Genomic DNA, 44,929 nt, shown 5'->3' on the forward strand with positions numbered 1-44,929 from the left:
CGACGACGAGCGACGGCCGGGCACGGCGGCTGCGCAGGCCGGTGAGGGTGATCAGCAGGCCGGCCAGGGAGATGCCCGTCACGACGAGGAAACCGGGGCGGTAGCTGTCGAGGACGGCCTGCGGGGTGGCGTGTGCGGGGGCGCCCGCGGTGACCACGGCCGTCACCACCGCCAGGAACAGCGCGCCGCCCACCTGCACCGAGGTGTTGAGCAGACCGGAGACCATGCCCTGCTCGTGGTCCTCGACCCCGTTGGTGGCCTGGATGTTGAGCGAGGGGAAGACCAGCGCGCAGGCCGCGCCGATCAGCAGCATCGACGGCAGGACGACGGCCGCGTACACCGGGTCGAGGTCGACGCGCAGGAACAGCGCGTACCCGAGGGCCATGAAGGCGAAGCCGAGCGCGATCAGCCGCGGGGTGCCGAACCGGTCGACGATCGCGCCGACCTTCGTGGAGGACACCGCCACCAGCGCGCCCGCCGGCAGGAACGCGAGCGCCGTGTGCAGCGCCGACCAGCCGAGCAGGGACTGCATGTACAGCGTGGTCAGGAACTGGAAGCCCACGTAACTGCCGAAGAAGGCGATCGCGCCGAGCTGGGCGCGCACCTGGTTGCCCGAGCGCAGCACACCCAGCCGGATCAGCGGGCTCGGCGAGCGTCGCTCGACGAGGACGAAGGCGGTCAGCAGCACCGCGACGGCGAGGAACGACAGCAGCGTACGTGCCGAGGCCCAGCCGGCCTCGGGAGCCTGCACGACGGTGTAGACCAGCAGCAGCATCGAGGCGGTGCCGAGGACGGCGCCCGGGATGTCGTAGCCGTCGTGGTTCTCCTCGCGAGCGCTGCGCGGCAGCAGCCTGAGGCCCGCGACCAGCGCGATGAGGGCGATCGGCGCGGGCAGCAGCATGGTGAAGCGCCAGCTGGCCTCGGTGAGCAGGCCGGAGAGCACCAGGCCCATGGAGAAGCCGGTGGCGGCGCAGGTGGTGTAGATGGACAGGGCCCGGTTGCGCAGCGGGCCCTCCGGGAACGTCGTGGTGATGATCGACAGGCCGGCCGGTGCCGTGAAGGCCGCGCTCAGGCCCTTGATGAAGCGGCTGGCGATGAGCAGCGGACCCGAGTCCACGAGCCCGCCGAGCAGCGAGGCGAGCGCGAAGACGCCGAGGGCGACGAGGAACACCTGGCGCCGGCCGAGCAGGTCGGCGGTGCGTCCCCCGAGAAGGAGCAGGCCTCCGTAGCCCAGGATGTAGCCGCTGACGATCCATTGCAGCGTCGACGTGGACAGGTGCAGGTCGGAGCCGATGGACGGCAGCGCGACGCCGACCATCGACACGTCCAGCGCGTCGAGGAACATCGCCGCGCAGAGCACCAGCAGGGTGCCCCACAGCCGGGGAGTCCAGCGGACCGTAGGGGACGGGGCCGCGGAGGTGGTGAGCGGAGAGGTCATGGCGACGACACTACATGCGCATGCATCGAATGCAAATGCATTTAATTACGATGCAACAAACCCGTTTCTCTGCTACCGTGCGCTCATGGCGGCGAACAAGGCCGAGCAGGAGCTCGTGGAGCAGTGGCGGGACATCCTGGCGCTGCATGCCCGGACCCAGAGCGAGCTGGACCGGGCGCTGAGCGGACACGGCCTGTGCTCCAGCGACTTCGAGGTGCTCGACCTGCTGGCCGAGGACGCGGCGGCGGACGACGGCACCACCTACCGCGTCCAGGAGATCTCCGAGCGGGTCCATCTCAGCCAGAGCGCACTGTCCCGGCTGATCGGCCGGCTGGAGAAGGAAGGCCTCGTCGAGCGCGCCATGTGCCCCGTGGACCGGCGCGGGGTGTGCGTGGCGCTGACGGCCAAGGGGCGCGCGCTGCACGGCGAGGTACGGCCGGTGCAGCGCGCGGTGCTGGCCCGGATGCTGACCGAGGCCGGCTGACTGAGCCGGCTCACGGGGCCGGCCCGGGGTCAGAAACCGCCCTTCTCCCGCCACAGTTCGGCCAGCGAGCGATCGCCGCTCACGTGCGGCACCGGCGCGCGGTTCCACAGGGCCAGGTACAACCCGTCGGCGGGGCCCGACAGTTCGGCGTCGGCCTCGCCGTCCACGCCCCGCACGCTCACCGGCGGCTCGGCCGAGAGCCGTACGGTCCACACCGCGTCCGCCCCCGCGTCCAGCGCGCGCACCCGCAGGACACGCGGCTCCGGGGTGCGCAGCCGGCTCCGGGAACGGGCGTGGAAGCCGAGCAGCAGCTCGTCGATGCCGTCCACGGCGAAGTCCGGCCCGAGATCCGGGGCGACGGGGGACGCCGTACCGCCGCGCGCCGCCTCCGCGTCGTAACGGTGGACGGTCGTCTCGTGCGCCTGGCGGCGGGTCCAGAACGCCAGCGGTGACGGGTTGGGCGCCGCATGGAACGTCCAGCACTCCAGGTCGGCGGGTGCGGCGGACAGCGTGTCGACCAGCAGGCGGTGACTGTCCCGGTACCAGTCCACCAACTCGGTGCCGTCCAGGTCGGGCAGGTCGCCGAAGGGGCGGGGTGTGGTGTTCCCGTCGGCGACGACACCGGCCGCCCAGCGGTGCACCGCGCCGGTGTGCCGCAGCAGGTCGCCCACCTGCCATGCGGGGCAGGTCGGCACCTTGGCGTCGGTTCCCGCTGCGTCGGCGGCCGCCGCGAGCAGCCGGCCCTCCCGGTCCAGAGTCTTGAGGAAGTCGGCAGTGTCCATGGGGTGAGTGTGCCGCATGAAGCGCGCTTCGGGGTTCGCCATGGTCCGGTGTCGTCAGCGGCCCATGGCCCGCCGTGTCGTGACGCCGATGACCGCGGCGACGGCGGCCAGCGCGGCCACACTGGTGAGCGCAGCCGGCAGGGAGAACCAGTCGGCCATGAAGCCGATCGAGGGCGGACCGAGGAGCATGCCGCCGTAGCCCAGAGTGGAGGCGACGGCGACGCCGGACGGGCCGGTCAGCGCGCCGGCCCGCTCCACGGCGACCGGGAAGAGGTTGGCCAGCCCGAGCCCGGTGACGGCGAAGCCGACCAGTGCCGCCCACACGGTGGGCGCGAGGGAGCCGAGCAGCATGCCGGCCGCCGCGACTGTGCCGCCGGCGATCACGGTCCGGGCGCGGCCGAGGCGTTCCAGGAGCGTCGTCCCGGTCGCCCGGCCGACGGTCATGGCCAGCGCGAAACACGCGTACCCTGCCGCCGCCACCCCCGAGGAGGCCGCGAGGTCCTGCTGGAGGTGCAGCGCACCCCAGTCGGCCATGGCGCCCTCGCCGTAGGCGGTGCACAGGGCGACCAGTCCGAAGACGAGAACCAGCCCGCGCCCGCCGGTGCGCGCTGCGCCCCCGAGGGCCGGCTCCGCGCGCTGCGGCGCACGCGGTGCCGGCGGCCGCTGCCGCAGCAGAGTGCGCCCGGCGACAGCCGTGACGAGCAGCCCGACGAGGGTGAGTCCGAGCAGATGCCGGGTGGGGGAGAGGGCGCCCGCGACCAGTCCGCCGAGACCGGCGCCGATCATCCCGCCGAGGCTGAACGCGGCATGGAACGTGGGCATGACGGGCCGCCCCAACGCGGCCACCAGATCGACGGCGGCGCTGTTGAAGGCCACATTTATCCCGCCGTAGGCGGCGCCGAAGACCAGCAGTACCCCGCCGAGCGCGGCCGCGGAGTGGGTGAGCGGGGGCAGGCCGACGCTGAGCGAGAGCAGGACGGCACAGACCACGGTGACCGGATGGCTGCCGTAGCGCCGGCACAGCCGCCCGGTGAGGGTCATCGTGATCACGGCACCGGCGGAGACACCGAGGAGTGCCAGACCGAGATCGCCGGCGGAGGAGTGGGTCTGCTCCTTGATGGCGGGGATCCGGACGACCCACCCGGCGAAGACGAAGCCGTCCAGGGCGAAGAAGGCGGTGAGGGCGATCCGGAGGCGGGTGAGTGCGTGACTGCTGCCCGGCACGACGCTGTGCGATCGGGTTTTGTTTATTTGCGGCACAAACTCAGGTTAGGGGCGGTGGAGGGGAGGAGCAAGGGCTTGCCCGGGTATTCGCCCGTCACCTGCGGGCCGACGGTGTTCACATGGCAAGACGGCCGGGGCGGCTCCTCACCCGCTCCGGCGGCACCGGCCGGGTCGGTGGCGCGGGCCGCCCCTGGCTCCGGGCGAGGGGGGCACCGGTGCCCGTGGAGTGAACGATGTGTCCTCGACCTGCGGAGACTTGTGCGCTCTCACGTCGCCGGTGTCGTCAACGCAGCGCGGATCACCCCCCGTTCGCGGTGGCGGGCGTGTCTCCCCGCGCGTTCTCCACACGGATACAGGTCGGTTAATGCTTGCTCACGAGCTGGTTGCCGACGGGTGAGCGGGCCATGATGGGCCCATGACGTTGGCCTCGCGCGCGCTCGCGCAACTGGCGACCTGGCCCGACCTGAGCCAGGCGGTCCCGAGCTGCGGTCTGGGACAGGCGGTGAGTTCGGCCCAGGGCGAGATCGCCCACTTCCACTCGGACCGGGATGTCGATCTGCACCTGACCGACCGGGCCATCCGGCGCTTCGCCAAGGACTTGAAGGGCTCCGGGGCGATCAGGATCGTGCCCGGCTCGCAGTGGGTGACCCTGCGCCTCGACGCCGCGAGCGACGTCGACCTGCTGCTGACCCTGGTGAGTGTGGCGCTCCAGGCCCAGCAGACCTGGCCCGACCCGGCCGACCGGCCCGTGACCGGCTGCAACGACCAGCGTGGCGCGGGCTTTGTGAAGGCCGACCTCGGCCGGATCTGAGCCGGCGGCGGGCAGCCTCTGCGGCCGCCTGGCGCCGGGGACTTGTGCCGCGCGGGCTCTGTATGAACGGCGGCCGTCGTCGAGGCGGCCGGCCCTCACACTGCCAGGACTCCGACCCCCGCCTCCTCGAACCGGCGTACCGTCTCCTGCGGCACCGCCGAGTCCGTCACGAGCGTGTCCACCAGCTCCGCCCCGCAGATCCGGGCGAACGCCCGCCGGCCCAGCTTGCTGGAGTCGGCGGCGACCACCACCCGCTCGGCGCGCTCGCACAGCAGCCGGTTGATCGCGGCCTCCGCCTCGTCGTGCGCCGCCGCGCCGTGCGTGACGTCGAAGGCGACGACCCCGAGCACGGCCACGTCCAGCGTGATCTGCCCGAGCACTCCGTCCGCGAGCGGGCCGATGAGCTCGTACGACTGCGGACGCGCCACCCCGCCCGTCACCACGATCTTGAACTGAGGGCGTACGGCGAGCTCGTTGGCGATGTTGAGCGCGTTGGTGACGATCGTCAGCGCCGGTGAGCCGCTGGACAGATCCCCGCGCACGGCCAGGGCGCGGGCCACCTCCGTGGTGGTCGTACCGCCGGTCAGCCCCACTGCCTCGCCCGGCGCCAGCAGTTCGGCCACGGCCTTGGCGATGCGCTGCTTCTCGGAGGCGCGGCGGGCCGTCTTGTAGCGCAACGGCAGTTCGTAGGACACCCCGTGCACCACCGCTCCGCCCCGGGTGCGCACCAGCATCTGCTGCTCGGCGAGCTGGTCGAAGTCCCGGCGGATCGTCGCCGCCGACACCCCCAGCTCGGCCGCCGCTTCCTCGACGTCCAGCCGGCCGCGCTCCACGAGCAGTTCCAGCAGCGCCTTCCAGCGGGCGTCCCGCGACATCCGCAGCCTCCGTTCTGAAGTGTTCTCGGTGACCCTAGCGCACCACTCTCTGCGCGTTGATGCTTGATTGTGCTCGAAATATCGCTATATCTTGCAGGAACAATCAGCGAGGGAGAGTGTGGGCCATGACCCATGTCGAGGACGAGCTGAACAGCCAGCCGGAGTGCTGGACGAGGGCCGCCGAGGGCGCGGAGCGGCACAAGGCCGCGCTGCCGGAGCCCGGGGAGAGGGTCGCGATCGTGGGGTGCGGGACCTCGTACTTCATGGCACAGGCAGCGGCGGGCCTGCGCGAGGGCGCCGGGCAGGGCGAGACCGACGCGTTCGCCGCCTCCGAGTTCCCGTACGGGAGGCCGTACGACCGGATCGTCGCCCTCACCCGCTCCGGTACGACCACCGAGGTGCTGGAACTGCTGGGCAAGGTGCGGGGGCGGAGCCGTACCACCGCCGTCACCGCCGACCCCGCCACGCCCGTCATGTCCGCCGCCGACGACCTCGTCGTGCTGGACTTCGCCGACGAACGCTCTGTCGTGCAGACCCGGTTCGCGACCACCGCACTCACCCTCCTGCGCGCCCATCTCGGCCTGCACACCGACTCCGTCGTCGCCGACGCGCGCGCGGCCCTCGCCACTCCTCTTCCCGAACAGCTCGTCGCCTGCACCCAGTTCACCTTTCTGGGGCGCGGCTGGACGGTCGGACTCGCCAACGAGGCCGGGCTGAAGATGCGCGAGGCCTCGCTGGCCTGGACCGAGGCCTACCCGGCGATGGAGTACCGGCACGGCCCGATCAGCATCACCACCGAGGGCACGGCCACCTGGATGCTCGGTGAGGCACCCGAGGGCCTCGCCCGACAGGTCGGCGCCACCGGGGGGTTGTGGATCGGGGGCGGACTCGACCCGCTCGCCGAACTCGTCCGCGTCCAGCGCCTCGCGGTCGCCGTAGCCGCCGCGCGCGGCCTCGACCCCGACCGGCCGCGCCACCTCACCCGCTCGGTGATCCTCGCGCCCTGAGGACACGAAGTCCCGAAGCCCGGAGGACCTGAACTCCCGGGGCCCTGAGGCCTTGAGGTCCCGAGGCCCCGAAACCCGGCCGCCTTCGCCCGACCCCGGTCCGCGTCACGGAAGGACATCCCACGTGCCCCTCGCGTCCACCGGCGAGCTGGTCACCGCCGCCGCCACGGCCCGCTCCGCCGTCGCCGCCTTCAACGTCATCACCCTGGAACACATCGAGGCCGTCATCGCCGGCGCCGAGGCGGCCGGCTCGCCCGTCGTCCTCCAAGTCAGCGAGAACGCGGTCAAGTTCCGCTACGGACGGCTGCTGCCGCTCGCCCGCGCGGCCGTCGCCGCCGCCGAACGGGCCGCCGTACCCGTCGCGTTGCACCTGGACCACGTACAGAGCGACGACCTGCTGCGTCAGGCGCCCGGCGCCGGGTTCAGCTCGGTGATGTACGACGCGGCCCGCCTGCCCTACGCCGACAACCTCTCCGCCACCCGGGCCGCCGCCGACTGGGCCCACGCCCAAGGGCTGTGGATCGAGGCCGAGCTGGGGCAGATCGGGGGCAAGGACGGCCGCCCCCCGCTGGAAGCCCACGCGCCCGGCGCGCGCACCGACCCCGACCAGGCGCTGGACTTCGTCAGCGGGACCGGCGTCGACGCCCTGGCCGTCGCCATCGGCAGCGTGCACGCGATGACCACCCGTACCGCCGATCTCGACCACGCCCTGCTCAAGCGGCTGTCCGCCGCGCTCGGCCTCCCGCTCGTCCTGCACGGCTCCTCCGGCGTACCGGACGCCGGGCTGGTCGAGGCGGTCGTCGGCGGCATCACCAAGGTCAACGTCGGCACGGCGCTCAACGCGGCCATGACCGGCGCGATCCGGGAGTTCCTCGCCGCGCATCCCGAGGCCGTGGACTCGCGCAAGTACCTCAGCGTGGGCCGGGAGGCCATGGCCCAGGAGGTGCGCCGGATCATCGGGGTGCTGGCCCGGACCTGAGGCCGGCCGCGCGAGCGCCCGGGTCAGTCCTTCCGGACCGCCCGCAGCACCACGAACTTCGGGTCGGAGGCCACCAGTTCACTGTTCCCGAACAACCGCCGCAGCTTCACGTGATACCCCAGATGCCGGTTGCCGATCACCCACAGCTCGCCGCCCGGCCCCAGCGCGCGCTTCGCGCCGGTGAACATGCGCCACGCCGTCGCGTCGGTCGTCGCCTGGTGAGAGTGGAACGGCGGGTTGTTCAGCACCAGGTCCACACTGCGCGGCGCCACCCCGGCCAGCCCGTCCCCGACCCGGAACTCCGCGTGTCCCGGCACCCCGTTGGCCTTGTACGTCGCCTCGGCCGAGGCAACGGCCTGGAACGACTCGTCCACGAACAGCACCTCGGCCGACGGGTCCGCCAGCGCCACGGCCGTACCCACGACACCGTTGCCGCAGCCGAGGTCCACCACGCGCCCCGCGCCCGGACCGGGCAGGTGCTGGAGGAAGAAACGCGTACCGATGTCGAGCCGGTCGGCGCAGAAGACGCCCGCGTGATTGACGACCGTGCGCCCCGACACCGGCCCGATGCCCTGAGGGAGGGCGTAGCTGTACGGCCACGGGTTCGCGGGCCGCTTCAGCGCCGGATCCGGGGTGCAGAGGATCAGCCGGGCCTTCTGCCGCGCCAGTGAGGTCCGGGTCGGCCCGAGGATCCGCTCGAACAGCTGGAGCGTGGAGGTGTGGATCTCCTTCACCATGCCGGTGCCGACGACGACCGTGTCCGCGTGCACGGCGGGCGCCAGCCGCAGCAGCTGGTCCTCCAGCAGCGCCAGGCTCTTCGGCACCCGCACCAGCAGCACGTCCACCCGCTGCGGCGGCGGATCCTGGGTGGTGAGCAGCGGGACGGCACCGGGCTCGACGCCGGCCCGGGCCAGGTTCACCCGGGTCGCTTCCTGGCTCAGGAAGGAGTCGGTGATCTGCGTCGGCCGGTGCTCCGCGAGCGCCGTGGCCAGCGCGCCCCAGCGGTCCCCGACCACCACGACCGCGCCGGTGAGCGGCACCCCCTCCTCGGCCAGATGGCGCAGCAGGTACGCGTCGGAGGCGTCCCAGGCGCGCAGCCGGTCGCGGGGATCCTCGGGGAAGCGGGTCAGCTCGACCTCGCCCCACGGTGTCGTCATACGGTCGCTCATCGTGCGTCCAGGCTAGCCGAGCCGCAGATCAGGGGTGGTGCGGCAGGATGGGAGCATGGAGGACGAGCTGTTTTCCCGGGGGCGTGCGGAGGTCGCGCCGGGCGCCGTGCACGCCCCGGCCTGGCTGGACCGCGCACGGCAGCGCGACCTGCTCGCCGCCAGCCGGAACTGGGCGCGGCCCCCGGCCGGGCTGCGCACCGTCCGCACCCCGGGCGGCGGCACGATGACCGCCCGGCAGGTCTGCCTCGGCTGGCACTGGTACCCGTATGCCTACGCCCGTACCGTCGTCGACGGCGACGGGGCTCCCGTCAAGCCCTTCCCGGCCTGGCTCGGCGAGCTGGGCCGCCGCGCGGTGGCCGACGCGCTCGGCCCGGACGCGGTCCCGGCGGCGTCGTACGACATCGCGCTGATCAACTTCTACGACGGCGACGCCCGCATGGGCATGCACCGTGACGCCGACGAGCGCGTGGACGCCCCGGTGGTCTCGCTGAGCCTCGGCGACACCTGCGTCTTCCGCTTCGGCAACACCGAGACGCGTGCCAGGCCGTACACCGACGTGGAGCTGCGCAGCGGCGATCTGTTCGTCTTCGGCGGGCCGTCCCGGCTCGCCTACCACGGAGTGCCGCGCGTGCGCCCCGGTACGGCACCGCCGTGGCTGGGCCTCGCCGGACGGCTGAACATCACCCTGCGGGTGAGCGGGCTGTAGCGGGCGGCCGGGAACCACTCCAGCGGATCATGGGAGACTCGCCCTCATGAGCGGCAAGGCGGACCCCCGGACGGCGGGGGAGAGAACGACCCCGAGGGCGCGGCTGGACCGGGGGCGCGGTGCGCTCGGACCCGCGCTGGAGCTCGTGCACACCGGACGGGCGCCGACCCGGGCCGTGCTCACCGCGGAACTCGGGGTCACCCGGGCGACGGCGGGCGCGGTGGCCGCCGAGCTGGAGGCGCTCGGGCTGATCCGGGTGGACGCCCGGCCCGGCGCGGCGGCCGGATCGCAGGGGCGCCCCTCGCACCGGCTGGAGGTCGCCGAGGACGGGCCCGTGGCGCTGGCGGCCCAGGTCCACGCCGACGGGTTCCGGGCCGCGCTCGTCGGTCTCGGCGGGCGGATCGTGGCGACCGCGCCCGGCTGCGAGACCGTCGACGCCGACCCGGCGAAGGTCCTCGGCTCCGTCGTGGAAGCGGGCGCCGAGCTGCTGCGCACGACCGGCCGCCGCTGTGTGGGCGCCGGACTCGCCGTGCCGTCCGCCGTCGCCGAACCCGACGGACTGGCCCTCAACCCCCTCCACCTGGCCTGGCCCGTCGGCGCCCCCGTCCGGCAGATCTTCGCGGAGTGCGTGCGGGAGGCGGGCCTCACCGGCCCCGCGTTCGCCGGCAACGACGTCAACCTCGCCGCGCTCGCCGAACACCGGCACGGCGCCGGCCGGGGCGCCCGCGACCTGCTGTGCGTGGCCACCGGGCACCGGGGCGTCGGCGGCGCCCTGGTGCTCGACGGCCGTCTGCACACCGGCAGTTCGGGCCTGGCCCTGGAGGTGGGCCACCTCACCGTCAACCCGGAGGGCCGCCCCTGCCACTGCGGCAGCCGGGGCTGTCTGGACGTCGAGGCGGACCCGCTGGCGCTGCTCGTCGAGGCGGGCCGCGAGCCGGGCCCCGAGGTGTCCCTGCTCCAGCAGGCCAACGACCTGCTGCGCACGCAGTACGACGACCCGGCCGTCCGCACGGCCGCCGAGGCCCTGATCGACCGTCTCGGCCTCGGCCTCGCCGGACTGGTCAACATCCTCAACCCCGACCGCATCATCCTCGGCGGCCTGCACCGCACCCTCCTGGACGCCGACCCCGGCCGGCTCCGAGCGGTCGTCGCCGACCGCAGCCTGTGGGGCCAGAGCGGGGGCGTGCCGATCCTGGCCTGCACGCTGGACCACAACAGCCTCGTCGGCGCGGCCGAACTGGCCTGGCAGCCGGTCCTGGACGACCCGCTGGCGGCACTGCGGTGACCGGTCCGGCCGGGGACGGCGTGGACATCCTGCCCGCAGCCGGCATCCGCCTGGTCGAGACCGCCCTGCCGGAGCTGTCGCGGCCGCACCGCGCGGCGATGGACCAGGCGTGGGCGGAGTCGGTACGGGCCAACCCGGCCTTCTTCGACGGACCGGTGGCCGCCCTCGTCGCAGTGGAGAGGGACGGGACGGACGGCCTGGTGCTGTCCTGGGCGCGGGCCAGTTACCGATACCGCGCCCTGCGGCACGTGCCCGGCTCGCCCGCGCTGTCGTCCCTGTTCGTGTCCGTGCTCCAGCCCACCGACGACGGCCGTGTGCTGGTGGGCCGGATGGCCCCCTCGACCTCGGCCCCGGGCCGCTGGCAGCTCCCCGGCGGAACCGTCGAACCCCCCGATCCCGACGGGGAGTTGGACCTCGCCGCGCTGCGCGCCCACGCCGCCCGCGAACTGGCCGAGGAGACCGGCTCCGCCACCCCGGCCGCCGCCCTCACCCCATGGCTGACCACCCGGGGCGCACGCGGCAGCGTCGGCGTGGCGTTCACCGCCCCGCCGCGCCCCGCACGGGAGTTGTACGACGGCTACGCCGAGCTGGTCCGGGCAGAGAGCGCCCGTGGCGCCGAACCGGAGTTCGACCGCGTCGAGTTGATCGGCTCGCTCTCCGATCTGGACGGCCTCGAAGGCCCCGTCGTCGACTATCTGCGCCCGGTCGTACGCCACCACAGGGGCACGGGGAACCGCGCGGCAGGCCACGGACGGCCCGTGGCCGCCGAACGACCGGACCACGCGGGTGCGTAGGCGAAGACCGACTACCGCCAGTCGGCCCCGAACGCCCGCCCCGGATGCTCGGTGAGGATCCGGTCGACCAACTCCGCGCCCAGCTCGGCCTCAAGCCGGGGCCGAGCCCTGCGCAGCAGGTACGGCATGCCGGGCCCGCCGTCGACCGAGCGCGCGCCGGCGAGCACCGTGTCGCCGCCGAGCAGCAGCCGGTCGGCGAAGCCGGCCTCGGCCAGGGCCCGGACCGCCTCCGGCATGCGCCAGTCGGTGGCGTGATGGGCGCGGGAGGGCCCGTCGAAGGCCAGCCAGCAGCCCGACGCGGCGGCCTCCCGCTGCACCACCGGGTCGGGGGAGCGGTTCAGATGGCCGAGGATCACCCGGTCACCCGGCACCCCGGACTCGCCGCACAGCAGGTCCAGTACGTCCAGCGCGCCGGTGCCCAGCTCCAGGTGCACGGCGATGGGCGCGCCGGTGGCGTGGTGGGCCTCGGCCGCCGCCTTCATCGTCCAGCGGGCGTGCGCGTCGAGGGCGTGGAAGCCGCCCGCCACCTTGATCAGCCCGGCCCGCACCCCCGTCGTACCGATGCCCTCGGTCAGTTCGGCCACGAACAGCCCGGCGAGACCGGCGCCGCGCAGCTGGTCGAGCAACTCGGGGTCGTGGTGCGCGGCTTGGTGCAGGCCCGTCGCGCAGACCAGTCGTACACCGGTGGCCCGGGACAGCTCGGGCAGGTCCGCCGCCCGCCGGCCCATGCCGTGCGGTGTCCACTGCACGACGGCCGCTCCGCCCACCGCCCGGAACGCGGTCAGCTCGGCCCGGGCCGCGACCGTGTCGTCCAGCTCCTGACCGGGGAACTGCGGGCTGCTCAGGAAGAGATGGTCGTGCGCGTCGCACACGCCCAGCTCCTCGGGCGGGAGGTCGCCGAGGACCGTGCGGACACGGCTCACCACTGCCGGCCCCGGGGGAGCCGGTCCCGGCCGGGGGCGGACAGGTGCAGCACCTGGAAGAGGTCCCCGTCGGCTTTGGGCGCATCGTGCTCCCAGAGGGAGAAGTGCACCAGCTCCCATGCGCGCGTGTCCACGGCGGCCGCCGCCAGCACCGCGCCGTCCTGGGCCGCCAGCCGCGCGGTCTCGGCCGCCGCGTCGGTCATGAACGCCGCCAACTCCACACCCTCCGGGACGGGTTGACGCCGACGCACGGCGAACGCCGGGGCGGATCCGGTGGCGGTGCCCTCCTCGAAGGCCAGGCCGGTCCACTGTCGTATGTCCGGCCGGCCGAAGTCGCGGACGGGACCCTGGAAGGTGCCGCCCCACAGGAAGCTGTTCATGCCCTCCATGGTGTTCCAGAGGTAGAACGGCCCGTACTGGTTCACCGGCGAGCCGTGCACCCCGCGCTCGCGCAGGATGTACGTCTTGATGCCGAGGCCGTCCCAGTCGTCCAGCAGGTGCGCGACGCGGGCGACGCGCGAGCGGATGATGCCCATGTCGTAGTCGGCGGGCAGGGTGAACTGGTACTGCATGGCGTGCATGTCGCGATTCCCTTCGCGGTCTCAGGCGGAGGTTCGGGGTGTGAGCAGAGACAGCAGGCCGCGGACGCCCGCGTCGAACGCGGCGGGGGAGCCCGAGGCGCGGGCCAGGACATAGCCGCCCTGGATGGTCGCGAGGACGGCCGCGCCGATCTCCTCGCCGTCCAGTTCGGGCGCGAACTGCCCCTGGCGCTGGCCCTCTTGGACGGTCTTTGCGATCAGCTGCCGGATCCGGGTGATCGTCTCGTCCACCGGCGCGCGCAGCTCGTCGCTGGCGATCACGTCGGGGTCCATCGTCAGCCGGCCGATCGGGCAGCCGCGCAGCACGTCACGCTCGCGCAGCAGATACGTCTCGATGCGCTCGAACGGCGTGCCCGGTCCGGCGAGGACGCGCTCCGCGGTGGCGCACAGCTCGTCGGCGGTGCGTCTGATCGCGGCCAGGGCGAGGTCCGGCTTGCCCCTGAAGTGGTGGTACATGCTGCCCTGGCCCGCGCCCGCGCGTTCCAGGATCGCCTTGGGGCTCGTCCCCACGTATCCGCGCTCCCACAGCAGCTCGCGGGTGGACTCGATCAGCCGTTCCGAGGTGCTCATGAAGCTACTGTACATACTAGTAGTTACAGAACGCCAGTGTCTTCGGGGAGCAGTGCGCCACCCTCGTCGTACTCCCCGGGGGGTACGCGCACGGCCGCCGGGCGCACGACGACCCGGACCCCCTGCCGGAGGGAGGCTCGTGTCATCCCCGCAAGAACGACGACGAGCAAGGCGACAAGGGAGATGACCGAGATGCAGACCCTGGCGAGCTGGCACGGCGGGCCCGGCCCGTGGATCCTGTTCTTCCCGCTGATCTGGGCGGTCGTGGTGATCGGCGCCGTGACGGTGCTGCGGCGCACCGCGTGGCGCGGCCGCGGCGGCCCCTGGGGTCCCGGCGCGGGCGGCCGCCCGGCCGGTGACTCACCGCTCGCCGTCCTCGGTCGCCGGTTCGCCTCCGGCGAGATCGACGAGGACGAGTACTGGCGCCGCCTGTCCGTCCTGGAGGAGCAGTTCGGCCGCACGGGGAAGCGCGGTCCGGCATGACCCCGCCCCGGCCGTCGTCGGTCGGGACGGCTGACTCCCGTGCTACGCACAGGGGTTGAAGCGTACGTGTGCCTTTCCGGTGGCGTGCACCACAGGTGCCGGGACCGTGCGCGGCCACGGGTCGGTCATGGCTGGTCGCGCAGTCCCCGCCGTTCGGGGCGCTCCACGCGGAGGTCGGGTCTCACCGCCCGGTCAGCCGGAAACGGCCGGCCGGGCGGGAGTTTGTACCCCGGACGCGACGGAGGCGTGCACCACGGTGGGCGCGGGCGTCGCCCCCGAAGTCGCGCTCCCGACCGGAGCCGTGGCAGCGACGGGCGTCCCGGCGGACAGGGGAACCGCGGCGGGCACGGGAGCCCCGGCCGCCACCGAAGCCCCGGCGGCCGCCGGCACCGCGGCGCTGACCCGGGCCGGTTCCGGTGCCGGTCGTGCCGTCTGGGTCGTACCGCGCGGTGTGCCCGCCGGGTGGGTCCGGGCGGCCGCAGGCGCGGGGAGCGTGAACCACACGATCTTGCCGTTCTCGCCGTCCGGCCGCGCGCCCCAGCTCTCGCTCACCGCCGCCACCATCGCCAGCCCCCGGCCGCAGGTGGCCAGCGGACCGGCGTCCGGGGTGTCCGCGGTGTCGACCGGCACCGGCAGCCGGGGGTCGTTGTCGCGCACCGAGACGGTGAGCCGGTCCGGGCGCAGTTCCAGCTCGACCGTGCACGACTTGTCGGGCCTCGCGTGCCGGTGAACGTTGCTCAGCAACTCCGTCACACCGAGCGCGGCCCGGTCTATCAACGGGTCCATATGCCAGTACCGCAACTGTGCAGATACGATTCTGCGGACCTGACCGATCCGCGACGGCAGGGCTTGAAGCTCCACCGTGCAGTGCCTGCTCGGATGACTGATCACTGCTGCGACTCCCCGATGCAGAGGTCCGGACGGACCGGAAGAACACGGAGAACAACGGATCCAGCAGGGTGCTTGCGTCCAAACGTCCGCCTGCTGTCATGGCCGGCGGGCTGGTTCGCAGCGTTATCGCCGGTAAACCCAGAGTGACGTGAGAACAGCGTGACAGGGCGGATGCGCTCCCGCAACTCGCCGCGACGGAACGCTGCTCGGAGTAATGACGGCCGGTGGCCGGTGCCGGCCGACCGGGGTGTGGCTCAGCCGCCGCGCCCGGCGGCCCTGCGCACCGCCTCGATGAACCGCCGTGCCGCGGGCGGCCCCGGCTCGCCCGGAGCGGGGTCGTGCTCGCCCAGCGTCAGCAGGTACCGGTGGCCGTTGAGGTCGGCCAGCGCGCGGTCGTCCGGCGCGAACCACGGCTTGGACGCCCGCACCGCCTGCACCGGGGCGCTGTCGATCTCACTGCCGTAGCTGTTGAGCAACTCCAGCCTGCCGTCGTTGATCCGGACCTGCCCGGCCCGCGTGAGCGAGCGCAGCCGTTTGCCGATCCGCACGCCCGTGGCCGTGAACTCCGGCTCCGCCATCGTGTGCCGCCCCCTTGCGCGTGTGCTTCCGCGATCCAGTGTGCGCCCCCGTTCGGGACGATCGGTCCCGTCGCGTGCAGTCTGCCCCGAGGCCGCCGAGAGCACCAGTGCACGCGGGGCGCGTACGGTGGCCGACCCGGAGCACTCCCGCCAATGCGCCCCCGCCGTTCTCGCACGCGCCCGGTCTCAGGGTGGCTTTGAGTCGCCCAAAGATGCGTTTATGCAGGTGGGAAGCGGTGTGAAAGATGCCTATGCTCGACGTGCCGACCGCGTCAGCGCCGTCGGCGCCCAGCGTAAGGAGCACCGCCGTGAGCACTACCCCTCAGGCCCGGACCGGCGCCACCCTCGACGTCGACCGCAGTGACGCCGCCTACCGCGACTGGCTGAAAGACGCCGTGCGCAAGGTCCAGGCCGACGCCAATCGCTCGGCGGACACGCACCTGCTGCGCTTCCCGCTGCCCGAGCGGTGGGGCATCGACCTCTACCTGAAGGACGAGTCGACCCACCCCACCGGGAGCCTCAAACACCGCCTCGCCCGCTCCCTGTTCCTCTACGGCCTCTGCAATGGCTGGATCCGACCCGGCCGCCCCGTGATCGAGGCGTCCAGCGGCTCGACCGCCGTCTCGGAGGCCTACTTCGCCAAGCTGATCGGCGTGCCCTTCATCGCGGTCATGCCCCGCACCACGAGCGCCGAGAAGTGCCGCCTGATCGAGTTCCACGGTGGCCGGTGCCACTTCGTGGACGACTCCCGGAAGATGTACGAGGAGTCGGCCCGTCTCGCGGTGGAGACCGGCGGCCACTACATGGACCAGTTCACCTACGCCGAGCGGGCCACGGACTGGCGCGGCAACAACAACATCGCCGAATCCATCTTCCGCCAGCTTCAGTTGGAGCGGTTCCCGGAGCCGGCGTGGATCGTCGCCACGGCGGGCACCGGCGGCACCTCGGCGACCCTCGCCCGCTACGTCCACTACATGCAGTACGACACCCGGATCTGTGTCGCCGACCCGGAGAACTCCTGCTTCTTCGAGGGCTGGACCAGCGGCGATCCGGACGTCACCTGCGACTGCGGCTCCCGGATCGAGGGCATCGGCCGGCCGCGCATGGAGCCGAGCTTCGTGCCCGGCGCGATCGACCGGATGATGAAGGTCCCGGACGCGGCCAGCGTCGCCGCCGTACGCTCCCTGGAACGGGCCATCGGGCGCAAGGCGGGCGGCTCCACGGGCACGGGGCTGTGGAGCGCGCTGAAGATCGTCTCCGAGATGGTGGCCGAGGGCCGTACCGGCAGCGTCGTCACCCTGCTGTGCGACCCGGGCGACCGCTACCTCGACAAGTACTACTCCGACGCCTGGCTCGTGGAGCAGGGTCTGGACATCACGCCGTACACGGCGGCGATCGAGGCCCTGCTGTCGACGGGTGTCTGGCCGGACTGAACGCGCGGGCGGGTCAGCGGGCTGCTGAGCCCAGCCGGCGGTCCAGTGCCGCGACCGCCTGACGGACGGACCGGCCGACGCCCGGCCGGATGAGCCGGGCCACCGTGCGGAAGGCGGCCGTACCGTCGAGGGCGAAGGTCATCCGCACCCGGGTGCCGGTACCCGCCGGGGCCAGCCGCCACTCCTCGACCCAGGCGCGGGCGCCCGGGGTGTTCGTCACGTCGACCCGGTACGCGTACACCTCGGGTGCCTTTGCCACCAGCACCGTCTCCTGGAAGCGGATGCCGCCGCGCAGCCGTACCTCACGCCCGCCCTCGGCCGGCCGGGCGGAGGCCACCGCCGGAAACCACGCGGGCCAGCCGGGCACGTCCTCGGCGAGGGCGTGGAAGACCGCCGCCGGGGCGGCGGCCATGTCCCGCATGAACACCAGCCGTACCGGCGCGCCGTCGACGAACTCCGGCCCGACCGGGCGCAGACGCTGCGGCATGACGCGAACCCCCTCGTGAAGTCCCGTGCGGAAGCGGGGCGTTGCGGGGCAGCGTAGTTGACGGGCCGTCAGATGTCCTCGTCCGCTTCGGGCTCGGGTTCGGGTTCGCCCGCCACGATGAGCCGCGGCAGATGCTCCGAGATCTCCGTGCGCGCCTCGGCCGGCAGGCCTGCGTCGGTGACGAGCGTGTGCACCTGCTCCAGCGCGGCGAAGGAACTCAGGCCCACCGTGCCCCACTTGGTGTGGTCGGCGACCACCACGACCCGGCGCGCGGAGTGCACCAGCCGACGGTTGGTCTCGGCCTCCGCGAGGTTCGGCGTGGACAGCCCCGCCTCCACCGATATGCCGTGCACACCGAGGAAGAGCAGATCGAAGTGGAGGGCGGCGATCGCCTGGTCGGCGACCGGGCCCACCAGCGAGTCCGAGGGGGTGCGCACCCCGCCGGTCAGCACCACCGTCGCCGCGCCCTGCCGCTGGCCCGAGGTGCGCTGCGCCGCGTGAAAGACGTCCGCGACCCGCACCGAGTTCGTCACGACGGTCAGATCGGGCACCTCCAGCAGGTGCTGCGCGAGCGCGTACGTCGTCGTACCGCCGGACAGAGCGATCGCCGTGCCTGGCGTGACCAGCCGGGCCGCGGCCCGCGCGATGTCCTCCTTGGCGGTCAGCTCCAGACCCGACTTGGCCTCGAACCCCGGCTCATGGGTGCTGGCCTCGACCACCGGGACCGCACCGCCGTGAACCTTCTCCAGCATGCCCTGGCGGGCGAGGGAGTCCAGATCCCGGCGCACGGTCATGTCCGACACGCCGAGCTTGCGGGTCAGCTCGTTGACCCGCACACCGCCCCGGCGCCGGACCTCGTCCAGGATCAGGGCGCGGCGCTGCTCCGCGAGGAGGTTCTGATTCTCGCTCACGTACGCTCCGGCTCCTTTCGCCGCCAACGGTCCGACGCGCCCGGCACACCGGCTTCGACCAGGAGATTCCGTACGACCGGAGGTGCGCGGGCGTCCCATCTTTTCACGGGTGGGTACCGGTTGCGCCACCCGCCTGTCACGAAGCGCACATGCCACTCGGGTCTCCGCTGTTCCCGTCCGTTGTCACACGGATCGGGGAGATTCCGTGACGAGCGGTGTGCGGCGCCGGTGGAGCGTAGATCCTGATGCCCGCATCGACTCAGGCCTTCGGGCGCGTCACGGGGGTGCGACGACAGTGGACCGCGCGCAGGACCGCCCCATCGGGCGACGGACGGACACACACGACGAACAGCAGACCGACCTGGCGGCCGGCGACACCGCCCCGGACACCGACCGGACCGGCAGCGGTGCGGGGAAAGAGAGTGACCGGACAGGCGTGGGTGCCGGGGCGGGGGCCGACCGCACGGGTACGGGTGCCGGGACCGACAGCGAGGGCACGGGTACGGGTGCGGGGACGCAGACCCGGCGGACGAGCACCGGTGCCGGGGCGGGTACGGGTGCTGGGAAGTGGACCGAACGAGCGGATGCCGGTGCCGGGGCGGGGATGGAGCGTAAGGGCGCAGAGCCCGAGGCGCGGATCGGGCGGGCGGAGCCGGATGCGGGGCCGGCGACCGGTCGCAAGGGTGGCGCGCCCGAGTCCGAGCTGGAGCTGCTGGTGCACGGGGTCGGTGGCACCACGCCCGAGAAGATGCTCGGCGACCCGCGCACGGTCCGGATCACCGGTGACGACACGGCCGCGGTCTTCCGGCGCGCGGCCGACGCCGACCCCCGCAAGGGGGCACGCGGCGAGCCGGTGCAGGAGGCGTACGTCTGGTGCAACCTGACCTCCGGCGACAGCAGCCGCGCCCTGTGGCTCCTACTCCTGCCGTTCATGGTGGTCAACCTCGCCCACTGGATGCGCCCCGCCACGACCGGCCGGCCGCGCGCCGTCCGCTTGTACGGTCTCCTCGTCCGCCTGACCGCCCTCACCCTGACGGTGCTGCTGGTGGCCGCCGCCTGCGAGGTGGCCCTGGACCTGGTGGCCTGGCAGTGCGCGGGCGTCCACGACTGCGCGCGCCGCCACTCCTGGCTGACCTTCTCCGCCGCCGGAGCGCCCGGCGGCGACGGCGGCTGGTGGAGCCTGCCCGGGCGCCGGCTCGCGCTCGCTGCGCTGGTTCCGGCCGCGCTGACCCTCCTCCTGTGGTATCTCTCGCGTCGCACCTGGAGCGCCTACGAGTCGCACCGGCCCATGGACCGCGACCCCGAGCCGGAGACCGACGGCAGCGCGCTGGCCCGGCCCGGCTTCTGGTACGGGCGCCGCCTGGTGGCCCGGCTGCGCGCCGCGCACACCGCGGCGGCCCTGCTGACGGTGGCCGCCGCCGTCGCGACCCCGGCGGCCCACTACGACCACCGGCCGGGCGGTCCCGCGGCCCTGAACGCCCTGAGCTGGCTGCTGACCGCGGCCCTGCTGGCCTGGGCGGCCGCGGCGGTGGGCGTGGTCTGCCGCCGGGGCCGCAGCGAGAACCGCCTCGACCGGCGACTCGACCGGCATCTCGTACGCCGGCTGCCGCTCGGCGCGCTCGGCCTCCTGCTGCTCACCGCTCTCTACGCCGGCTGGTCCCGGCCCGGCTGGCACTCCACCGGGCGGCTGCCCGGCGACCCGGCCTTCGGCGCCCTGATGCTGGCCCAGGGGCTCCTCGTCATGGCCCTCGCCGTCGTCGCGCGGAACCTGCACCGCCGGAGCCCCGACCGGCGCGCCGGGATGCGCGGCCTCGGCGGTCCGGCGGTCGCGCTGCTCGCCTGTGCGCTGGGCGGTGTGATGTCCGGCGGGGTCGCTCAGCGCGTCGCCGGCTGGCTGTCCGGCACCGGTGGTCTGCCCGTCGGTCCGCCCGTGCTGCTGACCTGGCAGGCGTCCACCATCCCGCCGGTTCTCGCGGTCCTGCTGCTCCTCGCCGTCCGGCTCGGCTCCGATGCCGCCCGGGTCGCCCGCGCCGAACGCGGCCGGATCCGCCACGAGCACCCCGGCGAGCCTGAGGACCCCGGCCGCACCCGGGCCATCGCCCATGTCCGGGCCATGGCCACCCTCACCGACCGGGCGCCCCTCGTCGTCGCCGTACTCACCGCCACCACCTTCGTGCTCGGCGCCCTCGCCCTTGCCGGTGCCATGGCCACCGGCAAGACACCCGACGGAGCGGCCCGCCGCACCTACGACGTCCTGCGGACCGCCGCCGACACCTCGCAGGCGCTGGGCTCCTGGCTGGTCGGGTTCGGCTTCCTGCTGTTCGTGACCTGGGGCCGGCGCGCCTACAAGGACGCCTCGGCCCGGCGCACCATCGGCATCCTCTGGGACGTCGGCACCTTCTGGCCGCGCGCCGCCCACCCCTTCGCGCCCCCGTGCTACGCCGAGCGCGCCGTACCCGACCTGACCTGGCGGATGGCGACCTGGACGCAGCGCACCGGAGGCCGGCTCGTCCTCTCCGGGCACTCGCAGGGCAGCGTCCTGGCCGCGGCCGCCGCCTGGCAGCTGACCCCGTCGGCACGCAAGCGGATCGCCCTGCTGACCTACGGCTCTCCCCTGGAGCGCCTCTACGGCCGCTGGTTCCCCGCCCATTTCGGGCCGCCCGCGCTCGCCGCCCTGCACCGCGACGTCGCCTGCTGGCGCAACCTCCACCGCCGTACCGACCCCATCGGCGGCCCCGTCCGCGTCCCCGACGACGACACCGCCCCGGAGGTCGACCACGCTCCCTTGCGGGACCCGCTCGCCTACGGCCGCACGCCCGACCATCCCCTCCCGGCGCCCATCCTCGGCCACTCCGACTACCAGGCGGACCCTGTCTTCGCCCGGGAACGGGCCCGCTTGCTGAGCCGACTGCGCCCAGAGGTGCCGGGACAGCGAAGGTGAGCGGCCCTAAAGGGCGCGGGGCCGTGCCTGATGCGCGGAGCGCTCACGTGTGCTCGACGTACTCCAGCACGGCCCCGCCCGGATGCCGTACCGTCGCGTTGCGGCCGGTCGGCACCTTGTTCGGGCCGTCGAGGATCTCGCCGCCGTGCTCGGCGAGCAGCGCGCGCAGGCCGTCCAGGTCGTCCACGAGCACCGTGCTCTGCACACGGCGGAACGGGGCGAGGGCCTGCTCGGTGCCCGCGACGAGCAGAAAACCGCCGATGCTCGCGACCTCCACCTCGCCGTGGAAGAAACGCGTGCGCACGTCCTGGCCCGTCAGCGCGCGCAGTGCGGGCAGCGCCTCGTCCAGGTCGGCCACATAGAGCCGGGCGAGCGTCGCCAGCGCCTTCATACCTGTGCCTCCAGAAGCTTGTCCGGTTCGGGCCTCGCCGCTCAGGGCAGCTCCGGCAGGTCCTGTGCGTACAGCAGGGTCAGATCGTCGGTGCTCGGGTCCGCGAACTGGGCGACCCGGCTCGCGTGCCGCTCCACCATTGCCTCGAACGTCTGCCGGGCGGTACGCCCGTTGCCGAACGCAGGGCCCTTCGGGATCGCCGTGAAGTACTTCAGCAGCGCCTCGGACGCGCCCTCCGCCAGCCGGTACTCGTGCTCGTCGGCCTGCTGCTCCACGATCCGCAGCAGCTCGTCGGGGCCGTAGTCGCCGAAGGTGATGGTGCGCGAGAAGCGGGAGGCGACACCGGGGTTGACGGACAGGAAGCGCTCCATCTCCGCCGTGTACCCGGCGACGATCACCACCACCGCGTCCCGGTGGTCCTCCATCAGCTTCACCAGGGTGTCGATGGCCTCCTTGCCGAAGTCCCGTCCGGCGTCCTCCGGGGACAGCGCGTACGCCTCGTCGATGAAGAGCACGCCGCCGTGCGCCCGTTGGAAGGCCTCCTGGGTGCGGATGGCCGTGGAGCCGATGTGCTCGCCGACCAGGTCGACCCGGGAGACCTCGACCAGGTGGCCCTTCTCCAGTACCCCGAGCGAGGCGAGGATCTCGCCGTAGAGCCGGGCCACCGTCGTCTTGCCGGTGCCGGGGGAGCCGGTGAAGACCAGGTGCCGCTTGACCGAGGCTGCCTTCAGACCCGCCTGCTGCCGGCGCCGGCCCACCTCGATCATGTCGGTCAGCGCCCGCACCTCGCGCTTGACGCTCTCCAGGCCCACCAGCGCGTCCAGTTCCCCGAGCACGTCCTTCGACGTCCGCACCGGCTTCTCGGGCTCCGCGGCGGCGACCAGCGGCTCCTGCTCCGTGCTGCGCTGCCCGGGGATCGAGCCGAGGAGCCCGGGGGAGGGCGTCGTCGTCTGTACGGCGGTCTCGCGCACCGCCGCCGGCCGCAGGCCTCCGCTCTCGTCGCTGGTGCAGTCCTCCACGACCGGGCCCGTACCGGAACCGGCGTCCGGGCCGTTGTCGGCGAACTCGTAACCGCCGCGCGCGCAGCGCTCCGTACGGCACTTGCGCAGGGTCGCCCGGCAGCCGTCGATCACATGGAAGCCGTAGCCGCCGCTACCGCTCACCCGGCAGTTCAGGAAGCTGCCGCGGCCGCCCGCGGAGACGTAGAAGCCGGCCTCGGCGGGGGATTCGACCGTGCAGCGCTCGATGGTCGGGTCGGCGCCCTTGGTGACGATCACGCCGGTCTGGGTGCCGTCCAGGGTGCAGTTGTTCAGTGTGCCGCCGCTGCCGTGGTCGCGGAACCACGCGCCGGTCGCCGCGTCCCGGATCCGGCAGTCGTCGAGCTGCGCGGTCGCCCCGTCGCTCACCGACACCGCCGTGTTGCGCACCTGGGACAGATCGCTGTCCACGACGTCCGCGCGCGAACCGCGGTCCAGCACGAACAACGCATCCGGCACGTCGTGCACCCGGCAGGAATCGAGCACGGCGGTGGCGCCGTCGCTCACCCACACCGCCGGATAGTCACCGGTGCTGTCGAAGATCTCGCACTGGTTGGCGTCCACGCGCGTGCCGGGATCCCATACCGACAGGCCGTTGCGCCCGAACTGACGGACCGTCGTGCGGGTCAGCGTCAGCACCGAGCGGGAGCGCAGGTCGACCGCGTTCTCCGGGATGTCGTGGATGCGGCAGTCGGCGAGCGTGAGCACCGCGTCCGTGTCCATCGTGACGCCGTCGGCGGTCGTGCGGTGCACATCGCAGTCGGTCAGATGGGCCGTCGCACGCTGGGTCACCTGCACACCGGAGCCGCGGACCTCGTAGATCTCGCAACCGACCGCCTCCAGCGCGGAGTTCTCCCCGGTCGCGGTGAGCCCGGTACCGGAGGCGTGATGCACGCGGCAGCGCTCCAGCCGCGGATGGGCGCCGCCCTGGACGGCCACGCCCGCCTGTCCGGCCGCGACGACCTCGCATTCCTCGAACACCCCGCCGCCGCCGTCGAGCACGGCGATGCCGATGCCCGCGGGATTGTCCACCGTGCAGCGGCGCACGGTCGGGCGGGCGCCGCCGCGCACCTCGATGCCGGCGGCGGACCGGGTGACGATCCGCAGATCCGTCAGCTCGGGCGTGCCCTCCTCGACCAGGAGCGCCGGGGCCGCCGCGTCCTGGCCCTCCACGTGCAGGTCCTGCACCACGGCCGAAGCCCGCACGGTCAGCGGCACCCCGTCCGCCGGGGCGATGCGCACCGAGCCGGGGGAGCCGTCGGGGCCGCGGAGCGTCACCGCCCGCTGGACGACGAGGTTCTCCCGGTAAGTGCCCGGGGCGATGGTGAGGACGTCGCCGTCGGCGGCGGCCTCCAGGGCGGCGGCGAGCGAGGCGTACTCGCCTGTGCGGCGCCGCCACCGCGACGTACCGGTGTGCGTCACCTGGACCGTGCCCTGTGCCATGGCGTTGCTGTGCCCCCACCTCGTCGTGCTGATGGCTCGCTCCCGCGCGGGACCGTGCCACTGGTGCCGGGACCGCGACCGTGCTCGGCCCTGGGCCGCTGCGCGTCCGCGCTCGCGAAGACCTGCGCGCCCGTGCGGTTCGCTCATCCGCGGGTTGTCGCCGAAAGCGTTCCGGCCGGTCCACCGTAGCGTGTGCGTGCGGGGTGGGTTGACCAGAGCCGTCAGGCCGTCAGCTGCCGGTGCCCGCCTTGCCCCAGTCCGGACCCGCCCGGTCCCAGGCCTGGTCCCAGCGGGCGTACCGCCGCCGGACCATGCGCCACACGGCCAGCCGCCGGACGCCCTCGACCAGGCTGCCGATCAGCAGGGCCGTGCCGAACCCGGCCAGCACCGCGTGCGTCGTCGCGGTGGGGGAGTCCAGCGGGCGCGTCGTTATTCGGCCCTGCGGGTCCGTCCAGAGGCTGAAGTGGTCGCCGGTGTGCGGGGTCTTGAGGTCCGCCAGCGCCGCGCCGTGCTGCCGGGAGCCGTCCGGCGCGGTCCAGTCCGCGAGGACGCGGTGGCGGGGCTCGCGCACCGTGGTGGCGTCGGGGTCGGTGTCCAGCGGAGCCTCGCCAAGATCACGCACCACCGTGGCCGCGACGAGATGGCGTGTGTGCTGCTGCTCGCGTACGGTCCGCTGCAGCGAGTCCTGTGCGACGGCGCCGACCAGACAGCCCGTCACGGGTGCGGCCACGGTGATCAGCACCAGTGCCACGAGGGCCACCCAGGCCTCGGCCAGATCGGTCGTGCGGCGCAGCGGATTGCGCCGCCAGCGCCAGAGCCCCCTGATGGCACGCATGTCCCACCCCCTTCCGCTCCGTCATAACTCCCGGCGCGGGCGATGCGTCCGTGCCCCGGAGCAAGAGAGAGCGACATCACGTCCGCCGCGGACGGTCATGCCCGTGGCCTCTCACGCAATTCTCATGAGCTCCCAACGACCGGGCCCCGCCCCTGGTTCCCGTCCGCAGCCGTTCTCGACCGTCACTCCAGCACCCGGACCGGGTCCCCGACCCTGATGGTGCCGGGCGTGAGCGGCACCAGGTTCTGGCCGAAGACCAGCTTCGAGCCGACCCTGCGGTGCCGCGCCAGGGTGAGCAGCGGCTCACGGCCGCGCACGGCGGTGTCCTGGTCGGTGGTGGTGACGACACAGCGTCCGCACGGCTTCGCGACGCGGAAGACCACCTCGCCGACGGAGAGCCGCGTCCAGTGGTCCTCGGCCCACGGCTCGGTGCCCGCGACGACGACGTTGGGCCGGAAGCGGTTCATCGGCAGCGGGCCCTCGTGGGCGTGAGTGCCCTCTGCCATCAGGGAATTGAGGGCGGCCAGAGAGGCGGCCGTGGTGGCCAGCAGGGGGTAGCCGTCGGCGAAGCTCACCGTCTCGCCCGGCAGGGCGTACGCGGGGTCGACCGGGCGCCGGGTGGCCGGGTCGTCCATGTGGACCAGGCGGACGTCCGCCTCCAGATAGGCGCTGCACCAGGCGTGCGCGGCCGCTGTCGCCGGGACCGCCTCCACCTTCGTGCCGAAGACACTGATCGGCACGGTCCCGGCCGGCTCGGGCACCGGCACGGTCAACGGCGCGCGACCGGGCGCGGACAGCCGGACTCCGCCGCCGGGCAGCAGCTCGGCGGCGGCCAGTGCGAGGCGTGGCTGCTCGCGCTGTGTGACGACCTTTCCCCCGTCGTCGATCAGTGTCCAGCGCCGGTCACCGGCCAGGCCCCAGGGCTCCACCACGGCTTCCAGGGCCGCGAATCCCCGGAACGCCTTGACCGGATGGACGTGGATCGACTGCACTTCGGCGTGTTCCATGGCGCCATCGTGCCAGGCGGCACCGACAGCGCGGAGCGCCGGTCAGTAACCGCGGTACTGCTGGTTGTTGTACGGGTCCTGGTAGGGAGCCGGTGCGGGCCGCGGCGCGGCCGGGCGCATGGCCTCGTACCCCGTGCCCATCGGGCGCTGCTGCTGCGGGGCCTGCGGGCCGGGATAACCCCGCGGGGCGCTCGCCTGCTGCGGGATGTACGCCGTGGGGGCCTGCTGCAGCGGTGCGGGCTGCGGCGTCTGCGGGTATCCGTAGGAGGGGACCTGCGGGGAGGGCGCCGCCGGGAGAGCGGGCAGGGCCGACGGCAGGGCCGGCAGGTGGCCGCCCGTGTCGTAGGCGGCGGGGACCCGGATCGGGGCGATCTGCGGGGTGCCTCGCTCGGCGACGAGCGAGTCGTAGATCGGGGTGTCCGGGAAGGAGGCGGAGTAGTAGCCGCCACCATAAGTGGAGCGGGGGGAGGTCATGGCACATAAGTTAAGCCCACGATGTGCTCGTTGGGGAGACCGATAAGAGGGTTCTTTTCCGTGTCGGCAGTGGCCTGGGATACCCAATCCGAGCGAACTTGGCAAAATGGGGCGCCGGCCTACGTTTGAATCATGTAAAGGCCGACTTTCTGCGGGGTTACCGGCGGTCGACCGGCGATCTTCCGGTGCTGCTCAGGAGAGTTCGCGGGCCCGGAATACGTTGTGCGGGTAGGGATGGGTCCGAGTACCGGGGGAGCCCGGGAGACGAGTGCCGGGGGAGCCCGGGAGCCGACATCGATTGGGGCGGACATGTCAATGTCGAAGGGATCGAACGCGCCGGTGCCGGCCACGGCCCTGCGTGTCGAATTGGGCTGGCGCTCCGGTCCCGGTGTGCCCGACGCGGACGCCTCGGCGCTGCTGCTCGCCGCCGGAAAGGTCCGCTCCGACGGAGACTTCGTCTTCTACAACCAGCCCGCCCACCCCTCCGGCGCGGTGCGCCACGAGGGTAAGCGCACGGCCGGCGGACACGTCACCGACATCCTCTGCGTCGACCTCGCGCGCGTGGAGGGCGCGATCGAGCGCATCGTCCTCGCCGCCTCGGCCGACGGCGGGACGTTCGCGCAGGTCCCCGGCCTCTACATCGAGGTGACCGACGCCATGACCGGCTCCGTCGTCGTCCGCTTCGACAGCCCCGGCGCGACCTCCGAGACGGCCTTCGTGCTCGGTGAGTTCTACCGCCGCCAGGGCGGCTGGAAGTTCCGCGCCGTCGCCCAGGGCTACAGCAGCGGACTCGAAGGCCTGGCAACGGACTTCGGGATCACCGTCGACCAGCCCCAGCACGCCGCACCGACCGCCGCCCCGGCCCCGGCGCCCCCGGTGCCCCCGGCAGCCATGCCGCCGGCGCCCGCCACGCCTCCGCCGCCACCTCCGGTCCCTCCGGCCGCCGCCCCGCGGATGCCCCCGGCCCAGCCGGTCCGCCTGTCCAAGGTCACCCTCACCAAGGCCGCCCCCTCCGTCTCGCTGGCCAAGCAGGGTGGAACCTCCGGTGCCCTGCGCGTGAACCTCAACTGGCAGACGCGTAAACGGCTTTCGGGCTGGGGCGGCCGCTGGGGAGGGCAGGGGGACCTCGACCTCGACCTGTGCGCCCTGTACGAACTCACCGACGGCCGCAAAGGTGTCGTCCAGGCCCTCGGGAACGCCTTCGGATCGCTGCACCGGCCGCCGTACATCCATCTTGACGGCGACGACCGCACCGGAGCCGTGGCCGCAGGCGAGAACCTCACTGTCAACCTCGACCACCGGCAGGACTTCCGGCGCATCCTCGTCTTCGTCACGATCTACGAAGGCGCCAGCTCGTTCGCCGACCTGCACGCCACCGTCACCCTCCAGCCGCAGCACGGCGCCCCGATCGACTTCTCGCTCGACGAGTGCACGGTCCCCTCGACGGTGTGCGCGCTCGCGCTGATCACGAACACCGGCGGCGATCTCCTCGTGCAGCGCGAGGCGCGCTATCTGGTGCCGGAGCGCGGGGTGAGCCCGCAGCGGACCGTGGACCGCGCCTACGGCTGGGGCATGAACTGGACGCCCGGCCGCAAGTGAGCGCGCTCAGCCCTCGTCGGGCACGGCACCGGGACGCGCGTACGTACGGCCCTTCCACGCGGCCCCGCGGCCCCGGTAGTGCTGTACCGCCGAGTCGACCGTCATCAGCAGATAGAGGAACGCGGTGAACGGCAGCAGCGGGGCGAGCCGCAGCGGCTGGTCGTAGTAGCGCAGCATCGGCGCGTACGTCCCCGCCATCACCGCCCACGCCAGCGCGCCGGACACCGCCGTCGCCGCACCCCCGCCGGCCGCTCCCGCGACCAGCGCGACGGGCGGCACCAGATACACCAGGGCGAGTCCGGCGACCGTGCCGAGGAGCAGCAGCGGGTTGTGCCGCAGCTGCGCGTAGGCGCTGCGCGAGACCATCCGCCACAGGTCGTGCAGCCGCGGATAGGGCCGCACGCTGTCCACCCGCTCGGCCAGCCCCAGCCACACCCGTCCGCCGGCGCCCTTCGCCGCGCGCGCGAGCGCCACGTCGTCGATGACGGCGTGCCGGATCGCGTCCGGGATGCGCGCCCGCTCGGCCATGTCCGCGCGCAGCAGGACACAGCCGCCCGCCGCCGCGGCCGTACGCGATCCCACGCGGCCGATCCACCGGAAGGGATACAGCTGAGCGAAGAAATAGACGAACGCCGGGACCACCAGCCGCTCCCACAGGCTCTCCACCCGCAGCCGCGCCATCTGCGACACGACGTCGAAGCCCCCGGCACCGGCCGCCGCGACCAGCTCGCGCAGGCTGTCCGGGGCGTGTGCGATGTCCGCGTCCGTCAGCAGCAGATACTCGGGATCACGCGCGCGTGCCAGACCGATACCGTGCCGCACCGCCCACAGCTTGCCCGTCCAGCCCGCCGGCGGCTCACCGGGCGAGCCCACGGTCAGCGGCAGCCCGCCGTGCCGCCGGGACAGCTCAAGGGCCAGCTCACCGGTGCCGTCCGTGCTCCCGTCGTCCACCAGGAACACCTCCGCCCGCCCCGGATAGTCCTGCGCCAGCAGCGACGGCAGGCTCGCGGGCAGCACGGCCGCCTCGTCCCGGGCCGGTACGACGACGCACACGGACGGCCACGCGTCCGGTTCCCGGCGCGGCGGCAGCCGGACGTCCGTGCGCCAGAAGAAGCCCTGGCACAGCAGCAGCCAGCACCAGGCGGCCAGCGAGACGACGGTGATCCACATCAGGGCGCTCACGGCCGCAGTCTGCCCCACCGGAGCGGTCCGTAAGAGCGCATCGTCTATCGTGGCCGGGTGAAGATCGCGCTCATGGACTCCGGAATCGGCCTGCTCCCCGCCGCCGCCGCGGTACGCCGGCTGCGGCCCGACGCGGATCTCGTGCTCTCGTGGGATCCCGACGGGATGCCCTGGGGGCCGCGCACCCCGGAGGACATCACGCAGCGGGCGATCGCCGTGGCCGAGGCCGCCGCCGCCCACGCCCCCGAGGTTCTGATCGTCGCCTGCAACACCGCGTCCGTGCACTCCCTGCCCGCGATGCGGGCCCGCTTCGAACCGGACCTGCCGATCATCGGGACCGTCCCGGCGATCAAGCCGGCCGCGGCGGGCGGCGGTCACGTCGCCATCTGGGCGACCCCCGCCACCACTGGGAGCGCCTATCAGCGGGGCCTGATCGAGGAGTTCGCCGCCGGTGTCGCCGTCACCGAGGTGGCCTGCCCCGGCCTCGCGGACGCGGTGCACCACGCCGACGAGGCCGCCATCGAGGCCGCGATCGCCTCCGCCGCCGCCCGCACTCCCGAGGACGTGACCACCGTCGTCCTCGGCTGCACCAACTACGAGCTGGTCGCCGAGCGGATCCGCGTGGCCGTCCAGCGGCCGGGCCGCCCGCCGCTCGTCCTGCACGGCACCGCCGGGGCGGTCGCCGCCCAGGCCCTGCGCCGGATCGGGGTGGAGCCAGCTCCGGACGCCGTCGTCGACAGCACCCTCACGGTGCTGCTCAGCGGCCGCGAGGCCACGCTCCCGGACACCGCCCTGACCTACGAGGAAGGCCGTTTCCTGCGGACCGTCAGCCCCGTCCGCTGACCGGCGGGGCGACGGACCCGCGCACCGGCCCACCGTGCCCCACCCGGTCCAGCCACACCGTCCCCGCACGGCGAAACCTGAGTAACCTCATACGCATGAGGGACCACCCCCACGCCGACGACACCGCTCACCCCGAGGTCTGGACCGGGCGCGCCACCAATCGGGTCCAGTGGCTGCTGGCGCTGGTCGGTGCGGCCTGCATGGCGCTCGGCATCGAGCTGGCCGTGGACTCGGCATGGACCTCCGGCATCGCCCCGCTGGCGATGTCCGTCGTGGGCTGCATCGCGGCCGGTCTGCTGGTCCTCTTCGGCACCCTCGCCTTCGTGCACGTCGACCTCAAGCTCGACAAGGAGTCCCTGGAGGTGCGCTGCGGCCACATGGGGCTGCCGCGCCGCCGCATCCCCCTCTCCCACGTGGCGGGTGCCGACTTCACCGCCCTGGTCACCCCCCGGCACTGGGGCGGCTGGGGCTACCGCTGGCGGCCCGAGAAGGGCACCGCGGTCGTCGTACGCCGGGGTGAGGGCATCGTGCTGCGCCTGTGGGACGGCCACACCTTCACGATCACCGTCGACAACGCCGAGTCGGCGGTACGGGTCATCAGGGCCCGGCTGCGGACCATCACACCGGGCCCGGCCGCCTGAGCCGCGCACACCGGAGTGCGGGCCGGTGCCATCGCCCGCGTCGGCCACGCGCGCGTGGAATACGACACCTCTCGGAGACGGGCACGCGCGCGGTGACCGTTTCTCTCTGACACGGGCACACGCGCGTGGCGGGCGGCACCGCTCCGATCATGCGGCCGCCCGGCACAGTGCGGCCGCCCGGCACAGTGTGGCCGCCGGTGACCGCGCTCAGAGCCGGGGCTCCGCGCCGGCGCGGGCCCAGGGCCGTGCCGTGGCCCACCCGGCCAGCAGCCCGGCGCTCGCCGTCACCGTCGTGAAGCTCAGCGCGTTGCCCAGCGAGGCGAGCGCGGCCAGCGCCGTCAGGGCGGCGCCCGCGGTGAGGGCGACGGGCGTCGGACGGGGCGTACGCCACAGCGCGTGCAGCACCCAGCAGAACGCGGCGCCGAGCAGCACCACTCCGACGACGCCCTGCTCCGCCGCCAGTTGCAGCGGGGCCGAGTGCGGCTTGTCGTCGGAGGGCACGGTGTGCGCCGCCGGGCTCAGCTCGCCGAAGCGGTCCGGGCCGACCCCGAGGCCCCTGTTCCGGCCCGCCATCCGCAGGGCGTCCTGCCACAGCCCCACCCGGTGCGCGGTGAGCCGTCCTTCGAGCACGTCCGAGAGCCCGTCGGGCAGCACACCGGCGGCCAGCGCCCACACTGTGCCCCCGACCAGGGCCGCCGCCACGGCCAGCCCCAGCAGGGACAGGCCCCGGCGGGTCACCGAGCCCGCGGCCAGCGCGCACAGCAGTACGGCCGTGCTCGCCGCACAACCGGCTACGGAGCCCAGCAGGGCCCCGGTCGGCACGATTCCCGCGGCCAGCGCCCACAGGCCCAGCCGCAGCGCCGGTACGGGCGTGGCCCAGGCGGCGCAGCACGCGGCACCGGTGGCCAGCGCCAGCAGAGCGGCCGTGCCGCCGGCGTGCCCGAGCGGGGCGGCGTACCAGGCGCCCGGGGAGAGACCGGGCCGCGCCACGGCCACCGCGAGGGCGGCCAGCGCGCCGACGCAGGGCGCGGCCACCGGCAGCAGCGCCCCGGAGACCCGGCCGACGGCATGGCCGGCGGTCACGGCGAGCACCACGAGCAGCAGGCCCTCGGGCCGCCCGTCGTGGGCCGCAGCGGTGAGCAGCGCCCATCCGGCACAGGCGCCCAGCAAGATCATGCCTGCCCCGTCAGAAACGTTTCCTCTGACGTCGGCCGCGTCCACACCTGCCGCAGGCCTCATCTCGGTCGAGCCCACTCGCCGCCCCTCGTCCCCGCCCGCCCCTGTCGGGCCACGGCAGAGCACGGCGCCGGGGCCGGGCGCACTGCCGAGGCTGGGCACACCGTAGCGGCTGATGACCTGGTTGAGCACGAGATGCGGCGGATCGCCGTGATGAGAAGCGTGCGGGGGGAGCGTGACGAAAAGGGGGAGGAGCGTGCCGGGCCGGAGCCGGGGCCGGCCTGCGGACCGTGCTGTCGGTGGCCAGGTCAGCCGCCGTACACTCACCCGGGTGACCGTCACCGCAACTTCCGTGGACCAGCCGGACCAGCTCCAGCCGCCCTCCGCCCCAGGCGTGCGCAGCGGCCGGCTGCTGCGTCTGGTCCCGGCCGTCGCCTCCGCGCTCTGCGGAGTGCTGCTCTACATCAGCTTCCCGCCCCGCACCCTGTGGTGGCTGGCGCTGCCCGCCTTCGCCGGCTTCGGCTGGGTGCTGCGCGGGCGCGGCTGGAAGGCGGCCCTCGGCCTCGGCTATCTCTTCGGCCTGGGCTTCCTGCTGCCGCTGCTGGTGTGGACCGGCGTGGAGGTCGGTCCCGGTCCCTGGCTGGCCCTCGTCGCCATCGAGGCGGTCTTCGTCGCCCTGGTCGGCGTCGGCGTCGCCGCCGTCTCCAAGCTGCCCGCCTGGCCGGTGTGGGCCGCGGCCGTCTGGATCGCCGGAGAGGCGGTACGCGCGCGCGTACCGTTCCGGGGCTTTCCCTGGGGCAAGATCGCCTTCGGCCAGGCGGACGGCGTCTTCCTGCCGCTCGCCGCGGTGGGCGGCACTCCGGTGCTGGGCTTCGCGGTGGTCCTGTGCGGCTTCGGGCTGTACGAGGCCGGGCGGCTCATCGCCGAGAACCGCCGGAACCGGGACGTGCGGCGGGGGGCCGCGGCCGCCGCGCTGCTGAGCGTGGCCGTCCCGGTGGCGGGCGCCGTCGCCGCCCAGCCGCTTGTGAGCGACAAGGCCGAGGACGGTACCCGGACCGTCGCCCTCATCCAGGGCAACGTGCCGCGCTCCGGACTGGAGTTCAGCGCCCAGCGCCGGGCCGTGCTCGACTACCACGTGCGCGAGACGCTCAAGCTCGCCGCCGACATCAAGGCGGGCAAGGCCGCCAAGCCCGACTACGTGCTGTGGCCGGAGAACTCTTCCGACATCGACCCCTTCACCAACCCCGACGCGGCCGCCGTCATCGACGGCGCCGCCAAGGCGGTCGGCGTGCCCATCTCGGTCGGCGGAGTCGTGGAGCGCGACGGAAAGCTGCTCAACGAGCAGATCCTCTGGGACCCCGAGAAGGGGCCGACGCAGACCTACGACAAGCGGCAGATCCAGCCGTTCGGCGAGTACCTTCCGTTGCGCGGGCTCGTCGGCGCGATCAACAAGAACTGGACCGGCATGGTCCGCCAGGACTTCAGCCGGGGCAGCAAGCCCGGCGTGTTCGACATCGACGGCGCCAAGATGGGCCTCGCCACCTGCTACGAGGCCGCCTTCGACTGGGCCGTACGGGACACGGTCACCCACGGCGCCGAGATGATCTCCGTGCCGAGCAACAATGCCACCTTCGACCGCAGCGAGATGACCTACCAGCAGCTCGCCATGTCCCGGATCCGCGCCGTCGAGCACAGCCGCACCGTCACCGTGCCGGTGACCAGCGGCGTCAGCGCGATCATCATGCCGGACGGCAGGATCACCCAGAAGACCGGCATGTTCGTGCCCGCCTACCTCGTGCAGAAGGTGCCGCTGCGCACGTCCAAGACCCCGGCGACCGAGCTGGGCATCCTCCCGGAGATCGCCCTGGTGCTGGTCGCCGCGGGCGGCATCGGCTGGGCCATCGGGTCCGGGCTGCGCGGCCGGCGCGCCGGTGGCGCATAGCCGTACGACCGGGGTCCGGCCTGTGAACCGGCCGGAGAGCGCGGACCCGGCCGGTTAGGGTCGGGGCCATGGCTACTCCTGACTTCATCCGCACGCTGCGTGCCTCCGCCGGACAGCAGTTGCTCTGGCTCCCCGGGATCACCGCGATCGTCTTCGACGACGAGGGCAGAGTGCTGCTGGGCCGGCGGGCCGACACCCGCACGTGGTCGGTGATCGGCGGCATCCCGGAGCCGGGTGAACAGCCGGCGGCCTGCGCCGTGCGGGAGGTCTTCGAGGAGACGGCGGTGCGCTGCGAAGCCGAGCGGGTCGTCCTGGTGCAGGCGCTGGAACCGGTCACCTACCCCAACGGCGACACCTGCCAGTACATGGACATCACCATCCGCTGCCGCGCAGTGGGCGGCGAAGCCCGGGTCAACGACGACGAGTCGCTGGAGGTGGGCTGGTTCGACGTGGACGCGCTGCCCGAACTGCATGAGTTCGGCCTGTTCCGGATCAAGCAGGCCATGTCGGATGCACCCACATGGTTTGACCCTACGGCTGGCGACTGAAGTATGGGTGATCACCATATGTGGGGAGAGAGGGGTTCCCCTTAGGGTCGGCACATGACCGCGTCCAGCCCGCCGCCCGGCTCGTGCCCCCAGCTCCTCGCCCTCGACCTCGGCGGCCGCACGGCCCTCGTCACCGGTGCCGCCGGCGGCATCGGCCGCGCCTGCGCGCTGCGGCTCGCCGCCGCCGGGGCCGAGGTGCGGGCCGTCGACCGCGACGCGGCCGGCCTGGCCGAGCTGGCCGCGGAGGCGGACACCGGCCTCCTGGGCACCGTCGTACCGCAGGTCGTCGACCTCACCGACCTCGACGCCGCCGAACGGGCCGCCGCCGGCACCGATGTGCTGGTCAACAACGCGGGCCTGCAACTGGTGCGCCCCATCGAGGACTTCCCGCCCGACGTCTTCCACACGGTGCTCACCGTGATGCTGGAGGCACCCTTCCGGCTCATCCGCGGGGCCCTGCCGCACATGTACGCCCAGGGCTGGGGCCGGATCGTCAATGTGTCCTCCGTCCATGGTCTGCGTGCCTCCGCTTTCAAGTCGGCCTATGTGGCCGCCAAACACGGTCTGGAGGGACTGTCCAAGACAGCCGCTCTGGAGGGAGCCGCCCACGGGGTGACCTCGAACTGCGTGAACCCGGCCTATGTGCGCACGCCCTTGGTCGAGCGGCAGATCGCCGACCAGGCGCGGGCGCACGGCATCCGCGAGGAGCGCGTGCTGTCCGAGGTTCTGCTGAAGGACAGCGCCGTGCGACGGCTCATCGAACCGGAGGAGGTCGCCGAGGCCGTCGCCTACCTGTGCAGCCCCCAGGCGTCCTTCGTCACCGGCACCTCGCTCGTGCTCGACGGCGGGTGGACGGCCCACTGAGAGGCCCGAACGTCCGGCCCGGGAGCCCAAGGGCCCCGGGGCCAGGGGGCCGGGAGTCCGGGAGCCCTGGAGTTGTCCACAGGCCCGGCGGGCCGGGCCGTCGATGCGGAATCCTGTGACCATGTCTCGCGATCACGTTCAGCCGGCACCCAGCCGCAGCCCGGAGGTCTCCTACCTGGAGCTGCTGGCCCGCGACGCCTCCGTGGAGGCGTACGAGCAGCCGGTGCTGCTCGCCCGCGCCGAGGGCCTGCCCGCCGACCGGATCGCCGCGCTGGAACGGGCCCGCCCGCTGGCCCTGCGCGTCCGGGCCGAGCTGGAGGGACGCCGGCGGCGCGAGGCGGAGCTGTCCGCGCTCTTCGAGACCGCCCACGATCTCGCGGGCCTGCGCGATCTCGACGCCGTTCTGCAGGCCATCGTGCAGCGCGCCCGCTCGCTGCTCGGCACGGACGTCGCCTATCTCACCCTGAACGATCCCGCGCGCGGCGACACCTACATGCGGGTGACCGAGGGCTCCGTCTCCGCCCGCTTCCAGCAGTTGCGACTCGGCCTCGGGGAGGGGCTCGGCGGACTGGTCGCGCAGACCACACGGCCGTACGTCACCGACGACTACTTCCAGGACGCCCGCTTCCAGCACACTCTCACCATCGACGGCGGTGTCCGGGACGAGGGCCTGGTCGCCATCCTCGGCGTCCCCCTGATGCTCGGGCCGCACGTCATCGGGGTTCTGTTCGCCGCCGACCGCCGGGCCCGGGTGTTCGAGCGGGAGCAGATCGCGGTGCTCGGCTCCTTCGCCGCGCTCGCCGCCGCCGCGATCGACACCGCCAACCTGCTCACCGAGACCCGCGCGGCGCTGGCCGGGCTGGAGCGGGCCAACGAGATCATCCGGGACCGCAGCGCCGTCATCGAGCGCGCCTCCGAGGTGCACGACCGGCTCACCGAACTCGTCCTGCGCGGCGGCGGGGTGCACGACGTGGCCGCCGCCGTCTCCGAAGTCCTCGACGGAACCGTGGAGTTCACCGAGCCCGGCGCGGCACCGGCCGAGGCGCTTCAGGCCTCCCGCGCGGAGGGACACGCCGTACGGCACGGCGGGGACTGGATCGCCCCGGTGGCCGCCGGCGGCGAGCTCCTCGGCGCGCTGGTCCTGCGGGGACACCCCGATCTCGACCCGGTGGACCAGCGCACGCTGGAGCGGGCGGCGATGGTCACCTCGCTGCTCCTGCTGGCCCGCCGCTCCGCCGCGGAGGCCGAACAGCGCGTGCGCGGCGAGCTGCTGGACGACCTGCTGGACGCCCGGGACCGGGACCCGCGCCTGCTGCGCGACCGGGCCGCCCGGCTGCACGCCGACCTGGACGCGACCCATGTCGTCCTCGCCGCCCGCCTCGACGGTCCCGCCGCCGACGCCGACGAGGAGGCCGGGGCCCGCCGTCGGCTGTGGTCGGCCGCTTCCCATCTCGCCGCCACCCGTCACGGTCTGGCCGCCGCGCGCGACGGCGGCACCGTCCTGCTGCTGCCGCTCGGCACCGGCGACAGCGCCACGGAAGTGGCCCGCCGCACCGCCCGCGACCTGGGCACGGCCGTCCGCCAACCCGTCACGGTCGGCGCCTCCGCCCCCGTCACCGGCCTGGCCGCCCGCCCCGAGACCGTGGCCGCCGCCTACGCCGAGGGCCGCCGCTGCCTGGAGGCGCTGCATCTGCTGGGCCGGGCCGGGGACGGCGCGGCCGCCGAGGACTTCGGCTTCCTCGGTCTGCTTCTCGCGGGCGACCGGGACATCGCCGGCTTCGTCGAGCGCACCGTGGGCCCGGTCGTGGCGTACGACGAACGGCGCGGCACGGACCTGCTGCGCACTCTGGACGCGTACTTCGCCTGCGGGATGAGTCCGGCCCGCACCAAGGACGCCCTGCACGTCCACGTCAACACGGTCGCCCAGCGCCTGGAGCGGGTGGGCCGGCTGCTCGGCGCCGACTGGCAGACCCCCGCCCGCGCCCTGGAGATCCAACTGGCCCTGAGACTACACCGGTTGGCGACCCCGGACAGAGGGTGACAGCGGCACCGTACGCATGTGGCGGGGCCCGGGAGTCGTATCCAGCTCACGGGCCCCTGGGGATCAGGCAGGAACGTGTCTCACCTGCTCGAACACCCGCACCCGTTTTATCGCCGGGACCGGATCACGCCTGTCCGTCGGCAGGGGCCGGGGGCAGCGCGAGGTGGGCCAGGTCGCCCGGCGGGGGAGTGGTGACCGGCCACAGCGGAGCGGCCTCTCCGTCGGCCAGCGCGGCGGGGGCGTCGGTGAGGTTCATGCGCTCGCGCAGCCGGCCGTAGAAGTCCGTCGGTCCCAGCCGCACGGCCTTCAGCGGGCGGGGAGCGGCGTACACACCGATCCAGTCGCCGGGGCTCAGCACACCGCGCAGCTGGCCGTCGATGCTGACGGCGGCCTGGCCCGACCGCTCCAGCACCCGCAGCGCGATGGGCTCGTCGGGGGCGGCCACGACCGAGCGGTTGAACACCATGTGCGGGGCGACCGGCGTGAAGACCAGCCCCTGCGTGCGCGGTGAGACGACCGGGCCGCCCGCGGCGAAGCTGTACGCGGTGGAGCCCGTGGGCGTGGCCACCAGCAGCGCGTCGGCCGAGTAGGAGGCCAGCAGCCGGCCCGCCAGATAGACGCCGACCGACACCTGCCGGTCGCGGGCCAGCTTCTCCACGACGATGTCGTTCAGCGCGGTGACGTTCAGCGCGACACCCCAGTCGCCGCCCGTTTCGCACTCGGTGCGCACCCGCGGCGGCGGCAGCATCGGCCCGCGCCCGTACCGCACCAGTGCCTCCATCTGCGCCGGGACCTCCAGCCGGCACGACGCGCGCATGGTCAGCAGCATCCGGCGCTCCACGGTGATCCGCCCGTCCTGTACGGCGTCCAGGGCCGCGCGTACCTTCGGGACCGGGACCTCCGTCAGGAAGCCGACCCGGCCGAGGTCGACGCCGAGGACCAGGGCGTCGTGCTCGGCGGCCAGCCGCGCACCGCGCAGGAATGTGCCGTCCCCGCCGAGCGTGACGATCAGATCAGGGTCGCCTGCGGCCTCGATCTCCTCCAGGGCGCTGCGCCGCGCGCCCTCCTGCCACACATCGATGTCGGCACACGCCACGCCCTGCTCGGCGCACCACGCGCGGACGGCCCCCGCCGCGGTCACGGCCTCGGCGCGGCCGCCGTGCACCACCAGGCCGACACGGTTCACCGTCATACCCGCCTCCGCCTCCCAGCCGGCTGCTCCGAGCGCCATCCTCGCCGCGCACCCCGCCGCCGCGGCACACGCCACGCCGCCGGTTGCCGCGACCGGGTGGGCCATAGCCGGCGGCCGGGCACAGCACCCGGCCCCCCGCGGGCGCCGGCCGGGCACTGCGTCGGTCCGGACCCGACGGGTGGCCGCGGCGACCCAGGAACCCGCGTCGGCGCGGACGGTCACGAAACCCCCGGCCCGCGTGGACGATCCGGCGGGCGTCGATTGACGCCCCCACGGCACCGGCCTAGCGTGATCGAGAAAGTTCCGGACAGGCAGGGCAGGTGGTTCGGTCATGACGCGTGCGCAGGACCCCGTCGGCGACAGATCCCCCGGCCGGCCGATCCAGGTGGAGGCACACGGCCTCGACGTGATCGGGGACGCGGAGCGCAAGGGCACCCCGCGCACGCTGTTCTGGCCCTGGTTCGGGGCCAACGTCTCCGTCCTCGGCCTGAGCTACGGCGCCTTCGCGTTCGGCTTCGGCATCTCCTTCTGGCAGGCCCTGGCCGCCGGCGTGCTGGGCATCGTCGTCTCGTTCCTGCTGTGCGGGTTCATCGCGGTCGCCGGAAAACGCGGCTCGGCGCCGACGATGGTGCTCAGCCGGGCCGCGTACGGGGTGCGCGGCAACCGGCTGCCGTCCGTGATCTCCTGGGTGCTCACCGTCGGCTGGGAGACCGTGCTCACGGCGCTCGCCACGCTGGCCACCGCGACCGTCTTCGGCCGCCTCGGCTGGGGCGGCGGCACCGGGACCAAGGTGGCCGCCCTCGTCGTGGTCGCCGCGCTGACCGTCGTCGGCGGGGTCATGGGCTTCGACCTGATCATGCGGCTGCAGACCGCGATCACCGTGATCACGGGCGTCCTCACCGTCGTCTACGTCGCCCTCGTCGCCGACCACATCCACTGGGCCGGCGTCAGCGCGATCCCGGCCGGTTCCCCGCAGGAGTTCATCGGCGCCCTGGTGTTCATGATGACCGGCTTCGGCCTCGGCTGGGTCAACGCCGCCGCCGACTACTCCCGTTATCTGCCCAGGAACTCGTCGAGCAGGGGCGTGATCGGCTGGACCACCTTCGGCGCCTGTGCCGCCCCGCTGCTCCTGCTGGTCTTCGGCCTGCTGCTGGCCGGTTCCTCGCAGGCGCTGAGCAAGGCTGTCGCGGCCGACCCGATCGGCGCGCTCACCACGATCCTGCCCACCTGGTTCCTGGTGCCGTTCGCCATCGTCGCCGTCCTCGGCCTGGTCGGCGGCGCCGTCCTCGACATCTACTCCTCCGGCCTGGCCCTGCTCTCCGCCGGCCTGCCCGTGCCCCGCTATCTGGCCGCGCTCCTCGACGGCGCCCTGATGATCGCCGGCTCGGTGTACATCGTGTTCTTCGCCGGTGACTTCCTCGGCCAGTTCATGGGCTTCCTCACCACGCTCGGCGTCCCCATCGCCGCCTGGTGCGGCATCATGCTCGCGGACCTGGCCCTGCGCCGCCGCGACTACGACGACGGCGACCTGTACCGCCCGCACGGCCGCTACGGCGACCTCCCCCTGACACCCCTGCTGCTCACCCTCGCCGCCACCGCCGCCGGCTGGGGCCTGGTCACCAACACCGCCGCGAGCTGGCTCACCTGGCAGGGCTATCTGCTCGGGCCGCTCGGCCTCGGCGGCAGGACCGGCGCCTGGGCATACGCCAACCTGGGAGTCCTGGCCGCCCTGGCACTCGCCTTCCTCGGCACCCTGCTGCTCGGCCGGGGCCGGGTCCGCGCCCAGGAGGCCCAGGCGCCGAGCCAGGCACCGAACGAGAGGGCGGTCCGCGTATGACCGCCGGACACCTCGCCGTCATCGACATGCAGCGCGTCTTCGCCGACCCGGCGAGCCCGTGGGCCACCCCTCGGTTCGCCGACGCGGCTGCGGGCGTACGCACCCTCCTGCCGGCCTTCGCCGCGCGCGTGACCTTCACCCGCTTCCTGGCCCCCGAGCGGCCGACCGGGGCCTGGCGGGCGTACTACGACCGCTGGCCCTTCGCCCGCCGGCCCCGGGACGCCGAACTCTGGGACTTGGACGGCGAGTTCGCCCCCCAGGCGGACGTCCTGGACACCACCACCTTCGGCAAATGGACCCCGGAACTCGCCGCCCGCCTCGGCCCCGGCGACCGCCTGGTCCTGGCCGGGGTCAGCACCGACTGCTGTGTGCTGTCCACCGCCCTGGCCGCCGCCGACGCCGGCACCGAGGTGCTCGTGGTCGCCGACGCCTGCGCGGGCGCGGACGACGACTCGCACCTCAAGGCCCTTCAGCTGATGGACCTCTACCGGCCGCTGATCCAGGTCACCACCATCGCTCGCCTGCTCGCGGAGCCCGGCCCGTGAGCCGCTGACGCGGCCCGGCCGACGGCCGCGTCAGGCCCGCCCCGTACCGCGGTACAGACCCAGCTCACCGTCGAGTTCCACGGCGAGCACGGTGGCGTACTCGTCCACGTCCCGCGCCGCCGGCGCGTCCAGCCAGGTCATGCCCGGCACGTCATGCAGCCCGCCGGAGACCCGGTGGCCCAGCTCGGCACCCGTACCCAGCACGCTCACCCGCCGCACCCGGTTGCGCAGCCCGCGCACCGACACCGTCTCGCGCGGGGTGTCGAAGCAGACGAGATACAGCGTCCGGCGGTCGGCCGACAGCGTACTCGGGCCGTAGTGGTGCCCGGGCGGCAGCCCCGCACCCGTGCCGTACACGGCCTCGGCGTGCCGGGCGATCCACGCCCCGAGCCCCGTCAGCCGTTCCGCCTGTTCCGCCGGGATCGTGCCGTCCTCGCGCGGGCCCACGTCGAGCAGCAGATTGCCGCCCGCGCTGATCGTCTCCGTGAAGTAGCGCACCAGCTGGCGCACGGACTTGTGGTTGTGGTCCTGGTGCTGGAAGCCCCAGGAGTCGTTGACCGTGAGGCACAACTCCCCTGGCCCGTCGGGGGCCTGAAGCGGCACCCCCCGCTCCGGGGTGGCGTAGTCGCCGTGGCTGAGCATCCGCGCGTTGAGGACCGTGTCCGGGTTCCCGGCCAGGATTCGCGTGGCCAGCGCGTCAAGCCCCCACTGCTCCTCGGTGCGCTCGCACTCGCCGTCGAACCACAGCAGATCCGGCCGGTACCGGTCGACCAGCTCCCCGACCTGTCCGTCCCGGTAGGCGAGGTAGCGCGCCCAGGCGGCCGGGTCCTCCTGACCGGGCTGGGCGTGGGCGAGGGGGTTCGCGGGCTCCTCGTCCGGTTCGGGGTGCCGGAGGCTCGCGTAGTCGGGGTGGTTCCAGTCCGAGTGGGAGTAGTACAGACCTACCTTCAGCCCGCGCTCGCGCAGCGCGTCCGCGTACCCGGCGAGCACATCGCGCCCCGCAGGTGTGTGGCGGACCACGTCCAGGCCGCCCTGCGCGCTCTCCCACAGGGCCACCCCGTCGTGATGGCGCGCGGTGAGGACGGCGTATCGGGCACCGGCGCGGGCGAACAGCTCCGCCCACGCGTGCGGGTCGTAACGGGACGCCGTGAAGCCGTCCAGCTGCTTCATGTACCGCTCGTGGGAGACCTGCCCGGTCTAGAACGACCAGGACTCCGGGACTCCGTCCACCGCGTAGACGCCCCAGTGGACGAAGATGCCCAATCCGGCCTCGCGGAACCAGGGTTGCATCGGCATACGGACACGCTGGGCGGCATGCGCGCACGGTCACAAGAGCTCCGTACGATCCTCACGCATGCCCGGGATCCCAGCGGGTACGCGAGCCGGGAGCGCCCGGGCACGGACCGGCCCGGGAGGCCGCACCGTAGCTACCTGGGGATCCGCCATGGACACATCCGCCGCACACAACGACCCGGCGACGCCGGCCCGGCAGGCGCTGGACGCGCTGGTCGTGAACACCGAGGACCAGGCCGCGCTCGACACCCTCGCCCACAGTGACGTGCTCGTCCCGGTGCCGGACGACGAAGCCGACAGCGAGGGCGCAGCCTCCGAGACCGTGGCTCTGCCGGTCCTCGAAGCACCGGGAGGCGACCCGATCGTCCCCGTGTTCACCACGGAGGACGAACTGGCCCGGCTGCTGCCGTTCGTCTCCCGCTACCGCCTGATACCACTCGGCGCACTGGCCGCCCAGTGGCCCGACGAGGACCTGTGCCTCGCCATCGACGGCAACTCCGCCCACGCTCTGACGCTGACGGCACAGGGGGTACGTACGCTCCTGGCTCGGTGACCGGCGCCCCGAAGGGACTCCCTCGGACGACCGAACGACCGGAACTGCGCCCTGAACCAGGGTGGTCACCCACCCCTGCGCGGGAAGACCCCACCGGAGACACAACCGGACGCGCGCGAAGGAGCCGATGGTCGTGAGGGTCGTCCTGCTGGGCACCGCCGCCGGCGGCGGCTTCCCGCAGTGGAACTGCGCCTGCGCACTGTGCACGGCCGCCCGGGCCGGCATGCTGCCCTCCCGCACCCGGGAGTGCGCCGCCGTCACCGGCAACGGCCGCGACTGGTGGCTGCTGAACGCCTCGCCCGATCTGCGTGTCCAGCTCACCGCCACACGCGCGCTGCGCCCCGGCCCCGGCACCCGGGACACCCCGCTGCGCGGTGTCCTGCTCACCGACGCCGAGGCCGACCATGTCAGCGGCCTGGCCGAACTGCGCGGAGCGGCCGGCCTGAAGGTCTACGCGGCTCCGCCGGTCCGTGCCGTCCTCGCCCCCGTCCGCGCCGCGCTGGACCGTCACGCCCCCTGGGAGTGGGCGGACAGCCTGGCCGACGGTGGTTTCGTGCTGGCCGGCGGTCTGGTGGTCACGGCCTACGCGGCGGGCGCGAAGATCCCGGCGTACGTACCGGCCCAGGTGCCCCAGCAGGCCGGCCCATGGGTGACGGCGTACCGCATCGAGGATCTCGCCAGTGGGGGAGTCCTGCTGTACGCGCCCGGTGTGGATACCTGGAGCGAGGAGCTGGACGAGCTGTGCGCCGAGGCCGACTGTGTGCTGCTGGACGGCACCCGCTACACGGCGGACGAGACGGGTACGGCGCCGCGGTCCGGGGCCGGGCAGCCGGCCGGCGGACATCTGCCGGTCACGGGCCCGGACGGCACCCTCGCCGCCCTCGCCCGTCACCTCGGGGTGCGCCGGGTCTACACCCACCTCGACCACACCAACCCGTTGCTCGACCCGGCATCACCGGCACGCGCGCGTACGGCCGAGGAGGGGGTGGAGGTGCTGCCGGACGGAACCGAGCTGATGCTCTAGGTCTCCCGCCGCGACGCTCTCGCCTACTGTTCCTGCTCGGCCAGCATGCGCTCCAGCACCGCGCGCTGCAGTGGCCGTACCTCGGTGTGCAGCCGGCGGCCCTTGGGGGTGAGCGCCACCCACACCCCGCGCCGGTCCTCCGCGCACACCGAGCGCTCGACCAGTCCGTCCTTCTCCAGCCGGCCGATCAGCCGGGACAGCGCGCTCTGGCTGAGGTGGACCCGGCCGACCAGGTTCTGCACCCGGCACTGGTCGCCCTCGGCGGGCGACTCGGTCGCCAGGATGTCCAGCACCTCGAAGTCGCTGGCGCCCAGCCCGTGCGGATGCAGGGCCCGGTCGATCTCGCACATCGTGCGCGCGTGGACGGCGAGGATGTCCCGCCACCGTTCTTCGAGCCGGGCGTCGGCCGTCTTGACTGCCATACCCGCACCGTAGCACCGATCCGGCCAATCATTGAGTGTGCAACTAGTGCGGGGTGCGGGCAGCCGGCGGGGCTCAGGCGGCGGGGTCCTGGAGGAGACCGATCAGGTTGCCGTCGGGGTCCTTCACGGAGGCGATCAGCCGGCCGTTGCCGACGTCCCGCACGTCCTGGAGCACCTCGGCGCCCGCCTCCACCAGAGCCGCGAGGCGCTCGCGCAGATCGGTGACGTGCCAGAACGGCACCGGCCCGGTCAGGCCCTGCGCATGCCCGTTCGGGTCGAGCCCGACGTCCTGCCCGGCGGCCTTGAATCCGATGTAGTACGGCTCGTCGGCGTACGGCTCGACGCCCAGCAGGGCGGTGAACAGCGCCTTGGCGGCCTTCGGGTCCTTGACGGGGTAGATGATCGTCTGCACGCCCGCGGTCATGGCACTCACTCCTTCACGAAACAGGGTCCGGCGGCCCTTCCCGCCGGTGCACCTCACGCTAGGACGGCGGAGCCGGTGGCGGCTTCTCCGATCCTGACCGGTTGCGGCTGCCCCCGCCGGCGAAGCCTCATCCCACGGATGCAGACCACTGAATCCCCAGGTCGATGCGGATGTCAGTGCCGTCTGCGACCATGAACGGCATGGGGGAGTACGACGTGCTGGCGGGGGGGGGGGGGGGGGGGGGGG

Annotated in this window: 43 protein-coding genes and 1 pseudogene; 21 read left to right on the forward strand and 23 right to left on the reverse strand. The window is 73.5% G+C overall.

Features of this window, described 5'->3' with window-relative positions; translation table 11 throughout:
• On the reverse strand, positions 1 to 1,438 hold a 1,438-nt coding region (locus LE548_RS07675; protein WP_225095896.1), incomplete at its 3' end, for an MFS transporter.
• Positions 1,439 to 1,523: 85 nt separating this feature from the next.
• On the opposite strand from LE548_RS07675, the gene LE548_RS07680 reads away from it, so the two are divergent.
• The gene (locus LE548_RS07680; protein WP_225095897.1) at positions 1,524 to 1,922 is read left to right on the forward strand and encodes a MarR family winged helix-turn-helix transcriptional regulator; all 399 of its coding nucleotides are present in this window, start codon (positions 1,524 to 1,526) and stop codon (positions 1,920 to 1,922) included.
• Between the two features lie 29 nt (positions 1,923 to 1,951).
• Here the strand turns inward: LE548_RS07680 and LE548_RS07685 are convergent, their stop codons facing one another.
• Positions 1,952 to 2,704, reverse strand: coding sequence for a maleylpyruvate isomerase family mycothiol-dependent enzyme (locus tag LE548_RS07685; RefSeq protein ID WP_225095898.1), 753 nt, complete (start codon positions 2,702 to 2,704; stop codon positions 1,952 to 1,954).
• A 54-nt stretch (positions 2,705 to 2,758) separates the two neighbouring features.
• Positions 2,759 to 3,928, reverse strand: coding sequence for an MFS transporter (locus LE548_RS07690; protein WP_225095899.1), 1,170 nt, complete (start codon positions 3,926 to 3,928; stop codon positions 2,759 to 2,761).
• Positions 3,929 to 4,343: 415 nt separating this feature from the next.
• Here LE548_RS07690 and LE548_RS07695 point away from each other — a divergent pair, with 415 nt between their 5' ends.
• Positions 4,344 to 4,739 (forward strand): luciferase family protein, encoded by a 396-nt coding sequence (locus tag LE548_RS07695; protein ID WP_225095900.1) that lies wholly within the window; start codon positions 4,344 to 4,346, stop codon positions 4,737 to 4,739.
• 95 nt (positions 4,740 to 4,834) lie between these two features.
• Here LE548_RS07695 and LE548_RS07700 read toward each other — a convergent pair whose 3' ends face one another.
• Positions 4,835 to 5,614 (reverse strand): DeoR/GlpR family DNA-binding transcription regulator, encoded by a 780-nt coding sequence (locus LE548_RS07700; protein ID WP_225095901.1) that lies wholly within the window; start codon positions 5,612 to 5,614, stop codon positions 4,835 to 4,837.
• 125 nt (positions 5,615 to 5,739) lie between these two features.
• Here LE548_RS07700 and LE548_RS07705 point away from each other — a divergent pair, with 125 nt between their 5' ends.
• Both LE548_RS07705 and LE548_RS07710 read left to right on the forward strand, forming a co-directional pair.
• A complete protein-coding gene (locus LE548_RS07705; RefSeq protein ID WP_225095902.1) occupies positions 5,740 to 6,621 on the forward strand; it encodes an SIS domain-containing protein in 882 nt (293 codons plus the stop codon).
• 124 nt (positions 6,622 to 6,745) lie between these two features.
• Positions 6,746 to 7,600: a class II fructose-bisphosphate aldolase gene (locus LE548_RS07710; protein WP_225095903.1), complete on the forward strand. Its 855-nt coding sequence runs from the start codon at positions 6,746 to 6,748 to the stop codon at positions 7,598 to 7,600.
• A gap of 23 nt (positions 7,601 to 7,623) precedes the next feature.
• On the opposite strand, the gene LE548_RS07715 is transcribed toward LE548_RS07710, so the two are convergent.
• Entirely contained in the window at positions 7,624 to 8,757 is a 1,134-nt protein-coding gene (locus tag LE548_RS07715; protein ID WP_225096115.1) for a methyltransferase, read from the reverse strand.
• A gap of 67 nt (positions 8,758 to 8,824) precedes the next feature.
• Here LE548_RS07715 and LE548_RS07720 point away from each other — a divergent pair, with 67 nt between their 5' ends.
• Genes LE548_RS07720 through LE548_RS07730 form a run of 3 tightly spaced genes read left to right on the forward strand, consistent with a single transcriptional unit; the run spans position 8,825 to position 11,554 of the window.
• Positions 8,825 to 9,475 (forward strand): alpha-ketoglutarate-dependent dioxygenase AlkB, encoded by a 651-nt coding sequence (locus LE548_RS07720; protein ID WP_225095904.1) that lies wholly within the window; start codon positions 8,825 to 8,827, stop codon positions 9,473 to 9,475.
• A 46-nt stretch (positions 9,476 to 9,521) separates the two neighbouring features.
• Positions 9,522 to 10,760 carry an ROK family protein gene (locus tag LE548_RS07725; RefSeq protein ID WP_225095905.1) on the forward strand — a complete coding sequence of 413 codons (1,239 nt, stop codon included), beginning with the start codon at positions 9,522 to 9,524 and terminating at the stop codon, positions 10,758 to 10,760.
• Positions 10,757 to 11,554 carry an NUDIX domain-containing protein gene (locus tag LE548_RS07730; RefSeq protein ID WP_225095906.1) on the forward strand — a complete coding sequence of 266 codons (798 nt, stop codon included), beginning with the start codon at positions 10,757 to 10,759 and terminating at the stop codon, positions 11,552 to 11,554. The genes LE548_RS07725 and LE548_RS07730 overlap by 4 nt, the downstream gene beginning before the upstream one ends.
• Before the next feature lie 11 nt (positions 11,555 to 11,565).
• On the opposite strand, the gene LE548_RS07735 is transcribed toward LE548_RS07730, so the two are convergent.
• The 3 genes from LE548_RS07735 to LE548_RS07745 are packed head-to-tail and all read right to left on the reverse strand — an operon-like array spanning position 11,566 to position 13,646.
• Positions 11,566 to 12,477, reverse strand: coding sequence for a phosphotriesterase (locus tag LE548_RS07735; protein WP_225095907.1), 912 nt, complete (start codon positions 12,475 to 12,477; stop codon positions 11,566 to 11,568).
• The gene (locus tag LE548_RS07740) at positions 12,474 to 13,058 is read right to left on the reverse strand and encodes a DUF4865 family protein (RefSeq protein WP_225095908.1); all 585 of its coding nucleotides are present in this window, start codon (positions 13,056 to 13,058) and stop codon (positions 12,474 to 12,476) included. Before LE548_RS07740 ends, LE548_RS07735 begins: the two co-directional genes overlap by 4 nt.
• Before the next feature lie 21 nt (positions 13,059 to 13,079).
• Positions 13,080 to 13,646, reverse strand: a complete 567-nt coding sequence (locus LE548_RS07745) for a TetR/AcrR family transcriptional regulator (RefSeq protein WP_225095909.1) — start codon at positions 13,644 to 13,646, stop codon at positions 13,080 to 13,082.
• Positions 13,647 to 13,838: 192 nt separating this feature from the next.
• Between LE548_RS07745 and LE548_RS07750 the strand changes: the two genes are divergently transcribed.
• Positions 13,839 to 14,129 carry an SHOCT domain-containing protein gene (locus LE548_RS07750; RefSeq protein ID WP_225096116.1) on the forward strand — a complete coding sequence of 97 codons (291 nt, stop codon included), beginning with the start codon at positions 13,839 to 13,841 and terminating at the stop codon, positions 14,127 to 14,129.
• Between the two features lie 192 nt (positions 14,130 to 14,321).
• Here the strand turns inward: LE548_RS07750 and LE548_RS46430 are convergent, their stop codons facing one another.
• Both LE548_RS46430 and LE548_RS07760 read right to left on the reverse strand, forming a co-directional pair.
• On the reverse strand, positions 14,322 to 15,020 hold the full coding sequence (locus LE548_RS46430) for an ATP-binding protein (RefSeq protein WP_374116034.1): 699 nt from the start codon (positions 15,018 to 15,020) through the stop codon (positions 14,322 to 14,324).
• A gap of 254 nt (positions 15,021 to 15,274) precedes the next feature.
• Positions 15,275 to 15,598 (reverse strand): hypothetical protein, encoded by a 324-nt coding sequence (locus tag LE548_RS07760; protein ID WP_225095910.1) that lies wholly within the window; start codon positions 15,596 to 15,598, stop codon positions 15,275 to 15,277.
• 308 nt (positions 15,599 to 15,906) lie between these two features.
• Here LE548_RS07760 and LE548_RS07765 point away from each other — a divergent pair, with 308 nt between their 5' ends.
• The gene (locus LE548_RS07765) at positions 15,907 to 17,031 is read left to right on the forward strand and encodes a PLP-dependent cysteine synthase family protein (protein WP_225095911.1); all 1,125 of its coding nucleotides are present in this window, start codon (positions 15,907 to 15,909) and stop codon (positions 17,029 to 17,031) included.
• A gap of 13 nt (positions 17,032 to 17,044) precedes the next feature.
• Here LE548_RS07765 and LE548_RS07770 read toward each other — a convergent pair whose 3' ends face one another.
• Both LE548_RS07770 and LE548_RS07775 read right to left on the reverse strand, forming a co-directional pair.
• Complete coding sequence (locus LE548_RS07770; protein WP_225095912.1) at positions 17,045 to 17,518, reverse strand: SRPBCC family protein; 474 nt, start codon at positions 17,516 to 17,518, stop codon at positions 17,045 to 17,047.
• A gap of 68 nt (positions 17,519 to 17,586) precedes the next feature.
• A complete protein-coding gene (locus LE548_RS07775; protein WP_225095913.1) occupies positions 17,587 to 18,429 on the reverse strand; it encodes a DeoR/GlpR family DNA-binding transcription regulator in 843 nt (280 codons plus the stop codon).
• Between the two features lie 604 nt (positions 18,430 to 19,033).
• Here LE548_RS07775 and LE548_RS07780 point away from each other — a divergent pair.
• On the forward strand, positions 19,034 to 21,370 hold the full coding sequence (locus tag LE548_RS07780; RefSeq protein WP_263635863.1) for a hypothetical protein: 2,337 nt from the start codon (positions 19,034 to 19,036) through the stop codon (positions 21,368 to 21,370).
• 43 nt (positions 21,371 to 21,413) lie between these two features.
• Here LE548_RS07780 and LE548_RS07785 read toward each other — a convergent pair whose 3' ends face one another.
• The 5 genes from LE548_RS07785 to LE548_RS07805 all read right to left on the reverse strand — a co-directional run bounded on the left by LE548_RS07785 (position 21,414) and on the right by LE548_RS07805 (position 26,557).
• Positions 21,414 to 21,761 (reverse strand): VOC family protein, encoded by a 348-nt coding sequence (locus LE548_RS07785; RefSeq protein WP_225095915.1) that lies wholly within the window; start codon positions 21,759 to 21,761, stop codon positions 21,414 to 21,416.
• Between the two features lie 41 nt (positions 21,762 to 21,802).
• Positions 21,803 to 24,241, reverse strand: coding sequence for a right-handed parallel beta-helix repeat-containing protein (locus LE548_RS07790; RefSeq protein ID WP_225095916.1), 2,439 nt, complete (start codon positions 24,239 to 24,241; stop codon positions 21,803 to 21,805).
• A 229-nt stretch (positions 24,242 to 24,470) separates the two neighbouring features.
• Complete coding sequence (locus tag LE548_RS07795) at positions 24,471 to 25,076, reverse strand: hypothetical protein (RefSeq protein WP_225095917.1); 606 nt, start codon at positions 25,074 to 25,076, stop codon at positions 24,471 to 24,473.
• Positions 25,077 to 25,258: 182 nt separating this feature from the next.
• Positions 25,259 to 26,083 carry an MOSC domain-containing protein gene (locus tag LE548_RS07800; protein WP_225095918.1) on the reverse strand — a complete coding sequence of 275 codons (825 nt, stop codon included), beginning with the start codon at positions 26,081 to 26,083 and terminating at the stop codon, positions 25,259 to 25,261.
• Between the two features lie 42 nt (positions 26,084 to 26,125).
• Positions 26,126 to 26,557: a DUF6643 family protein gene (locus LE548_RS07805; protein WP_225095919.1), complete on the reverse strand. Its 432-nt coding sequence runs from the start codon at positions 26,555 to 26,557 to the stop codon at positions 26,126 to 26,128.
• A gap of 315 nt (positions 26,558 to 26,872) precedes the next feature.
• Between LE548_RS07805 and LE548_RS07810 the strand changes: the two genes are divergently transcribed.
• Positions 26,873 to 28,156 (forward strand): TerD family protein, encoded by a 1,284-nt coding sequence (locus LE548_RS07810; RefSeq protein ID WP_225095920.1) that lies wholly within the window; start codon positions 26,873 to 26,875, stop codon positions 28,154 to 28,156.
• A gap of 6 nt (positions 28,157 to 28,162) precedes the next feature.
• On the opposite strand, the gene LE548_RS07815 is transcribed toward LE548_RS07810, so the two are convergent.
• A complete protein-coding gene (locus tag LE548_RS07815; RefSeq protein WP_225096117.1) occupies positions 28,163 to 29,326 on the reverse strand; it encodes a glycosyltransferase in 1,164 nt (387 codons plus the stop codon).
• A gap of 69 nt (positions 29,327 to 29,395) precedes the next feature.
• On the opposite strand from LE548_RS07815, the gene LE548_RS07820 reads away from it, so the two are divergent.
• The gene (locus tag LE548_RS07820; RefSeq protein WP_225095921.1) at positions 29,396 to 30,181 is read left to right on the forward strand and encodes a glutamate racemase; all 786 of its coding nucleotides are present in this window, start codon (positions 29,396 to 29,398) and stop codon (positions 30,179 to 30,181) included.
• A 95-nt stretch (positions 30,182 to 30,276) separates the two neighbouring features.
• Positions 30,277 to 30,822, forward strand: a complete 546-nt coding sequence (locus tag LE548_RS07825; protein ID WP_225095922.1) for a hypothetical protein — start codon at positions 30,277 to 30,279, stop codon at positions 30,820 to 30,822.
• A gap of 207 nt (positions 30,823 to 31,029) precedes the next feature.
• Here LE548_RS07825 and LE548_RS07830 read toward each other — a convergent pair whose 3' ends face one another.
• Positions 31,030 to 31,998 carry an O-antigen ligase gene (locus LE548_RS07830; RefSeq protein ID WP_225095923.1) on the reverse strand — a complete coding sequence of 323 codons (969 nt, stop codon included), beginning with the start codon at positions 31,996 to 31,998 and terminating at the stop codon, positions 31,030 to 31,032.
• 331 nt (positions 31,999 to 32,329) lie between these two features.
• On the opposite strand from LE548_RS07830, the gene lnt reads away from it, so the two are divergent.
• From lnt to LE548_RS07850, 4 genes are all read left to right on the forward strand, one after another.
• The gene (gene lnt, locus LE548_RS07835) at positions 32,330 to 33,940 is read left to right on the forward strand and encodes an apolipoprotein N-acyltransferase (protein ID WP_225095924.1); all 1,611 of its coding nucleotides are present in this window, start codon (positions 32,330 to 32,332) and stop codon (positions 33,938 to 33,940) included.
• A 68-nt stretch (positions 33,941 to 34,008) separates the two neighbouring features.
• A complete protein-coding gene (locus tag LE548_RS07840; protein WP_225095925.1) occupies positions 34,009 to 34,488 on the forward strand; it encodes an NUDIX domain-containing protein in 480 nt (159 codons plus the stop codon).
• 54 nt (positions 34,489 to 34,542) lie between these two features.
• Positions 34,543 to 35,352 (forward strand): 3-hydroxybutyrate dehydrogenase, encoded by an 810-nt coding sequence (locus LE548_RS07845; protein ID WP_225095926.1) that lies wholly within the window; start codon positions 34,543 to 34,545, stop codon positions 35,350 to 35,352.
• A gap of 121 nt (positions 35,353 to 35,473) precedes the next feature.
• The gene (locus LE548_RS07850; protein WP_225095927.1) at positions 35,474 to 37,393 is read left to right on the forward strand and encodes a GAF domain-containing protein; all 1,920 of its coding nucleotides are present in this window, start codon (positions 35,474 to 35,476) and stop codon (positions 37,391 to 37,393) included.
• 124 nt (positions 37,394 to 37,517) lie between these two features.
• Here the strand turns inward: LE548_RS07850 and LE548_RS07855 are convergent, their stop codons facing one another.
• On the reverse strand, positions 37,518 to 38,585 hold the full coding sequence (locus tag LE548_RS07855) for an NAD(+)/NADH kinase (RefSeq protein ID WP_225095928.1): 1,068 nt from the start codon (positions 38,583 to 38,585) through the stop codon (positions 37,518 to 37,520).
• A gap of 331 nt (positions 38,586 to 38,916) precedes the next feature.
• Between LE548_RS07855 and LE548_RS07860 the strand changes: the two genes are divergently transcribed.
• A complete protein-coding gene (locus LE548_RS07860) occupies positions 38,917 to 40,422 on the forward strand; it encodes a cytosine permease (RefSeq protein WP_225095929.1) in 1,506 nt (501 codons plus the stop codon).
• Positions 40,419 to 40,967: a cysteine hydrolase family protein gene (locus LE548_RS07865; protein ID WP_225095930.1), complete on the forward strand. Its 549-nt coding sequence runs from the start codon at positions 40,419 to 40,421 to the stop codon at positions 40,965 to 40,967. The genes LE548_RS07860 and LE548_RS07865 overlap by 4 nt, the downstream gene beginning before the upstream one ends.
• A gap of 30 nt (positions 40,968 to 40,997) precedes the next feature.
• Here the strand turns inward: LE548_RS07865 and LE548_RS07870 are convergent.
• Positions 40,998 to 42,263 (reverse strand): annotated as a pseudogene (locus LE548_RS07870) (alpha-L-fucosidase).
• Positions 42,264 to 42,411: 148 nt separating this feature from the next.
• Here LE548_RS07870 and LE548_RS07875 point away from each other — a divergent pair.
• Both LE548_RS07875 and pqqB read left to right on the forward strand, forming a co-directional pair.
• The gene (locus tag LE548_RS07875; protein WP_225095931.1) at positions 42,412 to 42,813 is read left to right on the forward strand and encodes an SseB family protein; all 402 of its coding nucleotides are present in this window, start codon (positions 42,412 to 42,414) and stop codon (positions 42,811 to 42,813) included.
• A 127-nt stretch (positions 42,814 to 42,940) separates the two neighbouring features.
• Positions 42,941 to 43,837 carry a pyrroloquinoline quinone biosynthesis protein PqqB gene (gene pqqB / locus LE548_RS07880; RefSeq protein ID WP_225095932.1) on the forward strand — a complete coding sequence of 299 codons (897 nt, stop codon included), beginning with the start codon at positions 42,941 to 42,943 and terminating at the stop codon, positions 43,835 to 43,837.
• Between the two features lie 23 nt (positions 43,838 to 43,860).
• Here the strand turns inward: pqqB and LE548_RS07885 are convergent, their stop codons facing one another.
• Both LE548_RS07885 and LE548_RS07890 read right to left on the reverse strand, forming a co-directional pair.
• The gene (locus tag LE548_RS07885; RefSeq protein ID WP_225095933.1) at positions 43,861 to 44,259 is read right to left on the reverse strand and encodes a MarR family winged helix-turn-helix transcriptional regulator; all 399 of its coding nucleotides are present in this window, start codon (positions 44,257 to 44,259) and stop codon (positions 43,861 to 43,863) included.
• A 73-nt stretch (positions 44,260 to 44,332) separates the two neighbouring features.
• Positions 44,333 to 44,683: a VOC family protein gene (locus tag LE548_RS07890; protein ID WP_067051935.1), complete on the reverse strand. Its 351-nt coding sequence runs from the start codon at positions 44,681 to 44,683 to the stop codon at positions 44,333 to 44,335.
• Positions 44,684 to 44,929: the final 246 nt, after the last annotated feature.

Source organism: Streptomyces sp. CoH27 (assembly GCF_020181035.1).
In the GTDB taxonomy this organism is placed as follows: Bacteria; Actinomycetota; Actinomycetes; order Streptomycetales; family Streptomycetaceae; genus Streptomyces; species Streptomyces camelliae.

What these genes read in the sequence shown, in the direction of transcription:
- LE548_RS07680 (WP_225095897.1), top strand. Translation starts at nt 1,524, where the DNA reads ATGGCGGCGAACAAGGCCGAGCAGGAGCTCGTGGAGCAGTGGCGGGAC.
- LE548_RS07685 (WP_225095898.1), bottom strand. Translation starts at nt 2,704, where the DNA reads ATGGACACTGCCGACTTCCTCAAGACTCTGGACCGGGAGGGCCGGCTG.
- LE548_RS07695 (WP_225095900.1), top strand. Translation starts at nt 4,344, where the DNA reads ATGACGTTGGCCTCGCGCGCGCTCGCGCAACTGGCGACCTGGCCCGAC.
- LE548_RS07700 (WP_225095901.1), bottom strand. Translation starts at nt 5,614, where the DNA reads ATGTCGCGGGACGCCCGCTGGAAGGCGCTGCTGGAACTGCTCGTGGAG.
- LE548_RS07705 (WP_225095902.1), top strand. Translation starts at nt 5,740, where the DNA reads ATGACCCATGTCGAGGACGAGCTGAACAGCCAGCCGGAGTGCTGGACG.
- LE548_RS07715 (WP_225096115.1), bottom strand. Translation starts at nt 8,757, where the DNA reads ATGACGACACCGTGGGGCGAGGTCGAGCTGACCCGCTTCCCCGAGGAT.
- LE548_RS07720 (WP_225095904.1), top strand. Translation starts at nt 8,825, where the DNA reads ATGGAGGACGAGCTGTTTTCCCGGGGGCGTGCGGAGGTCGCGCCGGGC.
- LE548_RS07725 (WP_225095905.1), top strand. Translation starts at nt 9,522, where the DNA reads ATGAGCGGCAAGGCGGACCCCCGGACGGCGGGGGAGAGAACGACCCCG.
- LE548_RS07740 (WP_225095908.1), bottom strand. Translation starts at nt 13,058, where the DNA reads ATGCACGCCATGCAGTACCAGTTCACCCTGCCCGCCGACTACGACATG.
- LE548_RS07745 (WP_225095909.1), bottom strand. Translation starts at nt 13,646, where the DNA reads ATGAGCACCTCGGAACGGCTGATCGAGTCCACCCGCGAGCTGCTGTGG.
- LE548_RS07750 (WP_225096116.1), top strand. Translation starts at nt 13,839, where the DNA reads ATGCAGACCCTGGCGAGCTGGCACGGCGGGCCCGGCCCGTGGATCCTG.
- LE548_RS07760 (WP_225095910.1), bottom strand. Translation starts at nt 15,598, where the DNA reads ATGGCGGAGCCGGAGTTCACGGCCACGGGCGTGCGGATCGGCAAACGG.
- LE548_RS07770 (WP_225095912.1), bottom strand. Translation starts at nt 17,518, where the DNA reads ATGCCGCAGCGTCTGCGCCCGGTCGGGCCGGAGTTCGTCGACGGCGCG.
- LE548_RS07780 (WP_263635863.1), top strand. Translation starts at nt 19,034, where the DNA reads ATGGAGCGTAAGGGCGCAGAGCCCGAGGCGCGGATCGGGCGGGCGGAG.
- LE548_RS07785 (WP_225095915.1), bottom strand. Translation starts at nt 21,761, where the DNA reads ATGAAGGCGCTGGCGACGCTCGCCCGGCTCTATGTGGCCGACCTGGAC.
- LE548_RS07790 (WP_225095916.1), bottom strand. Translation starts at nt 24,241, where the DNA reads ATGGCACAGGGCACGGTCCAGGTGACGCACACCGGTACGTCGCGGTGG.
- LE548_RS07795 (WP_225095917.1), bottom strand. Translation starts at nt 25,076, where the DNA reads ATGCGTGCCATCAGGGGGCTCTGGCGCTGGCGGCGCAATCCGCTGCGC.
- LE548_RS07800 (WP_225095918.1), bottom strand. Translation starts at nt 26,083, where the DNA reads ATGGAACACGCCGAAGTGCAGTCGATCCACGTCCATCCGGTCAAGGCG.
- LE548_RS07805 (WP_225095919.1), bottom strand. Translation starts at nt 26,557, where the DNA reads ATGACCTCCCCCCGCTCCACTTATGGTGGCGGCTACTACTCCGCCTCC.
- LE548_RS07810 (WP_225095920.1), top strand. Translation starts at nt 26,873, where the DNA reads ATGTCGAAGGGATCGAACGCGCCGGTGCCGGCCACGGCCCTGCGTGTC.
- LE548_RS07815 (WP_225096117.1), bottom strand. Translation starts at nt 29,326, where the DNA reads ATGTGGATCACCGTCGTCTCGCTGGCCGCCTGGTGCTGGCTGCTGCTG.
- LE548_RS07825 (WP_225095922.1), top strand. Translation starts at nt 30,277, where the DNA reads ATGAGGGACCACCCCCACGCCGACGACACCGCTCACCCCGAGGTCTGG.
- LE548_RS07830 (WP_225095923.1), bottom strand. Translation starts at nt 31,998, where the DNA reads ATGATCTTGCTGGGCGCCTGTGCCGGATGGGCGCTGCTCACCGCTGCG.
- LE548_RS07840 (WP_225095925.1), top strand. Translation starts at nt 34,009, where the DNA reads ATGGCTACTCCTGACTTCATCCGCACGCTGCGTGCCTCCGCCGGACAG.
- LE548_RS07845 (WP_225095926.1), top strand. Translation starts at nt 34,543, where the DNA reads ATGACCGCGTCCAGCCCGCCGCCCGGCTCGTGCCCCCAGCTCCTCGCC.
- LE548_RS07850 (WP_225095927.1), top strand. Translation starts at nt 35,474, where the DNA reads ATGTCTCGCGATCACGTTCAGCCGGCACCCAGCCGCAGCCCGGAGGTC.
- LE548_RS07855 (WP_225095928.1), bottom strand. Translation starts at nt 38,585, where the DNA reads ATGACGGTGAACCGTGTCGGCCTGGTGGTGCACGGCGGCCGCGCCGAG.
- LE548_RS07860 (WP_225095929.1), top strand. Translation starts at nt 38,917, where the DNA reads ATGACGCGTGCGCAGGACCCCGTCGGCGACAGATCCCCCGGCCGGCCG.
- LE548_RS07865 (WP_225095930.1), top strand. Translation starts at nt 40,419, where the DNA reads ATGACCGCCGGACACCTCGCCGTCATCGACATGCAGCGCGTCTTCGCC.
- LE548_RS07875 (WP_225095931.1), top strand. Translation starts at nt 42,412, where the DNA reads ATGGACACATCCGCCGCACACAACGACCCGGCGACGCCGGCCCGGCAG.
- pqqB (WP_225095932.1), top strand. Translation starts at nt 42,941, where the DNA reads ATGGTCGTGAGGGTCGTCCTGCTGGGCACCGCCGCCGGCGGCGGCTTC.
- LE548_RS07885 (WP_225095933.1), bottom strand. Translation starts at nt 44,259, where the DNA reads ATGGCAGTCAAGACGGCCGACGCCCGGCTCGAAGAACGGTGGCGGGAC.
- LE548_RS07890 (WP_067051935.1), bottom strand. Translation starts at nt 44,683, where the DNA reads ATGACCGCGGGCGTGCAGACGATCATCTACCCCGTCAAGGACCCGAAG.